The following is a 57,671-nucleotide window of genomic DNA, read 5'->3' as shown; positions in this document are numbered from 1 at the left end:
CGGCCCATTCCTCGCCGACGACCGTTGCGACGTATTGGGCGACGCCCTGCTGCACCGCCGCGACTTCGGTCCCGCCGTAACGCCGCATGTCGTTGAAGACGTCCGAAATCGCGATGGCCTCCTCGGTCACACCGCCGCGCACGTCCTTGTAGTCGTCGAGTTCCTGCGCGTAGACGAGCGCGAGGATCAGTCCGTGCAGCGCCGCGATCCGCGTGGCGATGCCGATGGCTGCCTCGTGCGTCCGATCCCCTTCATGCGTGGGTCCGAAAAGCGCTCGGGCCGTGAAGTAGGCGCCGAGAACCAGCACGATCGCGACGATGGCGAACAACAGCCCGATCACCAACGATACGAAAAAGCTCGACATCCCCTCTCTCCGGCGCGCTCCGACGTCGCGCTTTCGCGTGCAGTGATACCTGCCATCGAGGGAGCGGCCCGTCCGACGACCGCTCTCGACTCATCCGGGGCTGTTTCGCCCTTGCCGGCCGAGGGCGTCGACGATCTCCTGCGGGCCGATGCGGCCGAGGATGCGGCCATTATCCGAGACCATGACGTCGCCGCGGTTGGCCGAGACCGCGCCGATGATGCGGCGGAGCGGCGTGTCCGGCGCGGCGCTGCCGGCGACGGAGGCGGCGGTCTGGCCGTCCGGTGCCTGAAGCAGTGGCGCCATCACGTCGCCGGCGGTGAGGACGCTCAAGGGGTTCATGTGCGCGACGAAATCGGCGACGTAGTCGGTTGCGGGCCGCAGCACGATGTCCTGCGCGGTGCCCGTCTGCACGATGCGGCCGCCCTCCATGATCGCGATGCGGTTGCCGAGCTTGAACGCCTCGTCGAGATCGTGGCTGACGAAGACGATCGTCTTCCGGAGCCGCGCCTGGAGCTCGAGCAGCTCGTCCTGCAGGCGCGTGCGGATCAAGGGGTCGAGCGCCGAGAAGGGCTCGTCCATGAGGAGGACCGGCGCGTCGGTCGCGAAGGCGCGGGCGAGGCCGACGCGCTGCTGCATGCCGCCGGAGAGTTCGCCGACGCGCGCCTGCCCCCAATCGGCCAAGCCGACGAGTTCGAGCTGGCGCGCCACCGCCTCGCGTCGCTTCTCGGCGGGTACGCCGGAAAGCTCCAGCCCGAAACCGACATTGTCGGCAACCGTGCGCCAGGGGAGGAGCGCGAACTGCTGGAACACCATCGCGACCTCGTGCCGGCGGAGTTCGCGGAGCCGTGCCCGCGAGCAGGCGCGCGGATCGACCGCGCCGCGCCCGGTATCCACCACGACGCGGCCGCGCGTGACCGGAGCCAGACCGTTGACCGCCCGGATGAGCGTCGACTTGCCGGAGCCGCTGAGGCCCATCAGGACGGCGATCTCGCCTTCGCGGATGTCGAGCGTGGCGTCAGCGACGCCGAGCACCGCGTCCGTTTCCCGCTTGATCTCGGCGCGCGTCGCGCCCCGGTCGATCAGCGGCAGCGCCGATTTCGCCTTGCGACCGAAGACGATGGAGACGTTCTCGAAGGAAACGATCGAGCGAGCGGCGCCGTTGTTCCGTGCGGCGGCGCTCATCGGGTGCCCTCGCTGCCCGGAAAGAGCCGGTCGAGAATGATCGCGAGGAGGACGATCGCGAGGCCCGCCTCGAAGCCCATGCCGACATTGATCTGGTTGAGGGCGCGCAGCACCGGGACGCCGAGCCCCGGCGCGCCGACGAGTGCGGCGATCACCACCATCGATAGGGAGAGCATGATCGTCTGCGTCAGTCCGGCCATGATCTGCGGCAGCGCATAGGGGATCTCGACCTTGAACAGCCGTTGCAGCGGCGTCGCGCCGAAGGCGTCGCCGGCTTCGACGAGCTGCCGGGGCGTCGAGACGATGCCGAGCCGCGTCAGGCGGATGGGCGCGGGGAGGGCGAAGATCACCGTCGCCACGAGCCCCGGCACGACGCCGAGGCCGAAAAGGATCAGTGCCGGAATGAGATAGACGAAGGTCGGGATGGTCTGCATGAGGTCGAGCACCGGCCTCAAGCCGGCGTAGAACCACTCGCGCCGCGCCGCGGCGATGCCGAGCGGCACGCCGACCAGCATCGAGACCGTCGTCGCCGCGAGCACGAGCGCAAGGGTCTGCGTCGTCTCCCGCCAGAAGCCGAGATTGATGATCAGGAGCAGGCCGAAGAGCGTGAAGGCGACGATCGCGACCGAGCGGCGGCTCGCCCAGGCGATCAGGCAGAAGGCCGCGACGATCACCAGCGGGTGCGGCCGCTCCAGCACGAACAGGATGCCGTCGATGAAGCTTTCGAGGCCGGCCGTGATCGCGTCGAACACGGCGGTGAGGTTGCCGGTCAGCCAGTCGACGACGCTTTCGGCATAGGCGCCGACCGGCAGCTTGTGGTCCGTGAGCCAGTTCACCGTCCGGAAATCCCGTCCGACCGCGCCGCGAGGGCGCCGGGGAAGACGTTTCCGGGCGGTCCGTGCCGTTCACGCATCTGGATGGGACGCAGCGTCAGGAAAGACCGAGCGCCGCCTTCACCGCCGCCTCGCCGTCGCCGCCGTCCTTGGTCTTGACGCCCTTCAGCCAGGCGTCGAGCTTTTCCGGATGAGCCTTCAGCCATTCGGTGGCGGCGGCCGACGGCTCCTCCTTCTTGTCGAGGATGCCGCCCATCATGACGTTCTCGCCGTCGAGGTCGAAGGTCATGTTCTTCAAGAGCATGCCGACGTTCGGGCACTCGGTGGAATAGCCCTTGCGCGTCACGGTATGGACCGTCGCGCCGCCGAAGTTCGGGCCGAAATACTTGTCGCCGCCGGACAGGTAGGCGAGCTTGAAGTTGGTATTCATCGGGTGCGGCGCCCAGCCGAGGAAGACGATCGGCTTCTCGGAGCGCGTCGCGCGGGCGACCTGCGCCAGCATGCCCTGCTCGGACGATTCGACGATCTCGAAATCCTTCGTGCCGAAATCGTTGTCCTTGATCATCTTGATGATCTGGCTGTTGCCGTCGTTGCCCGGCTCGATTCCGTAGATCTTGCCGCCGAGCTTGTCGCGGAACTTCTCGATGTCGGCGAAGTCCTTCAGCCCCTCGTCGTAGAGGTACTGCGGCACGGCCAGCGTGTACTTCGCCCCTTCGAGATTGGTGTTGATGCGCTCGATCGAGCCGTTGTCGGTGTATTTCTGGATGTCGCCCGTCTGCGTCGGCATCCAGTTGCCGAGGAAGACGTCGAGATCGTTGTTGGCGAGCGAGGCGAAGGTGACGGGAACGGAAAGGATCTTCACGTCCGGCTCGTAGCCGAGCGCCTTCAGCACCGTGCTCGCCGTCGCCGTCGTCGCCGTGATGTCCGTCCAGCCGACATCGGACAGGCGGACGGTGGAACAGCTCGCCGCCTCCTGCGCCGCCGCGCCCGAGGCGAGCGTCGTCGCCGCGAGCGCGGCCCCTGCGAGCTTCAGCATCAGTTTCATGCCCGTTCCTCTCCACCCCGCGCCTCGAACTCGAGCGATGAGAGCCGAGGCGGAAAATTTATGCGCGGGCATCCGCGGCAGCGCAAGTCGCGATCAGAAAGGTCCCCTGATCATTCCGTATGCAAGCCATCCCCTCGCGGTCAGATCGGCAGGGCCGCTGTGTTCTTCACTTCTTCCATCACCGTATAGGTGTGCGTTTCCCGGATGCCCGGCAGCGCGAGCAGCGTGTCGGAGAGGAAGGCGCGATAGGACGTCATGTTCTCGACCCGCGCCTTGATGAGATAGTCGAACCCGCCCGCCACCATGTGGCACTCCATGATGTCCGGGCTGCGCCGCGCGGCCTCGGCGAAGGCGCTGAAGACGTCGTCGCTGGTGCGGTCGAGGCGAACCTCCACGAAGACGATCATGCCGCGCCCCAGCTTTTCAGGCGACAGCCGCGCCATGGTGCCGAGGATGTAGCCGTCGCGCGTGAGACGCCGGATCCGTTCGGCGGTGGCGGTCGGGGAAAGGTGCACGCGCTCCGCGAGTTCGAGCGTCGTCAGGCGGCCGTTGTCCTGCAGCGCAGCCAGGATCTTGCGGTCTTTCGGATCGATCTCGGTCATGTTCGCGGCGAAAGGCTCGAATGGCGCAGCTTATCACGGCAACCCGAAGGAACAACCGCGAGAAACGCGGCCAACGAGTTGATATCCTGCGAGGGACAACGTCAAAGGCCGATCCATGCGCGTCACCGCCTTCTCCGCCCCCTTCTCGCCGAAGGACGATCTCGCCGTGTCGGCGCTGTTGCGCGAAGCCGATCGCTGGACGCACGACGAGGCGGCGGTGGACCGTCGGGCGCGCGACTTCATCACCGCGATTCGCGCGAAGAGCGGCGGCATCGGCGGCGTCGAGGACTTCCTGCGCGAGTTCGGCCTGTCGACGCGCGAGGGCTTGGCGCTGATGGTGCTCGCCGAGGCGCTCCTGCGCGTGCCGGACCCCGAGACGCAGGACCGGCTGATCGAGGACAAGATCGGCGCCGGCGACTGGGCGACGCGCGAGGGCGACGAGGACCGCATGCTGACCGCCGCCTCCGCCTGGGCGCTCGGCATCTCGGCGCGGATCATCCGCCCGGGCGAGACGCCGGGCGGCGTCATCGCCTCGCTGGTGAAGCGTGTCGGCGCGCCGGCGGTGCGCACCGCGACCCGGCAGGCGATGCGCTTCCTCGGCCGGCATTTCGTGCTGGGCGAGACGATCGGCGACGCGCTGGAGCGGGCGCGAGCGCTGGAGAAGAAAGGCTACCGCCACTCCTACGACATGCTGGGCGAGGGCGCCCGGACGAGCGCCGACGCGAAGCGCTACTTCAAATCCTACGCGGACGCGATCGAGGCGATCGGGCGGAAAGCCGGCAACAAGGCGCTGCCGGACCGGCCGGGCATCTCCGTCAAGCTGTCGGCGCTGCATCCGCGCTATTCGGCCGCGAACCGCGAGCGCGTCCTCGCCGAGCTCGTGCCGCTCGTCGCGGACCTCGCGAACCGGGCGAAGAGCTACGACCTTAACTTCACGGTCGACGCGGAGGAAGCCGACCGACTGGAACTGTCGCTCGACGTGATCGACGCGGTCGTGCGGGGCTCGGACTTCTCCGGCTGGGACGGGTTCGGCCTCGCCATCCAGGCCTATCAGAAGCGGGCGCTCGGCGTGATCGAGCATATCGAGGGCCTCGCGGAGGAGGCCGGCATCCGGATGATGGTGCGCCTCGTGAAGGGCGCCTACTGGGACTCGGAGATCAAGCACGCGCAGGAGCGGGGTGTTCCGGGCTATCCGGTCTATACGCGGAAAGCCGCGACCGACCTGTCCTACCTCGTCGCGGCTAAGGCGCTGCTCGACCGGCGCGCCCGGCTCTATCCGCAGTTCGCGACGCATAACGCGCTGACCGTCTCGACGATTCTCGAGATGGCGGCGAGCGACCTGTCCGGCTTCGAGTTCCAGCGCCTGCACGGCATGGGCGAAGCGCTCTACGAATCGGTGCGCGCGACGGTCGGCGACAAGATCGCCTGCCGCATCTACGCGCCGGTCGGCGGCTATCGCGACCTCCTCGCCTATCTTGTACGGCGCCTCCTGGAAAACGGCGCGAACTCCTCGTTCGTCGCCAAGGTCGGCGATGCCGACGTGCCGGTGGAGGAACTGCTGGAGCGTCCGCGCGACGTGATGAAGGCCGATCCCTCCAGCCATTCCCGCATCGCGCTGCCGGAGGCGATCTTCGGGCATCGCGCCAATTCCCGTGGCGTCGAGTTCGGCGACCGCCGTTCGCTGGACGACTTCCTGGCCGCGCGCAACCGCGCGAAGCTCATCGGCCTGGACGCGAAGTGCGCCGTGCCGGGGCTGGCGTCCAACCCGGTCGACATCCGCTCGCCGGTGGACGGTTCCGTGGTCGGCCGCAGCCATCACCTGACGGCCGAGGGAGCGACGAAGCTGATGGACGAGGCGAAGCGCCACGTCGTCGCCGCCGAGAAGGTGCCGGCGAAGACGCGCGCCGCGGCGCTGCGCAAGGCGGCCGACATCATGGAAAGCCGGCGCGGACAGTTGATGGCCGTGCTCGCGGCGGAGGGCGGCAAGACGGTCGAGGATGCGCTCGCCGAAATCCGCGAGGCAGAGGATTTCTGCCGCTTCTACGCCGACGAGACGGAGCGCCTGTTCGCGCAACCGACGCCGCTGCCGGGTCCGACCGGCGAGGAGAACCGGCTGCGCTATCGCTCGCGGGGCGTCGCGGTAGCGATCTCGCCCTGGAACTTCCCGCTCGCGATATTCATCGGCCAGGTCGCGGCGGCGCTCGCCGCCGGCAACGTCGTCGTCGCGAAGCCCGCCGAGCAGACGCCGCTAGTCGCCGAACTCGCCGTCGCGATCCTGAAGGAGGCGGGTTTCGCGCGGGATTCGTTGTTCCTCGCGCCGGGCGACGGCGAGACCGGCGCGGCCCTCGTCTCGCATCCGGCGACGGCGGTCGTCGCCTTCACCGGCTCGACCGAGACGGCCTTCGCGATCAACCGGGCCTTGGCTGCGCGGAACGCGCCGATCGCGCCGCTGATCGCGGAGACCGGCGGCATCAACGCCCTGATCGTCGATGCGACCGCGCTGCCGGAACAGGTGGCGGACGACGTCGTGACCTCGGCCTTCCGTTCCGCCGGCCAGCGCTGTTCGGCCCTGCGCCTGCTCTTCGTGCAGGAGGACGTCGCCGACCGAATGCTCGAGATGATCGCCGGCGCCGCGGCGGAACTGACGGTCGGCAATCCGAAGGATGTCTCGACCGATGTCGGCCCGGTGATCGACGCCGAGCAGAAGCGCATGCTGGACGAGCATATGGCGATGATGCAGCGCACGCAGCGCATCCGCTTCGCCGGCACGCTGCCGGAGGGTCTGCCGGCCGGCGGCCAGTGGGTCGCGCCGGCGATCGTCGAACTCGCCCGTGCGGAAGCGCTGGAACGCGAGGTGTTCGGACCGATCCTGCATGTCGTCCGCTGGAAGGCCGGGGAACTCGCCAAGGTCTGCGACGCGGTGGAAGCGACCGGCTACGGCCTGACGCTCGGCATCCACAGCCGCATCGACGAGACGATCCGCTTCGTCTCGGAGCGGCTCGCGGTCGGCAACATATACGTCAACCGCAACATGATCGGCGCGATCGTCGGTTCGCAGCCGTTCGGCGGCTCGGCGCTGTCCGGCACTGGGCCGAAAGCGGGCGGCCCGAACTACGTCGTCCGATTCGGGCGCGAACAGGTGATTTCCACCAACACCGCGGCAGCCGGCGGCAATGCCAGCCTGATCGCGATGGACACGCGGTAGGTGTTCATCGCAAGCTTCGGTCAAGCTCTGTGAGCTAATGATGGGTTGTCCAATCGTTTGGTCGGCTCCGGGGAAGCTCCTCCCACTTCCCGGAACCGGAATCTTCCAGGCCGATTGACAAGCCGAGCCGGTCGCGGACGTTTCCTCCCGACGTTCTCGATCGATGGCTGGAATACGAGAATAACGAAAGCCCGGAGTCCTCCCCTCCGGGCTTTCGCTTTGAGGCATGAAGCCCTGCTTCGTTTCCCTATCGTATGGAATGCCGTCTCCACGGCATTTCCGCGCACCTGATACGCGACGCATCGCGCTCAGCGAATCGGGCAATCCCGATCGGAAAGACGCATCGCAAGGCCATGACGCCTTCCCTGTCGTCGACTGCTGGCCGGCGCAGATAGCTGCACGGGTCATTTCCGATGCGAATGCTCACACTTTTACAGCAGAAACAGACAGTTTCCCCGTAACACCAGATGCGGGTGTTGCGTGAGTTCTTCTTTGTGCATGCGTAAGATTTAAGTTTTTCTTGCGCGTTTTGCTGCAGTGCGGCATAGGCATCGCCGGGTGTCGCGCCGATGCGAAGACCGTCTGTCGCTTACGAGGAGCATACCGTGGGAGACGCAGCGATCGGAGCGCCGACGATCAGCTATACATCCGTCACAATCGACGATGCGACCGATCTGTTCGTTCTCACGGCTGCTGGTCGCGCGCAGCCGCAATCCACGGTTTCGCTCTTCATCGACGGCGTTCTCGCCGGCCAGGCCACCACGAACCCCGACGGTGTTTACTCCGCCGATCTTCCGTTCGACGAGATGGGATCGCACAAGATCGTCGCGACGATCGAGAACGGCGACTTCGGCACAGCGTCTTCCCCGGTTCGAACCTTCACCGTTGGAACAGCAAACGATACGGGCGCGCGGGACTGGGGCGACTTCACGGTCGTCTCGAATGAGGAAACGTTCCGCACGTTGAACGCCCACAAGGACTGGAGCATCTCCGCGCCTGAAAGCGACAGCCTCCGCTTCGAGGTCCGCAACAACGATGTCGCCTTCTGGGATCTGCAGAACAAGGCCGCGAGCGAGCGCTCGGAAGCTCGGCTTCTGGATGAGTTCTCGAACGATGTTCCGTTCGAAGTATCGTACAAGATGAACATCGAGCCGGGCGAAAAGAACGATGCCGCCTGGGTCGTGTTGGGTCAGCTCCATCAGAACGACCACGACGGTGCGTTGAAAAGCCCGCCGGCAGTGGAGATCGGCTTGCGCGACGGCGATCGCATGGCCGTCTTCGTGCGATACACCGGCACCGACGGGAAGCCGTACTCGCAGCAGGTCTTCGCGGACACGACCGATATTCAGCGGGGCCACGACTATGACATGAGCATCAGGACGGTGCTCGACCCTGATGGAAACGGGCGCCTCGTGATCACTCGGGACGGGGCGACGATCGTCGACTACTCGGGCAAGATCAATCTGGAAGGGCATACCGGCGCCTACTGGCAGGAGGGCATCTACCGCCATGCCGGCGCGACGGTCGCGATGGCGGTGGAATACAAGGATCTGGCTATCAAGTCGGGCGGCGAGATGCCGCCCGCGCCGCAGGCGGCCGCCGTGAAGCCGGTCGCGGTCCATCTTTCCGAGATGATCGGCCTCGACGGATTGACGCTGCACGCCATCCAATCGGTCGTCGAGACCGCGAAGGCGGCTCCGACGGCGACGTTGCATTGGCAGGCTTCGGCGGACGGGGCGAACTGGATCGACATCGTCGGCGCGAGTGCCGCACTCGGCTCGTCGGATGCTTTAGCGGGACAGTTCGTTCGCTCGGCGGGAACGTATACCGACGCCGCTGGTGTCCATACCGTCGCGTCGGATGAGATCCTGCGGTTCGGCGGTGCGGCGGACGACACGCTGAACGGTTTGCAGGGCGATGACGTTCTGGTCGGGCTTGGAGGGAACGATACCCTCGCCGGCTGGAATGGCAACGACCGAATTCATGGGGGCGAAGGGCAGGACGCCTTGTCGGGCGGGCTGGGTGACGACCGGCTCATCGGCGACGGCGGCAACGACATGCTCGACGGCGGCGCGGGTGATGATGCGCTGTTCGGCGGGTCCGGTAACGACAAGCTGGTCGGAGGCGACGGCAGCGACGACATGTGGGGCGGCGGCGACGACGACGCCCTTTACGGATTCGCGGGCGACGACGACCTCCATGGCGACGCCGGCAACGATTTCCTGCACGGCGGCGACGGCAACGACGTGCTGCGCGGCGGTGCGGGCGACGACCGGCTGGAAGGCATGGTCGGCAACGACAAGCTCTTCGGCGACGCTGGCGACGATTTCATGGTTGCCGGCGACGGTGCCGACCAGTTGGACGGCGGAAGCGGCAACGATTGGCTGGATGGCGGTGCGGGCGCCGACCGGCTTGCCAGCGGAACGGGCAACGACACCTATGTCGTCGATGATGCTGCCGACATCGTCAAGGAAGTGGACAACGCCATCGGCGGCGGCCGCGACAGCGTTTTCGCGTCGGTTTCCTACAAGCTGACGGGCTTCGTCGAGACGTTGAACCTCACCGGCGCCGGCAATATCGACGGTACGGGAAATGCCCTGGCGAATCGGATCAACGGCAACGACGGCAACAACGTCATCACCGGTCTGGGTGGTGCGGATATCCTTCGCGGCGGTAGAGGAGCGGACACGTTCACGTTCCTGAACGCCGAAGCCGGAAGCCAGGATCGCGTGCTTGACTTCTCGGCGATCGAGGGCGACAAGGTCGCCGTGGACCACGCCTTCTTCGGACTAGCGGCGGGACAACCTCTGGACGCGACGCGCTTCGTTGCCGGTGCCGAGGCGAACCAGGGGACGGCCGACGCAATCGGCCAGTTCATCTTCAATACGAGCACGCATGTGCTTTCCTGGGACGCGGACGGCGCGGGGAGTGGCAAGGCCGTTGCTCTCGCAAGGTTCGATGACGCCGTGCTGCATTCCACGGATATCATCGTGATCTAGGCGCCGCTTCGCGAGCCCCGCTCATCACACCAAGGGTATATGGGCCGCGCCTGCGAGCGGTCGCCGTAGCGCGGGTTTGCGCCGTTCGGCCGAAGCCGCTACGGAGCGTGCCCATGCCAGCCGCCCGATCCGACATCGACATTGCGCGCGAAGCGCGCAAGCTTCCGATCGGGGAGGTCGCAGCGAGGCTCGGCATCCCGGACGATGCCCTCGTTCCCTTCGGGCGCGATAAGGCGAAGCTCGCGCCGGACTTCGTCCGCTCCCTGGGGCAGCGACCGAGCGGCAAGCTGATCCTCGTCACCGCGGTCAATCCGACGCCGGCGGGGGAGGGCAAGTCGACCACGACCATCGGGCTCGGCGACGCGCTGGTGCGGATCGGCCGGCGCGCCGCGATCTGCCTGCGCGAGCCCTCGCTCGGGCCCTGCTTCGGGCAGAAGGGCGGCGCGACGGGCAGCGGCATGGCGCAGGTCGTGCCGATGGAGGAGATCAACCTCCACTTCACCGGCGATTTCCACGCGATCACCGCGGCGCACAACCTCCTCGCCGCCATGATCGACAACCACGTCTACTGGGGCAACGCCGAGAAGATCGACTCCCGCCGCATCGTCTGGCGGCGCGTCCTCGACATGAACGACCGGGCGTTGCGCGACATCGTCACCTCGCTTGGCGGGCCGGCCAACGGCTATCCGCGCGAGGCCGGCTTCGACATCACCGTCGCCTCCGAAGTCATGGCGATCCTCTGCCTCGCCGAGGACCTTGCCGACCTCGAGCGCCGTCTCGGCGAGATCGTCATCGCCTACCGCGTCGATCGCTCGCCCGTCTTCGCGCGCGATATCGGCGCGACCGGCGCGATGGCGGCGCTCCTGAAGGATGCGGTGCTGCCGAACCTCGTGCAGACGATCGAGAACAACCCGGCCTTCGTGCATGGCGGGCCGTTCGCCAACATCGCGCACGGCTGCAACTCGGTGGTGGCGACGAAGACGGCGCTGCGCCTCGCCGACTACGTCGTGACGGAAGCCGGTTTCGGGGCCGATCTCGGCGCGGAGAAATTCTTCGACATCAAGTGCCGGCAGGCCGGCCTGCAGCCCGCCGCCTGCGTGATCGTGGCGACGGTGCGCTCGGCGAAGATGAACGGCGGCGTCGCGAAGGCGGACTTGGCCGCGGAAGACGTCGAGGCGGTGCGGCGCGGCGCGGCCAACCTCGGCCGCCACATCGAGAACGTGCGCGCCTTCGGCGTGCCGGTCGTCGTCGCCATCAACCATTTCGCCACCGACACCGCGGCCGAGATCGAGGTGCTGCGGGAGTTCGTGGCGGCGCGCGGCGCGGAAGGCATCCTCTGCCGGCATTGGGCGCAGGGCTCGGCCGGCGCGGTGGAACTGGCGGAGAAGGTCGCGGCGCTGGCGGACGGCGGCACCGCCCGCTTCGAGCCGCTCTATCCGGACGACATGCCGCTCTACGCCAAGATCGAAACGGTGGTGAAGCGCGTCTATCGCGGCGTCGCCGTCACGGCGGAGCGCGGCGTCCTCGCCCAGCTTGCCGATTTCGAGGCGCGCGGCTACGGCCGGCTGCCGGTCTGCATGGCGAAGACGCCTTACTCGTTCTCGGCCGACCCGGAACTCCTCGGCGCGCCGGAAGGGTTTGGCGTCCACGTCCGGGAAGTGCGCCTCGCGGCCGGCGCGGGCTTCGTCGTCGCGCTCTGCGGCGAAGTGCTGACCATGCCCGGCCTGCCGCGCCGCCCCGCGGCTGAACGGATCAGGCTGGACGGATCCGGCCGCATCGAAGGACTTTTTTAGCGATCCCGCGGCTTTCCATCGCTTCCGGCTTCCGATGCGTCGGGATTTTCAGCCGTCGTTGAGGTTTCCCGTGCTGCCCTTCTTCGAAGGTGCGGGAGCTTTCGATGGTCAAGCTCGTCAACGCGGTGATGCTGGAGCGGAGGAGCTGGCTCGTCCGGCTGGTGCTCAGCGCCTTGTCGTTCGGTGTGTTTCTCTCCCTCGCGCTGTTCTTCGCGCGTCAGGAACTCGTTCGTTCGATCGAGTCCGCCGGCCATGACGCCGTGGGCCGACTGACGGCGCTCGACGCGAAGGTCGACGGCGCGCTGGACGAATTGCGGGCTCAACTCACCACCACGCCTTGCACCCCGGAATTTCGGGCGCAACTGCGGCGGTTCGCCTACCGGCCGGACGGCCTGAACGAGTTCATGTTTGCCCCGAAGGGCGCCATCGAGTGCTCGGTCAGCACCGGGCGGTTCGATCCGTCGATCGATCTCGGCACGCCGGACATCCTTCCGAGCGACGCGGCTGGCTCGGCGGTCTGGCTGCAGCTCGACCTGAAATCGATCGGGCTCGACGGCCTCTCGGGCTCGATCGTCCTGCGAGATGCCGTCGCCGTCGTGGTGCCGAAGGAGCAGTCGGAGATCGCGACCGAAACGCCCGATTGGCTCAGCTTGGAAATCATGCGGCGCGACTCGCGCGGCAACTGGTGGCATCGCAGCGGCGATCGCGGCCTCTACGGCGCTGTGCTCGCGGCGACCGGGCCAAACCGTTCCGGCTTCGACGGCCTGTTTCGCCGCATGGTCTGCGACGCGAGCGGCTCGTACTGCGTCGCCGGCATCGCCGATCCGTGGCGTCTTGCAGCCTCGCAGAAGGCGGCGACCCTCCTGGCGGTCGTGGTCCTCCTCGTGGTGTCCCATCTCGCCGCCGACGTCCTGCGGGCGTGGGTGAAACGCTACTGCTCCTTCGAGAACCGGTTCCGCCGCCACCTCAGCGCCGATTCGATCATCTGCTCGTACCAGCCCGTCATGGATCTGCGGACCGGCCGCGTCACCGGCTGCGAGGTGCTGGCGCGATGGCGCGACGTCGACGGCTCGATCGTCTTCCCGGATCGCTTCATCCCGCTCGTCGAGCGCCACGGTCTGACGCTCGCCTTCACCCGCGCCATCGTCGAGAAGGCGATGAACGAGCTCTCGCAAGCGCTCCCGGATGACGCGCGATTGCACGTCGCCTTCAACGTCTTTCCCGTCGATCTCTCGGACAAGCGCCTGCCGGACGTGTTCCGCTGCTGCCAGTCGATGAGCCCGCGCTTCTCGATCATCGCCGAGATCGTCGAAAGCGCCGCCTTCGTGGCGTGCGAGGCGCGGGCGCAGATCGAGGCGCTGCGGCGCGCCGATGTGCAGGTCTATCTCGACGACTTCGGCGCCGGCTATTCCAACATCCAGAACCTCGCATCGCTGCCGATCGAAGGCGTCAAGCTCGACCGGGCCTTCGCGATGGCCCCGGACGACAGCCTGATGGCGCGGATGCTCGCCCATGCGATCGAGCTCATCCACGTCTCGGGCAGGGTGATCGTGGTGGAAGGCGTCGAGACCGCGGGCCGGCTGGCGTCGCTTCGTGCGCTCGGCTCGGCGGTCGAGCGCGTGCAGGGCTACCACATCTCGCGGCCGCTGCCGATCGACGACTTCGCGGTGTTCATGGCCTCCGAAAGCCAACGCCCGGCGAGCCTGCCGCACGCCGCCTGAATCGCAACTCGGATTCGTCGGTCGATGCCATCGGTCGCAGGCGAAAATCGTCGCCGGTTCGCCGCGCCAGCCTAGCTTCCGGGCATGGCCGAAGCCGTACCCTTCCGCGAAACGACCTCGGCGAAGAGCGTTCGCGACGCTGCGTCTCGGCGAGCGGACCGAGCTATCGCCGTTGCCTACGGCCTCCTCTGCCATGCATCCTTCGCGATCGGCGTCGCGACGATGATCGCCGCGATGTTCTTCGGCATGAGCCGCTCGCTCGGCACCGTGACGGCGCCGTGGTGGCCGGTGGCGGACGCGGCGCTGCTGCTGCAGTTCCCGCTCGCCCATTCGCTGCTGCTGACGCCGGTCGGCGGGCGCATGCTGAAGCGTCTCGCGCCGGACCGCATCGCCGGTCGGCTTGCGACGACAACCTACGTCATCGTCGCCTCCTTGCAGGTGCTCCTGCTCTTCGCGCTCTGGACGCCGAGCGGCGTGGTCTGGTGGCGGGCGACCGGACCATCCCTCGCGGTTCTCTGTGTCTGCTATGCCGCGTCCTGGCTGCTGCTGCTGAAATCCATTCTCGATGCCGGCATCTCCGTGCAAGCGGGCTCGCTCGGCTGGTGGTCGGTGTTCCGCGATCGTGCGCCGCGCTTTCCGCCGATGCCGACGCGCGGCCTGTTCCGGGTGGTCCGCCAGCCGATCTATGTCAGCTTCTCGCTGACCGTCTGGACCGTGCCGACCTGGACGCCGGACCAGTTCGCGGTCGCCGTCTTCCTCACGGCGTACTGCCTCGCCGCGCCGCTTCTGAAGGAGCGCCGCTTCCGCCGGCGGTTCGGCGACGGCTTCGAAACCTATGCGCGGCAGGTGCCGTACTGGTTGCCCTGGCCGCGTCCGCCGCGGAGCGGGCGGTGATCACATCGCCGTAACCGCGTTACCTTTCGCCGCCGCCGCGCGAACTCGTCCGGGTACTGCAAACCGAACTGGAGACCATCGATGCGGACATTCGCGAAAGGCGTCATAGCCCTCGGCGTCCTCTTCAACTGCGCTGCGCTGCCGGCCGTCGCGCAGGACGGGCAGCCGACCCGCGTTCGCGGCACCATCGCCTCGCTCGACGGCTCGACGCTGAACGTCGATACGCGGGAAGGCGCCAAGGTCGCGATCAAGCTCGCCGATGGCGTTGCGGTGAAAGGCGTCCGGGCTGCGAAGATATCCGACATCAAGACCGGCGACTTCGTCGGCGTCGCGTCCGTGCCGCAATCCGGCGGCGGCGACGGCGCGGTCGAGGTGTTGATCTTCCCCGCCGCGATGCGCGGCGCCGGCGAGGGCACGCGTCCGTGGGATGTCCAGCCCAACTCGACCATGACCAACGCCACCGTCGCCAACGCGGTCACCAATGTCGACGGCGCGAAGCTGACGCTGAAATATCCGCAGGGCGAGAAGACCGTGACCCTGCCGGACGGCATCCCGGTCGTGACGCTGGCCGACGCCTCCACCGCCGACCTCAAGCCCGGCAACAAGGTCTTCGTGTCCGGCATGAAAGCCGCGGACGGCACCGTCGCCACGAAGTCCGTGGTGGTCGGCGACAAGGGCGTTGTGCCGCCGATGTGACGGTCAGTCGCCGCTTGGGGCCACCGGGCGGACCCGGAGGAGGGACCCATCGGCGGATTCGATGACGACCTGGGCGCCGACCGGCAGGTCGGGGCCCTCCACTCGCCACCAGCCGTCCTCGATCTTGACGCGGCCCTGCCCGTGCTCGATCGCATCGGTGAGCGTCGCCCTCCGCCCGATCAACCGCGCCGTGCGCCGGTTCAGGCCATCCGATTCGCCGGAGACGCGCTTCTGCCCGTACCAGCGGTGGCCGAGCAGGACGGCGACCACCGATACGACGACGAACCCGACCACCTCGCTCTGCCAGGAAAGGCCGGGCACCAGAAAGCCGTTCGCGCCGACGACGAGCGCCGCGATGCCGAAGAACAGGAGGTAGACGCCCGGCAGGACGACTTCGAGCCCGAGCAGGAGGAGGCCGAGGATCCACCAGCCGTAGGTCGCAATCACTTCGCTCATGCCGCGCCGCTGCCTCCGTCGGTGCGGAACGCCGGCGTCGTCGGCCGGGCCGGCGCACGCGCCACCGCGGCCTGAGGCTTCGGGGCTTCCGGGAAGCTCGACCGGGCGAGTTCGGCGATGCCGCCGAGCGCGCCGATCAGCGAACTCGCTTCCAGCGGCATCAGCACGACGCGCTGGTTCGGCGCGGAGGCGAGCTTCGCCAGCGCCTCCGTGTAGCGCTGCGCGACGAAGTAGTTGATCGCCTGCACGTCGCCGGCCGCGATCGCCTCCGATACGACACGCGTCGCCTTGGCTTCCGCTTCCGCCTGCCGCTCGCGCGCTTCGGCTTCCCGGAAGGCGGCCTCGCGCTTGCCCTCGGCTTCGAGGATCTGCGCCTGCTTCTCGCCCTCCGCGCGGAGGATCTTCGCCGCCCGCGCGCCTTCCGCTGCCAGGATGTCGGCGCGCTTCTCGCGCTCGGCCATCATCTGCCGACCCATCGACTCCACCAGCTTCGCCGGTGGGTTGATGTCCTTGATCTCGATCCGGGTGATCTTGATTCCCCAGCTATGCGCCGCCTGATCCACGACGCGCAGGATGCGCTCGGAGATCGTGTCGCGGTTCGACAGCAGATCGTCGAGGTCCATCGAGCCCATGACGGACCTGAGGTTGGTCATCACGAGGTTCATGATGGCGTTCTTCAGACCCGAGACCTCATAGGCGGCTGCAGCCGCGTCGAGGATCTGGAAGAAAGCGACGCCATCGGCGGCGACCGCGGCATTGTCCTTGGTGATCACCTCCTGCGTCGGGATGTCCAGCACCTGCTCCATCATGTTGATGCGATGGCCGATGCGCTCCACGAACGGCACGAGGAGGCTGAGGCCGGGCGTCAGGGTGCGCGTGTAGCGGCCGAAGTTCTCGACCGTGTAGTTGTAGCCCTGCGGTACGACCTTGATCGTCCGGAACAGGACGATCGCCACGACCAGAACCAGAACGATCAGGGCGATGCTGCCCGGTCCGAGCCCGTAGGCCGGAAAGTTGCCGTTCATCCTGCATTCTCCCGTCGTGGTTCTGCGCGCAAGGATTGCCCGATCCCCGCCGGCTTGGCCAGCGACCGCGAGCGGCGTTGCCCTCCGCCGCGACCTGCGCTACGAATGCGCCATGACGATCGCGACGATCACGAACCGGTGGTGGTGGGGCAGCTAGAGGCGGCCCGGGATCGTTCGCGCGCATGAGACGAAACGAGCAGGTCGCCCAGGGTTCAACCGGCGGCCTTTTTTGTTGGCCGCACCCAGGGCACGGTCGGGAGAACGGGACATGACGCTGGAGACCTTGGCCGACGGGGCCGAGCGATACCGCACCGAGGGCGGCGTCATCGTCACGCGGCGGCGCGAATACCTCGACTATGCCGGCGCGATCGACCCCTATGTCGATCGGCTGGATGCGCGGCGCGGCGCGGTCTTCTCGTCGAACTACGAATATCCCGGCCGCTACACGCGCTGGGACACCGCCATCGCCAATCCGCCGCTGATGATCACCTCGTCCGGCCGGGCGGTCAGGATCGAGGCGCTGAACCTGCGCGGGCGCGTGCTGCTCGGCTTCGTCGCCGACGCGCTCCGCGGGCACGAGGACGTCGCCGCACTCGCCGCGACGGAAGCGCGCATCGACCTCACCGTCGCCGAGCCCGCCCGCGCCTTCACGGAAGAAGAGCGCTCGCGCATGCCGACCGTATTCTCCGTGCTGCGCGAGGTCGTCGCGCTGTTCAAGTCGGACGACGACGGCGACATCGGCCTCTACGGCGCCTTCGGCTACGATCTCGCCTTCCAGTTCGACCCGGTCGCCGAGACCTTGCAGCGGCCGGAAACGCGCCGCGACCTCGTCCTCTACCTGCCGGACGAGATCCTGATGGTGGATCACCACGCCGTGCGCGCCTATCGCCTTCGCTACGACTTCGAGAAGGACGGGCGCGGCACCGCCGGCCTCGAAGGCGGCGGGCCGGACGCGCCCTTCGCGCCGTCCGACCGCATCCCGCCGCGCGGCGACCACCGGCCGGGCGAGTATGCCGAACTGGTGAAGCGCGCGAAAGAGAAGTTCATGCGGGGCGACCTCTTCGAGGTGGTGCCCGGCCAGACCTTCTTCGAGCGCTGCGAAAACGCGCCCTCCGCCGTCTCGCGGCGGCTGAAGGGCATCAACCCGTCGCCCTATTCCTTCTTTATCAACCTCGGCGACAACGAGTTCCTGATCGGTGCGAGCCCGGAAATGTTCGTGCGCGTCACCGGCCGGCGGGTGGAGACCTGCCCGATTTCCGGCACGATCAAGCGCGGCACCGACGCGATCTCGGACTCCGAGCAGATCCTCAAGCTGCTGAACTCGAAGAAGGACGAGTCCGAGCTGACCATGTGCTCGGACGTCGACCGGAACGACAAGAGCCGCGTCTGCGAGCCGGGCTCGGTGCGCGTCATCGGCCGGCGGCAGATCGAGATGTATTCGCGCCTCATCCACACCGTCGACCATATCGAGGGTCGGCTCAGGGAGGGCATGGACGCCTTCGACGCCTTCCTGTCCCACGCCTGGGCGGTGACGGTGACGGGCGCGCCGAAGCTCTGGGCGATGCGCTTCATCGAGGCGAACGAGAAGAGCCCGCGCGCCTGGTACGGCGGGGCGGTGGGCATGATCCACTTCAACGGCGACATGAACACCGGCCTGACGCTGCGCACCATCCGCCTGAAGGACGGCATCGCGGAGGTGCGCGCCGGCGCGACGCTGCTCTACGACTCGAATCCCGAGGAGGAGGAGGCCGAAACGGAGCTGAAGGCTTCCGCCATGCTGGCCGCGATCCGCGAGGCCGGCGCCTCCAACTCGGCCGCGCCGGAGCGGGAAGGGGCGAAGGTCGGCACGGGCCTCAGCATCCTCCTCGTCGACTACGAGGATTCCTTCGTCCACACGCTGGCGAACTACTTCCGCCAGACCGGCGCGGAGGTGACGACCGTACGCGCCCCGGTGCCGGACGAGATCTTCGATCGCGTCTCGCCCGACCTCGTCGTGCTCTCGCCCGGTCCCGGCCGGCCGAGCGATTTCGACTGCAAGGCGACGATCCAGGCTGCCCGGCAGCGTGGGTTCCCGATCTTCGGCGTCTGCCTCGGCCTGCAAGCGCTGGCGGAGGCCTATGGCGGCACGCTGCGCACGCTGCACATGCCGGTGCACGGCAAGCCGTCCCGCATCCGGGTCGCGAAACCCGGCATCATCTTCTCCGGCTTGCCGCAGGAGGTGACGGTCGGCCGCTACCACTCGATCTTCGCCGATCCGGTGCGGCTGCCGAAGGACTTCGAGGTGACGGCCGAAACGGAGGACGGCGTCGTGATGGCCTTCGAGCACCGCTCGGAACCGGTCGCGGCCGTGCAGTTCCATCCCGAAAGCATCATGTCGCTCGGCGGTCAGGCCGGCATGCGGATGATCGAGAACATCGTCGCGCACCTGCCGCGGCGCGCCGGCGCGAAGGCGGCCTGACCGGGAAGGCTGCGTCAGGCGGCGAGCGGCTGGCTCGCCGGCTGCTGCAGCGCCCAGCGCAGCCGGTTGAACATCCAGTTGCGCACTTCGAGGGAGCCGTCGCGATCGCGGCGCAGGGTGATCGTCGTGCGGCTGGCTCTGCGGTGCCAGTCGTTCGCGGCGTCGACCGCATCCACGAGGCCGCCGAACGCGCCGAACGAAGTCGTTCCACCGAGTCGCAGCATGGGATTCTCGCGCGCGCTATCCAACTCGGCCGCGAACTTCCGGCCCGTATAGGCCTCGTTGATGATGCCGTCCGGGTCTGCGACTTTCCACGGCACGCCGCCCATCCCGCCATGCGTGCACGTGAAGCGCTGCCAGCGGAAGTACGTCACCGCGTCGTCCTTGATCTCGCGTTCCGTACCGCAGTTTCCCCACGAACTGCGCGAGCGCGCCATCGGATCGCGCATCGCGTGGAAGCAGTAGCGGACGTTCGCCGGGATGCGGCTCGCCGCGATGGCCAACGACATGTCAACCGCGTCGAACAGCAGGAGACAGTGGACCTTATGGCCGTGCTCGCCGAGTTCGCGGGCGACGCGGATCGCGATCGCGCCGCCGCGGCTGTAGCCCGCGAGAACCAGCCGGCCGACCGGAATGCCGCCCCGCTGGTGGACGCGGGTCTCGATCTCGCGCAGCATCGTCTTCGAGATCGCCTTGGCGGTGCCGCCGTCGCTCCAGGGACCGCGGGTGTAGTATCTGACCTTGAAACGACTATCGCGGGAAAGCTGGCTGACGAAGCTGTTCCGCATGTCCCGCTCGTACTGCGCGTCGTTGACGACGCCGGTTCCGTCGATGCCCGCATAGAAGTCCAAGCAATTCCTCCGAGAAACAGGCCGATGAATACCGCGTCGATTTCGGCCGCACTAATATGCTTGTGAGCTATTCTCGTCGATAGTGCGAGGATGCCAATATTCGCAGGTAATGACAATATGCGTTGCTGCGTCGATCCGGTCGGAGCGGTGATCGGCAGGGGTGATGGGGCCTGCCTTTCTCCCGTCGACGTAAGCCGGGCGAAACCATCGGTCCCGACTTTGCGACATCTCGACACCGCCGGAAAAAGCTGCTTCGGGAAGGGCGCGGGTGCGACGGGGCGCGCCTGCAGCGGGTGAAGACGGGGATCCGCCAATGCAGGATGCAGCCATCCGCACGACGCGGCGCGTCGCGGCCGGGTCGATCGCGATCGCCTGCGTCGTGCTGGGAATCAAGTATGCCGCCTATCGCCTGACGGGTTCGGCCGCCTTCTATTCCGACGCGCTGGAATCGGTGGTGAACGTCGCCGCGGCGCTCGTCGCGTTCCTGGCGCTGGAAGTCAGCCACCGCCCGGCCGACAAGGATCACCCGTTCGGCCACCACAAGGCGGAGTATTTCTCCGCCGTGGCGGAGGGCATCCTGATCGTCATGGCCGCGCTCCTGATCTTCCGGGAGGCCTGGGAGGCCTATCAGGCGCCGCGCCTCCTCACCGCGCCGCTGGAGGGTATCGCGGTCAACGGCGTCGCGACGGCGCTGAACCTCGTCTGGGCGCAATACCTGATCCGGCTCGGGCGGCAGCGCCGCTCGCCGGCCTTCGACGCGGACGGCCGGCACCTGATGGCCGACGTCGTGACTTCCGTCGGCGTCATCGCCGGCCTCGCTGTCGCGACATGGACCGGCTGGCTGTGGATCGATCCGCTGATGGCCGCGCTCGTCGCCGCGAACATCCTGCGCGAGGGCTGGAAGGTCATCGTCGCCTCGCTGTCGGGCCTGATGGATCAGGCGATGGACCCGGCCGACGAGGAGAGGGCGCGCGGCATCATCTCCGCCAACGCCGCGGGCGCGCTGGAAGTCCACGACCTGAAGACGCGGCTCGCGGGCCGCGCAACCTTCATCGAGTTCCACATGGTGGTGCCGGCGGCGATGACGGTCGGCGCGTCGCACGACATCTGCGATCGGATCGAGGCGGCGCTGGAACGCGAGTTCCACGACGCCACGATCCAGATCCACGTCGAGCCCGAGCAGGAGATCAAGCAGACCGGCGTGCCGGTGGTGTGACGCCGGGCGGCCCGTGGTCGAGCCGGCGAGGCGGGATGCGCGCCTCGCCGCTGCCGGATCAGATCGCCGGCCGGAGCCGCTCCTGCGCCTTCTCGTAGACTTCCAGCGCCGTCGAATAGAGGCTCATCGCGTCGATATCCGACACGCCCGGCCGGCTGAACTGCGCGAGGTCCGGCGGCCCCGCCCGGACGAACTGCTCCAGCTCGGTCTGCGAGAAGTTCGCCACCACGTCCTCGGCCGAGCTGCGGACCTCGTGGCTCGCCTGGTTCTGCCGGGCCGCCGCGAACTCCAGTGCCCGCATCTTCGCTTCCAGCGCCGCTTCGCCCTTGGTGCGCTTGCTGGCCGAGAGATCCAGCGTATCCATCTTGCCGTGGTAGACCACCGCCACGTTGGGGCCGGAATCGTGGACGTGCTGCGCGTCCAGCTTGTGGGCGTTCTTCATGTTCGTGTTGCCGGCGATCCAGCCGACCACCGAGAAATTCGTCTTGTCTTCGCTGATCCGCTTCGCCGAATTCGCGTGGAGCTTCGGATTGTGCATCAGCTTGTCGGCCCGCCCGAACTCGTCGAACGTCATCAGCAGGGTCTTGGACTTCAGCTTGCCGAGTTCGTCCGTCGCCTGCGCCAGCCCTTCCGACGCGCGGCGGATGCCCTGGCTGTCGCCGGCTTTTGCCGCCTGATCCACCGCGTTCCGGGCGTCCTTGACCGCCTGTTCGGCCTTTCCGAGCACTGTGCCTGTCGGCATGTTGGCGCCGACGCCGCCGTCGACCCACGACTTCTTCCCGTCGCCGGTCTTGGTGTCGTACTCGATGCTCGCGAAGTACTTCGGAATGCTCATCGAGATACGGCCGGCGATGGCCACCGGCATGTCGTGCGCCGTCTTCGCGTCGAAATAGCTGAGCTTGGAATCTGTCGCGTTGTAGCCGGTGAGGGTCAGTTCCTTGAACTCCGGGAACACCTTCGACATGGCGCTGAGGTCGCCGAAGGTGACCATCTTGCCCTCGCGGCTGCCGCTGAAGTCCGGCTTCTGCAGGAAGCCTTCCAGATGGTGGAGCTCCTCCTTGGTGATCAGGCCGGCGCCGCAGGCCTGTTCGAGCTTGGTGACGTTCCCCGGCTTCGACAGGCAGTTGTGGATCTGGTTGCTCGACACCTCGTCCATCGTGCTGAGGGCCTTGCCGGCGCCGTAGCCGACCGCACTCATGCCGACCATAGAGCCGTACATCGCCTTGAAGTTCTTGGGCGAGTTCTTCAGGTCCGCGATGTCTGTCCGGTCGGCGAAGTCCTTGAACTCGGCGGCGCTCATGCCGGAAGCGAGGCCGAGCGCCGTCAGCGCCCCGGCCGACGTGCCGACGACCGACTTGAGATCTTTCAGGAGGCCGGCCTTCTCGTATTCCACCAGCGCCGCGCCGTTGCCGATGCCCTTCGCGCCGCCGCCGCGCAGAACCAGCGTCTCGAACGACTCGGTCGGCTTGATCACCGTCATCTGGATCCGGCCGTTCTCGTCCTTGAACGGGATCACCTGCGGGGACGTGTCGGCGGACCCGAAGGTCTTCGAAAGCTCGACGAGGCTTTCCAGCGCCTTGGCGTTGGCCATGTTCACGATCTCCTTGAAATCGCGCTTGTTGACCGTCAGGTCGCCGCGGATCGCCGGATTGAAGGTGAGCGACACGATGTTGCCGATGGCGCTCTCGGCCTTCGCCATCAGGCGGCCGGTGGCGGCCTCGGAAAGTCCGAGCTCCTGGCCGAGCTTGTGCGCCTGCTCCTGCACGTGCAGCTTGAACAGGGCCTGCGTGCTCTGGAGCTGCTGCGGCGAGATCTTCGACTGCGGGGTCAGCGCGTTCGACAGCCGCGCCAGCTTGCCGCTGTCGTGGCGGACGCTGTCGACGGTCTGGTTCCATCGCATCCCGACGGACGAGATCGGATTGGCGCCAACATTGCTCATGGTTTCGGCCTCCGGGTCGGTCGGATGGGTGGGGATCGATCAGAGATTGAACGCGGCGAGACCACCGCCGTCGGTGGCCTCGATCGTCTCGAGAAGGCTGCGGATTTCCCGCGCCTGCGCGACCGCATAGGCGATCGGCTCGGCAAGGCCGCCGGTGCCAGCCCGAGCCAGCGAGGCGCGGACGGTGACGGCGACGATGCTGGCCGGCGTCAGGCCGATCGCGAACGGTTCTCCGACGAGCGCCAGTCCGTTCAGCTGCAGCAGCGTGCGGCTCATGGCTGCGCCGGCTTCCGGCGCGAGTTCCGATTCATCGAACGCGAACGCGTCGACCAGGATGGTCTGCTCGTCCGGGTGCAGCGTCACCCGAACGGGGAGGTCGTCCTCGAAGAGGAAGTCCGCGCTGCGCGGCGAGGTCGCCGATATGTCGGCATCGAGCTCGGCGAGGGCGCGGGCGAAGGAGGCGTTATCGATACCCATCACAGCTTGATCCAGACGAGATCGCTTTCGAACGCAGCCGCCTCGGCCGGCGGTGGCGGCGGCTCCGTGCCCGGATCGGCAGCCGCCAGCAAGGCCGCGGCAGCCGCTTCCAGTCGCTCGCCGGAGACGGTGTCGTTCGCCAGGATCATGCCGAACACCATGCGGCCTTCCGCGTCGGCCGCGGCGACGACGCCGTCGTGCTGCCGGCGAAGCCAGTTGGCTTCCAGCCAGGCGCGTTCGAGTTCCGGCTCGGCCGCTTCCGCGCCGGGCATCGTCAGGGTCAGCGTCACCGGTCCGCCGCGCGACGCGCGGACGATGTCGAGCGTGCCGCCGCCGAGCTCCATCGCGTAGGATGCCGTCTCGCGTTCCGGCGTGAAGAGGGCCGCCGCTAGCGCTTCCGAGATTTCGTTGTCCACGTGGCTTTCGCTCGCCCAGGTTCGGTCGATGACCCCGGACGATGTCTAGCTCACCGGGGAGCGCGATCCTGTCGTGAACGGCACAGCGCCCCCACCCGATTCCGCGCGCAGGCGGGTTGCTTTCCGCGATCGTTCGGCTAGCTTGGCCGGCATGACGCTCGCCCCGGCCCTCATCGCCGTTTTGTCGCTGCCGCTATTCGCGGCCGTGGCGGCGTCGCGCGTTCCGCTTCCGCTGCTGCTTCGCATCCTTAGCCGCGACCGTCGGGCCCATTGATCGAAGGGGCGTCCGGCGGTCGAGCCGGCGCGTCCTCTCGCTTCGCGGCAGGCAGCGTTTCCGCCTCTTCGGCTTTACATTCCCCGTTCAATCGCGGATGACCGCCTGAGTTCGCGCCACGAGTGCGCGGCCCGGCATCCGCCCGAAGTCCGAAGGTGCGAAACGCCATGTCAGCCGTAACAGCCTTGCGTCCCGAGAGCGGTGCCGAAGTCGCCGACGCCCCGGCTTCCAGCCGCCGCACGATGCCCTCGGCATCCGCGAAGTACCGGCCCTATTCGACGATCGACATGTCCGACCGAACATGGCCGGCGAAGACGATCCTCCAGCCGCCGGTCTGGTGCTCGGTCGACTTGCGCGACGGCAACCAGGCCCTCGTCGACCCGATGGGGCAGGAGAAAAAGGAGCGGTTCTTCCGCCTCCTGAAGGCGATGAACTTCAAGGAGATCGAGATCGGCTTCCCGTCGGCCTCGCAGACCGATTTCGACTTCACCCGCTGGTGCGTCGAGAAGGGCGAGGCGGCCGACGACGTGTCGCTGCAGGTGCTCGTCCAGTGCCGGCCGGAACTGATCGCCCGCACCTTCGAATCGCTGGAGGGCGCGAAGCGGCCGATCGTCCATTTCTACAATTCGACCAGCGAGCTGCAGCGCCGCGTCGTCTTCGCCAAGGACCGCGAGGGCATCAGGCGGATCGCGACGGACGCGGCGAAGCTGATCGTCGACACGGCGGCGAAGGCCGGCGGCGACTACCGTTTCGAGTATTCGCCGGAGAGCTTCAGCGGCACGGAGCTCGATTTCGCGGTCGAGATCTGCAACGCGGTCGCCGAGATCGTCCGGCCGACGCCGGAGAACAAACTGATCGTCAACCTGCCGGCGACCGTCGAGATGTCGACGCCGAACGTCCATGCCGACCATATCGAATGGATGTGCCGCAACCTCGACAACCGCGAGAACCTCGTCGTCTCGCTGCATCCGCACAACGACCGCGGCACGGCCGTCGCCGCGACCGAACTCGGGCTGCTGGCCGGCGCGGATCGCGTCGAGGGCACGCTCTTCGGCAACGGTGAGCGCACCGGCAACGTCGACATCGTGACGCTGGCGCTGAACCTGTTCACGCAAGGCATCGATCCGGGCCTCGATATCTCCGACATCAACGCGATCAAGGACGTCTACGAGTACTGCAACAAGCTCGAGATTCCGGAGCGCCATCCGTATGTCGGCGAGCTCGTCTACACGGCGTTTTCGGGCTCGCACCAGGACGCGATCAACAAGGGCATGAAGGCAAAGGCGGTGGCGAATTCGCCGTTCTGGGAGGTGCCGTACCTGCCGATCGACCCGAAGGACGTCGGCCGTTCCTACGAGGCGATCATCCGCATCAACTCGCAGTCGGGCAAGGGCGGCATCGCCTACGTGCTGCAGGCCGACTACGGCCTCAACCTGCCGCGCAACCTCCAGATCGAGTTCCGCGAATCGATCCAAAAAGTGACCGACGAGGAGGGAGTCGAGATGCCGGCGAAGCGCATCCACGAGCGCTTCATGGCGGATTATGTCGACCAGCCGGCCGGGCGCCTCGCCTATGTCGAGCACATCACGAAGGCTGGCTCCGAGAGGGGATCGCGCACGGTGGAGGCGACGATCCGCGACGGCAACCGCGACGTCGTCATCGAGGGCCGGGGCACCGGCGCGATCGACGGCTTCATCGACGCGCTGTCCCGCCATCTCGGGGTCGAGATGACGGTCGCCGACTATTCCGAGCATTCGCTCCAGCGCGGCTCGAACGCAAAGGCCATCGCCTACATGGAGATCGAGCACCCGGGCGGCAGAGCCTTCGGGGCCGGCATCGATCAGAACGCGACGACCTCCTCGCTCCGCGCGATCGTCGCGGCGGCGAACCGTGTCATCGGGCTCGGAAGCGCCGGTTGATGGCCGAGCCGGGCGGCGTCCTTCTCGTCCGAGCCTTGGAGCGCCAGGGCGTCGGCCGCGTCTTCTGCGTGCCGGGGGAAAGTTATCTCCCGGTGCTGGACGCGCTTCACGATTCCAGCATCGAGACCGTGGTCTGCCGGCAGGAGGGCGGCGCGGCGATGATGGCGGAAGCGGACGGCAAGATCACCGGCCGCCCCGGCATCTGCTTCGTCACGCGCGGGCCGGGCGCGACGAATGCCGCCTCCGGCGTGCACGTCGCCGCCCACGACCTGACGCCGATGATTCTCTTCGTCGGCCAGGTACCGCACGAGTTTCGCGGGCGCGGCGCTTTCCAGGAGGTCGACTACGACCGCTTGTTCGGCGGCATGGCGAAGGCCGTATTCGAGGCCGAGACGCCCGGCGAACTGCCGGCGCTGGTGGAGGACGCCTTCCGCATCGCGATGGAGGGCGCGCCCGGCCCTGTGGTCGTCGCGCTGCCCGAAGACACGTTGTCCGGCGAGGGCGTGTCGGAGATCCTGCCCTTCCACGAGGTCGAGACGCTGCCGCCCTCGCAGGAGCGGATGGAGGAGCTTTGGTCGCTCCTCGCCGAAGCGCGCTCGCCGATCATGGTGCTCGGCGGCCCGCGCTGGACGGACGGCGCGCTCGCCGACATTCGGCACTTCGCCGAGAACTGGCATCTGCCGGTCGCCTGCTCCTTCCGCCGGCAGATGCTGTTCCCGAGCCTGCATCCGAATCATGCCGGCGACGTCGGCATCGGGGTCTCGCCGAAGCTTCGAGCCCGGATCGAGGCGGCCGACCTGATCCTCGCCATCGGTGCACGCTTCGGCGAAATGCCGAGCCAGGGCTACGAGTTACTGACGATACCTCATCCGTCGCAGAAGCTCGTTCACGTCCTGCCGGAGGAGCGTGAGATCGGTCGCCTATATCAGCCGACGCTCGGCGTCCTCGCCGACCCGGCGTCGTTCGCGCGCAAGGCCGTCCAGCTCGCGCCGCCCGCGACGGTCCGCTGGTCCGGCACGGCGGAGGCGGCGCACCGCGACTATCTCGAATGGTCCACCGTCCGCATGGGCGGCGAAGACACCGGTTTCGTCGATCTCGAAGCCGTCATGGCGCATCTGGCAAGCGCCGTACCGGATCACCTGACCTGCACCAACGGCGCCGGCAACTACGGCGGCTGGCTGCATCGCTACGGCCGGTTCGCCAACCGCCTGTCGCAACTCGCGCCGACCTCCGGCTCGATGGGCTACGGCCTGCCGGCCGCGATCGCGATGAAGCTGCGCCATCCCGAGCGCACCGTCGTCGCCTTCGCGGGGGACGGCTGCTTCCAGATGACCGCCCAGGAGTTCGGCACCGCCGTCGAGCAGGGCCTCGGCGTGATCCTGCTGGTGATCGACAACGGCCAGTACGGCACGATCCGCATGCATCAGGAGAAGCGCTATCCCGGCCGGGTCTCCGCGACCTCGCTGCGCAACCCGGACTTCGCGGCGCTGGCGCGCTCCTACGGCGCATTCGGCGAGCGGGTGGAGCGGACGGCGGACTTCGCTGCGGCCTTCGGGCGCGCCCGGTCCGCCGACGGGCCGGCGCTTCTGCATCTTCTCACCGATCCGAGGCGGCTGTCGCCGACGATGCGCCTTTAACGACCAGTCGGAAAGGCGCTTGCCGCCGGAGACAGTGGCGGCGATGATAGCGAAGGAACGATGACGGGTGCGCGGCAGGTTGATGGCTGAAGGCAAGGACAACGTCGCGCCGCTGACCGGGACAAAGCGTCTGGCGGACGCGGTGCGCGCCGCGAAGATCGCTGCCGCGCACCGCAGCGATGTCGTGGTCGACATCCGCGAGGCGGATCGCGCCCGGTTGGAAATCCTCGCCGAAGCGCTGCAGCCGGTGATCGACGACATTCCGGCCGGCGACGAATTCTTCGACCTCGCGCTGTCCGGCGGCCCGCAGCCGCGCTTCTGGGTGGACGGGACGGCGCATGTCTCGATGGCGCGCGACCGCCGCACCTATCGCTTCGTGCGCGAAACCCGCATCGGCCGCCTGACGCTGGCCGAGTCGACGGACATGCGCACGGTCGCCGACCGGGTGACGACCTACATCGCCGAGCGGATCGTCGAGCGTGAGAAGGCCTTCGCGGAACCGGATAACGCTACGATCGACCGCCGCACCCCGCGCGACGACCCCGGCGACGGCGAGCCGATCCGGCCGGCGGCGCCGGCCGCCTCCCAACCGAGCTTCGCCTTCGCCCTGTCTTGGCTGCTGATCGGCATGGCGATCGGCGCTGGCATCCTGTTCGCCATCGCGACGCTGCGCGGCCTGCAGATCAGGTAGGTCGAGCCGATCCGGAGAGTGCGCCTTCCTCGCTGACCTCCGCGGATCGTGCGGGGCGCGGCCGGAACACCGCGTAGATCGCGCAGCCGGCGATGAGGCCCCAGAACGGCGCGCTGATCCCGGCGAAGGCAACACCCGAAGCGGCGGTGAGGAACGTCACCGCGGCGGCGGTGCGCTCTTCCGGCGCGGCGGTGGCCGCCTGCAGCGCGTTCGCCAGCGTTCCGACCAGCGCCAGCCCCGCGGCCGCCTCGATCAGCAGCGGCGACAGGCTGGCGAAGGCGGTCATCGCGCCGGCGCCGAGCCCGCAGACGATGTAGGTGATACCGGTGACGACGCCCGCCCACCAGCGCCGCGACGGATCATGGCCGGCCTCCTCGCCGGCGCAGATCGCGGCCGTGATCGCGGCAAGGTTCGCGGTCACGCCGCCGAAGGGCGCGCACAGCAGCGAGAGCACGCCCGTTGTCGCGAAGAGCGGCCCGGGCGAAGGCTCGTAGCCGTGGATGCGCAGCACCGCGAGGCCCGGAATGTTCTGCGAAGCCATCGTCACGAGGAACAGCGGGAAGCCGATGCCGATCGCGCTCTGGACGTCGAAGACCGGCGTCACGAGAACGGGGTGCGGCAGGAGCGAGCCGCCGCCGAGATCGCCGCCGCTCTTCAGGAGGATCGCGCTGATCGCGACCAGCGCGGCAGCCGGAACCGCGAGCAGGCGATTGAGGCGGCCGACGACGACCCAGACCAGCGCGATCGCGACGCCGGCGACGGGTTCGGCCGCGATCGCCTTCACCGGTGCGAGGCAGAGCGAGAACAGGATGCCGGCCAGCATGGCGTTCGCGACCGAGGCGGGGATCGCCGCGATCAGCCGGCCGAGCGGGCGCACCACGCCGGCCGCGACGACGAGGAGCCCGGCGAACAGGAACGCGCCGACCGCCGTCGCGAAGTCGCCGTGCGACAGGCCGCTGCCCGCGAGCAGCGCCGCGCCCGGCGTCGACCAGGCGACGATGATCGGCATGCGGTATCGCGTGCTGAGGAGGACCGAGCCGGCGCCCATCGCGACCGAGATCGCCATCAGCCCGGATGCCGCCTCTGCCTGGCTCGCGCCGACGCCGACGAGCCCCTGCAGCACGACGGAGAACGAACTGGTGAAGCCGACAAACGCAGCGAGCAGGCCGGCGCTGACGGCGGCAAGGGGCGGGAGCGAACGCATCGCCCGGCGATAGGCTGCCGGGGCCTGGACTTGCAAGGTCTTCAGGCGGCCGGTTGCGCCTGCTTGGCGTCTTCGCGGTTGCGCGTGTCGACGGCCTCGCCGTTCCGCATCAGGCGCCGCTCGCGGATCCAGTCGATGCCGCTGCCGTCGGCGCGCCAGCCGCGCTCGCGATGCGTCAGCGTCCAGTTGCCGGGCTCGCCTTCGATCTCGAAGAGGTTGTAGCGCGCCGCCGGCTTGTCGGAGCCGGGGTTCTGACTGGCGGAGGGCACGCCGACCACCGGCACGAGGCCGCCGATGCCGGCGATCCAGTAGAGCGTGTCGAGATGCGTGTGGCCGTGCAGCACGAGGTCGGCGCCGGAATCGCGGATCACCTTCCAGAAGTACTGCTTGCCGATGAGGCGCTTGTGCCAGGAGGTCGAGTTCGCGATCGGCGGATGGTGGATCATCACGACGCAGAAGTGGCCAGTCGCCCGGCACGCGGCCAGCATGCGGGCGAGCGTCAGCGCCTGCCGGCGCTTGAACGTGCCGGTGGCGAAGAACGGCGCGGTGGCCTCCGCGCTCGACACGCCGCAAATCGCCACCGGCCCGCGCAAGCGCACGTAAGGAAACATCTGCCCGATCGCGGCGGACGGCTCGTCGCCGACCATGTAGTCGTACCACTCGCTGCAAGCGCGCTTCAGCGCACCCGGAACGTAGGCGTCGTGGTTGCCGGGCACGACGGAGACGTCGAGCGGCTTGCCGAGTTCCTTCAGCCAGACCCCGGCCGCGACGATCTCCTGCTTGGTCGCGAGGTTCACGAGGTCGCCGGTCACGGCGACATGGTCGGGCTTCTGCGCGTGCATGTCGTTGGTGAGCGCCAGCAGCGTCTCGCCGAACATCATCTTTTTGCGGTTCTTCTGCCAGTTGTAGTAGCCGAGCACGCGCTTGGTCGCGAGCTGGCGGAAGGACAACTCCGGAAGGGGCCCGAGATGGATGTCGGAGATATGCGCAAGCCGGAACATGACCGCTCATCTAGCCGGACGGCGGGCGAGGGGAAGTCCGGCATCCTGCTCCGCGTCAGCGCCAACGCGTTCGCGAACCGGCTGCGGCATCTCTACTTCTTGGCAAGGCGGCCGATGACGCTCGGCGTGCGGGCCGCCGCCTTCGATCCGGCCGGCCGGGTCTTCCTCGTACGCCACACCTATTTGCCGGGTTGGTACCTGCCGGGCGGTGGCGTCGAGCGCGGCGAAACGGCGGTGGAGAGCGTCGTCCGGGAACTCGGCGAAGAGGGAAACCTCGAACTCGCCGAGCCGCCACGGCTGGTTAGCATCCATCTCGGCCGGCAAAGGCCGCGGCGCGACCACATCCTGTTCTATGTCTGCCGGAACGTCCGGCAGACGGCGCCGAAGCGGTCCGACCGCGAGATCGCGGCGAGCGGTTTCTTTGCGCCCGATGCGCTGCCAGCAGATGCCACGCCCGGCACGCTGCGCCGGCTGGAGGAACTGCGCTCGGAGATGCCGGCCGATCCGGACTGGTGACGATCAGCCCAGCCGCTCGCGACCGTGTGGCTGCATGAAGTCCTGATCCGGACCGAGCGGCACGATGCCGGTCGGGTTGATCGTCCGGTGGCTGCCGTAATAGTGGCCCTTGATGTGCTCGAAGTTCACCGTCTCCGCGACGCCAGGCGTCTGGTAGAGGTCGCGGAGGTAGCCGAAGAGGTTCGAATAGTCGGCGATCCGGCGGCGGTTGCACTTGAAGTGCCCGTAATAGACGGCGTCGAAGCGGATCAGGGTCGTGAACAGCCGCCAGTCGGCTTCCGTTTGCCGGTCGCCCAGCAGCCAGCGCCGAATCGCAAGGCGCTCCTCCAGAAAATCCAGCGTCTCGAACAGCGCGCCAAACGGCTTCTCGTAGGCGTCTTGCGTCGTCGCGAAGCCGCAGCGATAGACGCCGTTGTTGACGGTCTCGTAGATGCGGGCGTTCAGCGCGTCGATTTCAGCCAGGAGGTCATCCGGCGCGAGGTCGAGCGAAGCGTCGCCGAACGCGTCGAAGCTGCGGTTCAGCATGCGGATGATTTCGGCCGATTCGTTGTTGACGATCGTGCGGGTCTGCTTGTCCCACAGCACCGGCACGGTGACGCGGCCGGTATAGGCCGGCTCCGCCAGCCGGTAGACCTCGTAGAGCCGCGTCGCCCCGTTCACTGCGTCCGGTGTGTCGCCGGGCCGGTCGGAGAAGACCCAGCCTTCCTCCAGCATCAGCCAGTCGACGATCGAGACGGATATGACGTCCTCCAACTGCTTCAGCTTGCGGAAGATCAGGGTGCGGTGCGCCCAAGGGCAGGCCAGCGAGACGTAGAGGTGGTAGCGCCCGGCCTCGGCCGGAAAGCCCCGTCCGCCGTTCGGGCCGGGCCGCCCGTCGGCCGTCACCCAGTCGCGGAAGCTCGACGCCTTGCGTTCGAAGCTGCCGCCGGTCGACTTCGTGTCGTACCAGGCGTCCCGCCATTCGCCTTCGACCAGCATTCCCATCGCATCGCTCTCGCTCGTCGTCCGTCCGTGGATGTGGCGCTTGTCGGCTGCGCCCAAACTGTATATCGGCGGTTCCGAAGGTGGTCACGGCAAAACGGGGAGGGGTTGGCGATGCTGCGACGACGATCCGCCGCTGCCTGTCTCGTCCGCTCGCTCCGGAGTGCTCCTGTCGCCTGACCTTGCCGGTGCGGACGGAGCGCTCGCCCGTTCAGGTCCGCCTTCGATGCTCCAGCTTTCCAACGTCCGGTACCAGCCGGAAACCGCCGCTCACGATTTCGCCGTCGCGGCGCTGGCCGACGAGGCCTTCGGCCCCGGGCGTTTCGCCCGCGCCGCGGAGCGCGTGCGGGAAATGGTGCCGCACGACCGCGGCCTCTCCTTCACCGCCACCATTGGTTCGGCCGTCGTCGGCTCGGTCCGGCAGACGCCGATCCGCGTCGGCGAGCGGCCTGTTCTCCTGCTCGGGCCCCTCGTGGTCAAGCCAGCGCACAAGGGTCTCGGCATCGGCCGCACGCTGATGCGCATGGCGGCGGACGTGGCACGCGAGGCCGGCGAGAGCGCAATCGTGCTGGTCGGCGACCGGGCCTACTACATGCCGCTCGGCTATCTGCCCATGCCGAAGGATGCCGTGATCCTGCCCGGCCCGGTCGACTGGCGGCGAGTGCTGGTGATGCCATTGGCGGAAGGCGCGCTCGACGGGCTCGCGGGGCGCATCCTGCCGCGCTAGGCGGGCGTCGCGCGGCCGGTCATGCGGAAGGCCGCCCAGACGCCGAAGAGCCCGAGCGGCAGCGCCGTCGCGAAGACCCAGACGGCGGCGGCCTCGGCGCTCGCCGTGGTGAGCCCCGCGCCGAAGCCGACCATGTTGGCGGTGACGCCGGCGATGGCCGCGCCGACCGCGCTGCCGGTCTGGCGCACGGCAACGATCGCGGCGGAGCCGATCGCCTTCTCCGGGTCGGCCACCACGCCGATGACGCGGCGGCTGGTCAGCGCCGAGGACAGGCCGAAGCCGGCACCCATCACCGATGCCGCCAGCACGACGAGCGGCAGCGCGGCGGCTTTCAGGAACAGGAGCAGCATCGCGACGCCGAGCAGCACGCAGCACGCGCCGCCGCGAATGCAAAGCCGCTCGCCCCGCCCGCCGGAAACACCGGCGACGAGGAACGCCGCAAGCGTCCAGGCGAGCGCTTCCGCACCGATGACGTAGCCGGCCCAGAGCGGCGACAGGCCGCGCAGTTCCTGCAGGATCGCCGCGCCGTAGACGGTCAGCCCCATCGAAGCAGCCGTCAACGCGAAGATCGAAGCATAGGCCGAGCCGCAGATGGTGCGGAGATCGCCGGCCCGGTGCGGCAGCATCCGGTGCGCCGAACGCGCGTCGATCCCGAGCACGAGCACCAGCAGCGCCATGCCGAGCGCAACGAGGCCGACCGCCGCGACGGCGCCGCTCGCCGTATCCGCCCAGGCGATGGCCGCGACGCCGAGGGCCAGCACGAAAAGCTGCAGCCAGGGCACGCGGCTGCCGCTCGGGCGGTGGAGCGTGCCACGAAGCAGGATCGGCGCGCCGATGCCGAACAGGACGGCCTGCGCGGCGAAGAGCCAGAACACAGCGCGCCACGACCCCGCGGCCGCGGAGAGGCCACCGACCAGGGGTCCGAGGATCGTCGCGATGCCCCAGATGCCGGACATCGTCGCGAAGATCCGCGCCAAGTGCCGGGGAGGGAAAAGGACGGCTGCCGCCACCATGGCGAAGCCGGCGATCCACCCGCTGGCGAGCCCCTGCACGATGCGGCCGGCGAGGAAGGTGCCCATGTCGGGTGCGAGGGCGCTGAGAACGCAGCCGACGGCGAGGAGGCCGCCCGAGACGCCGGTCGAGAAGGCGAGGCCGAGGATTTCCGACAGGCGGCCGGCGCTGGCTCCGGCGAGGATCGAGCCGATCAGGAAGCCGGCCACCGCCCAGCCGAAGTAAGCGTAGCCGCCGAGGTCCGCTCCGACGCTCGGCATGATCGTCGCCGCGACCATCGCATCCGCCGCGTTCAGCCAGACGCCGAGGCAGATCAGCGCGAAGCTCGGCAGCCGCCCGCCGGCCAGCAGGTCGGCCCAGTCGGTCCGTTCCTCGATCGCGATGCTGCTCATCCGCCCCTCCAGCCGACGCAGCTAGCGGCGAAAGGTGAAGGAACAACGCACCCTGCGGCGATCAGCGCCCTTCGCGATACCAAGTGGTCGACAGGGCGAGGAGCAGGAGCGCGAGACCGAGGAAGCCGGCGAAGAGCGGCGTGCGCTCGACGCCGCGCAGCACGGTCTCGTCGGTCGTGCGAAGGCCGATCCAGTCGCGACCTTCCGCTTCCCCGCGGCCGCGAACCGGCACGACGCGCGGCACGTCGACGGTGCCGTTCTCCGCGATGCGCCGAACGCCGCCGCGCGTCTGGTCGAGTACCGGCTCGAGCTTCGCCGTGGTGGACACAGCTTCTTGGAACTCGCGCGGGTTCACCGGTCCGACATTCGCCAGTGCCCGCAATTCGCCGTTCGCTGCCTGGTAGAGGCCAAGCTCCTCGGCCTTCAGCGTGCCTTCCCAGCGGCCGGCGCCGATCTCGCGCATCGGCACCTGCACCGCCTTACCGGAAGGCGTCACCACCGTCGAGGGACCGGGATCGCCGCCGATCGTCTGCCGCGTGATCGCGAGATCGGACCCCCGCGCTTCAGCATCGAGTGCCTCCTCCTCCAGTTCCGGCTCCTTCATCAGCCAGTGGGCGAGGCGGCGGAACAGCGCGACATGCGGGCCGCCGCTCTCGAAGCCGCGCGACCAGAGCCAGCCGTGGTCGGACAGGAGCAGGGCGATGCGCCCTTGGCCGGCGCGGTCGAGCACGAGGAGCGGCTTGTTGTTCGGCCCGGTCATCACCGTCTCGCCGCGTGGATTCTCCACGTCGATCGAGCGGAACCACTCGCTCCAGTCCGGCGGGTTGGCCTGCGAACCGGGCAGGTCGCGCGTGACGGGATGCTTCTTCCCGAGATCGGACAGGGCCGGACGGAAAGCCTCGGCATCGATCGTGCCGGTGGGAAGCGCCGGCAGGATCGAGGAGAGCGAGGTCTGCGCGACGGAATCGTTGCCGGCATATTCGGGGCCGGAGGCGATCAGCAGCGCGCCACCTTTTTCCACATACTGCGCGATGTAGTCGAAGTAGAGCGCCGGTAGGACGCCGCGCCGCTGGTAGCGGTCGAAGATGATGAGGTCGAAGTCGTCGATCTTCTCGACGAAGAGTTCGCGCGTCGGGAAGGCGATCAGCGAAAGCTCGTCGATCGGCGTGCCGTCCTGCTTCTCCGGCGGGCGCAGGATGGTGAAATGGACGAGGTCGACCGCGGCGTCGGATTTCAGAAGGTTGCGCCAGGTCCGCTCGCCGGCATGCGGCTCGCCGGACACGAGCAGCACGCGCAGGTTCTCTCGGATGCCGTCCACCACCGCGATGGCGCGGTTGTTGACCGGTGTGATCTCCTGCCCGTCCTGCGCGGCGGAAAGCTCGATGATGTTCTTTCCCGCGCGCGGCAGGTGGAAGGCCCAGGTCGCGGTCTCGCCGGGCACGGCCTGCTCCCGCGAAACCAGATCGCCGTTGAGGAAGACCCGCACCTCGACGGGATTGCGGGAGGCGCGCGGTCCGTCCTCCAGCACCCGGTAGGTCAGACGCTGCTCCTCGTTGACGAGGCCGAAGCGTGGGCTGGTCAGCACCTCGATGCGGCGGTCGAACTCGTCGGCCCGTCCGGTGACGAGCGCGTGCACCGGCGCGTCGAAGCCGAGCGCCCCGCTGTTGGCCGGGATGTCGTGCACCTGCCCGTCGGTCACCATGATCGCGCCGCCGACGCGTGACGGCGGCACGTCGCGCAGCGCCCCGTTCAGCGCGCCGAACAGCGCGGTGGTCGCGCCGTCGTCGGCCGAACCGCCGGAGCGCGCCTCGACGGTGCGCACCTCGAATTCCGGGAAGCGGGCGAGGCTGCTCTTCAGCGCCTCGACCGTCGCGGCGGTCTCGGCACGTCGATTGCCGATCGACTGGCTCTGCGAGTCGTCGACGACCAGCGCGACGACGCTCTTCAGCGGATCGCGCTGCTCGCGCAGCAGGACTGGGTTCAGCAGCGCCAGCAGCAGCGCCGCGACCGCGAGGACGCGCACCAGCGCACCGCGCAGACGCGCCGCGACCAGCGACAGCGCGAGCAGGGCCGCGAGCACCGCAATGATCGCGATGACCGTCCAGGAGAAGAAGGGCGCGAAGTCGATCGACCAGTTCATGCGGCTATTGCCCCAGACGTTCGAGCAGCGCCGGCACGTGGACCTGATCGGCCTTGTAGTTGCCGGTCAGCACGTACATGACGATGTTGACGCCGGCGCGGTAGGCATATTCCCGCTGGTCGGGGTCGCTGTCGTCGGTCGGGTAGAGGAACAGCCCGCCGTCGTCGATCGCCCAGGCGCCGGCGAGATCGTTCGAGGTGATCATGATCGAGGACACCCCGTCGCCAGCATTGGCGGGCCGGGCCTGCGCGTTCGGATCGCGCACGGTCGACTCCACCCACAGCTCCGAGCCGCGGTGCCGGCCGGGGAAGTCGTTCATGATATAGAAGGACTTGGTGAGCACGTGGTCGCTCGGCACCGGCTCCAGCGGCGGGATATCGAGATCGGCGAGGATATCGCGAAGGCGTCGCTGGCCGGGCGTCACGGCGTTGGAGTTAAGGCTCGACATCTCGTCGTCGTGGACGTCGAACAGCACCGTGCCGCCGTTCTTCATATAGGCGTCGACCCGGCTGATCGCGCTTGCCGCCGGCATCGGGTCGGCCGCGTCGATCGGCCAGTAGATGATCGGGTAGAAGGCGAGCTCGTCCTTGCCGATGTCGAGGCCGACCGGATCACCCGGCTCCAGCGCCGTCTTCGAGGCGATGAACTGCGACAGGCCCGCGAGCCCGCGCCGCGACGTATCGTCGGTCGAGGAATTGCCGGTCTCGACATAGGCGAGATGGGTCTTTTCCGTCGCGGCGATGGCATCCGCCGCGACGTCGCCCTGGGCGGTGGGCGGCTCCTGCGCCTCGGCGCGCGGCATGGCGAGCGAGGAGACCGCCAAGGCTCCAACGAGGATCGCCGCAGCGGCAGCCGCACGCCTCGGACGCAGCCGCCGGAACACGCCGTTCAGCCAAAGGAGGGCCAGCGCATCCAAGGCGAACAGCGCGAGCGCCAGCGCGAAGGCGAACGGCGCGAGGTCGGTCTGGTCGCCGTTGTCGTAGGCGCGGGGAGTGAAGGGCACCGGCACGTCGGCGTCGCGGAGCGGCTCCAGCGCGGCGTCCGGCTTCAGGAGGTTCAAGGCGGTATATCCTTCCTGACGGCCGTAGAGGCCGGGCGGGTTCTCGCGCTTCAGTTCCGCCTGCGCGTCGGCCGCGATCGCCAGCGGTTGCGCGTCGGGACCGGGGCTGCCGAGTTCGCCGCGCGCGTTCATCAAGCGGAACGGCGGCAGACTGGCGGCGGCGGGCGCGCGCCCTGCGCTCGTGCCCGAAACCGCGGCGGTCGCCGGTCCGCTCGCCCGCGACAGGGTCACCGCACGCCGCAGCATGTCGACGAACGAGCCGGAGATCGGCAGGTTCGACCAAGTCGCCTCCGCCGTGATGTGGAAGAGCACGATCGTGCCCTCGCCGAGCTTCGAGGCGGTGACGAGGGGCGTCCCGTCCTGCAGGCTGACCCAGGTGCGGTCGTTGAGGTCGACCGACGGCTCGGCGAGGATCTGCCGCGTGACGGTGACGTCGGGCGGGATCGCGATGCCGGCGAGGGGGCTCGCGGGCGGGATCGGGGCGATATGCTGCGGCTCGCTCCAGGTCAGCGAGCCGCCGAGCTGCCGCTCGCCGGCGCGAAGCCGCACCGGCACCAGCGGGTCCTCGCCCGTGGTCGCGGCGAGCCGCGGTCCGGCGAAACGCACGAGATAGCCGCCCTTCTGGACGAAGTCGCGCAACGCGTCTTCGGCCGGCTTCGGCACGACGCCGATGTCGGCGAGGACGATCATCGACGGGCGCTGCTTCACGAGGTTAGGGATCGCAACGGCAAGGTCGGCGTTTTCAGCGCGCAGCAGGTCTGCGAAGGGCTCCAGCGCCCGCGAGATGTAGTAGAGCGGCGACAGGAGCGGCTGCGCCGCGTCCGCCGCCTCGCCGGAAACGAGCGCGACGCGGCGGCGGCGGAAGCTGTCATCCACCAGACGAACGCCGGCGGCGCTTGCCTCACCGTCGACCGCCAGCCGCGCGATGTCGTTGCGCAGTTCCACCGGAATCGCGAAGCGCGCCGTTCCGGTCGCCTCGCCTTCCTTGAAGGTGAGGTCGGCGCCGCCGATCTCGCGGTCCTGCTCGTCGAAGGCCCGGACGCGGTAGAGCGGCCCGCCGGTGCTGCCGGACGGACGGATCGCGGTCGCCACCAGCGCGTCCGTGGCGTTGTCGACGTTCGTCAGCCCGACGACGCGGTCGACCGGCGGGCGGAACAGGATGGTCGAGGCCGGGGCGAGATCGCGGAGCCCTGCGAGCGAGCGGTCGGTTCCCGCCCCGCCGAGACCGTCGGTGAGAAGCGTCAGCGTGCCGGGCGCGTTGCCGGCAAGACCGGTCTTCAGGCGGTCGATCGCGGCCGCGCGGTCGGTCGGGATCGGGCGCGCGTCCGTCGCTCGCAGGCGTTCGAGTGCCGTCGCGGCCTCGGCCGGCGTCGCATTGTCGCCGGCCCCTTCCGCCGTGAAGGTGAGGGCGACCGGGCGGCCGGCGTCGCCGGCCTCGCGGATCAGCGTCTCGGCGGCAGCCTGCCTTCGCGGCCAGTCCGCGCCGCTCGCCCAGCCGTTGTCGATCAGGAACGCGACCGGGCCGCTGCCGCTGAGCGCCGCCTCGCGCGGGTTCAGCACCGGCGCGGCGAGCGCGAAGATGACGAGCGCCGCGAGGATGAGCCGCAACAGCGTCAGCCACCACGGGCTCTTCGACGGCGTTTCCTCGCGTTTCAGGATGCGCGCCAGGATCGCCAGCGGCGGGAAGGTCTCCGTCTGCGGGCGCGGCGGGGTGAGCCGCAGCAGCCACCAGATGGCCGGCAGCGCGAGGAGCCCGAACAGGACGAGCGGCGCGCCGAAGGAGAGGGCGCCGATCATGCGTCGCGCCTCTTGCCCGCGACGGCCTGCGGTATGCCGCTGAGGCGTCCGTGCACGGCGACGAGCGCTTCCGACGCGAGGCGGTCGGTGCGGTGGGGCACGAAGCTCCAGCCGAGGCGGCGGCAATGCTCGGCGATCGTCTCGCGCGTCGCGGCGTAGAGGTTGCGGTAGTCTTCGCGCAGCGTTTCCGCGCGGCCGGCCGTCAGCTTCGCGCCGGTCTCGGGGTCGCGGAACTCGGTGCGGCCGCTGTAGGGGAAGCTCTCCTCCGCCGGGTCGGCGACGGCGACGACGTGGCCGCGGATGCCGCGCCGGCCGATGCGGTCGATCCGCGCCAGCGTCTCCTCGACCGGGTCGAGCAGGTCGCTGACGATGACGACCTCGCTGAAGCGCTTCAGCCGGTCGTCCGGCGGGAAGCCGTCCGGCCGGCGGTTGGCGAGAGCCGCAGCGATGCGCTCGGCGGCGTTGCGCGCCGCGACCGGCTCCATCACGCCCGGATAGCCGATCCGCTCGCCGGAGCGCGACAGCAGTTCCGCCAGCGCCAGCACGAGAACCAGCGCACGCGACTCCTTCGAGACCTCGGCGGCGTTGGAGCGGAACAGCATGGAAGGCGACGGATCGGCCCAGAGCCAGACGGTCTGCGCCGCCTCCCATTCGCGGTCGCGGATGTAGAGGTTGTCGTCGCGCGCCGAGCGTCGCCAGTCGATGCGCGACACCGCCTCGCCTTCGACAAAGGGCCGGAACTGCCAGAAGTTCTCGCCGGTGCCGCGCCGCCGCCGGCCGTGCCAGCCGGCGATGACGGTCGACACGACGCGCCGCGCTTCCACCAGGAGGTCCGGCAGCAGCGCCGCGCGGTTCCGTGCCCGGCCGAGCGCGGCGGCGCTCGGGGTCGGTTCGGCCGAGTGGCCGATCGTCGCCATGCGCGCCGTCAGCTCGCTTCGCGCTTCAAGACGTCGATCACGTCCCTGACGCTCATGCCTTCGGCCCTGGCCGAGAAGTTCAGCGCCATGCGGTGCTGGAGGATCGGCTCGGCGAGCGCCGCGACGTCCTCGACGGACGGGGCGAGCCGGCCTTCGTAGAGCGCCCGAGCCCGCACGCAGGTCATCAGCGCCTGAGAGGCGCGAGGGCCGGGTCCCCAGGCGATATGGGCGTCCGCCTCCTTCGAGCCGTGGCCCGGGCGCGCCGAGCGGACGAGCGACAGGATCGCCTCCACCACGCTTTCCGGCACCGGCATGCGCCGCACCAGCGCCTGGATCTCGCGCAGCCGATCCGCGCCGAGCACGGCTTCCGCCTTAGCCTCGGTGACGCCGGTCGTCTCGATGAGGATGCGCCGCTCCGCTTCGAGCTCGGGATAGGGCACGTCGACCTGCATCAGGAAGCGGTCGAGCTGCGCCTCGGGCAGGGGATAGGTGCCCTCCTGTTCCAGCGGGTTCTGCGTCGCCAGCACGTGGAACGGCGCCGGCAGGTCGTGCCGGGCGCCGGCCACCGTCACGTGGTATTCCTGCATGGACTGCAGCAGCGCCGACTGCGTGCGCGGTGAAGCGCGGTTGATCTCGTCCGCCATCAGAAGCTGCGAGAAGACCGGCCCTTCGATGAAGCGGAAGGAGCGGCGACCGCTCTCGTCCTGCTCCATCACCTCCGAGCCGACGATATCGGAGGGCATCAGGTCCGGGGTGAACTGGATGCGGCGGGCGTTGAGGCCGATCACGGTGCCGAGGGTCTCCACCAGCTTGGTCTTGGCGAGGCCCGGCACGCCGACGAGCAGCGCGTGGCCGCCGGCGAGGATGGCGATCACGGTCTGCGCGACGACGCTCTCCTGCCCGAAGATGACGGTTCCGACCGACGCCCGCACGCGCGAGAGATCGGCGAGCGCGGCTTCCGCCTGGCGTACCGCGTCATCGCCCGAAAGGTCGGGCTCGTGCGGTGCGAGCATGGTCATGAAGAACCTTTCCGTTGTGGCGTCCGGCCGAGCCGGTCGGCGGGCGATGCATATCGCCGGCGCTTTCGACCATTGAAGCCGGCTGCGAGCATGGCTGCAAGCCGGCAACACGCAACTCTTTCGTGACCGCCAAGCCCGGCCAAAATAAGACTCGGGCGACGGCCTGTCGCGCGACCTTTTCGCTTCGTGCCTATCTTCCGTGCCATGACCGAGGCTTCTTCCACCGTCGCCGCTCCTTCGCCATCGCTCGAAGCGCTGGTCGGCCGCGCGGAACGGGCGGGGATGGGCGTGCCGCCGGTGGAAGCGTGGAACCCGCCGTTCTGCGGCGATATCGACATGGAGATCCGCGCGGACGGCTCCTGGACGTACGAGGGTTCGCCGATCGGCCGCGAGCGGCTGGTGCGGCTGTTCTCCTCGGTCCTGCGCAAGGACGAGGACGGCAGGACCTATCTCGTGACGCCGGTCGAGCGGCTCGGCATCCGCGTCGAGGACGCGCATTTCCTGGCGGTGGAGATGAGCCGGGACGAGCGCGCCGAAGGGCCGGTGCTGACCTTCCGCACCAATGTCGGCGACGTGGTGGAGGCGGGACCGAACCATCCGATCCGCTTCGGTCTCGGCGGGAAGGATGGCGGGTTCGAGCCATACCTTCTCGTTCGGGGCCGGCTGGAAGCCAAGCTCACGCGCGCGCTCGCCTTCGATCTCGCCGACTTCGTCGAGGAGGACGACGGCGGCGCGTTCGTGCGCTCGGGCGGCACGCGCTTCCTGATCGGGCCGGGCCGCTGAATGGCGGCGTCCGACTTCACGGCGCGCGACCTGCGCGAGCGCCTTTCCCTAGCGGCGCCGGATCATCCGGTTCCCGATCTCGGCGACCATGTGCTGAACCCCGAACTCGAATCGCTGCTGGACGGCGTGTCGATCCGCGACGCCGCCGTGCTAGTGCCGGTGGTCGACCGGACGGACGGCGCCACGGTGATCCTGACGACGCGGTCCGCGGCATTGCGCAAGCATTCCGGGCAGATCGCCTTTCCGGGCGGCTCGGTGGACCCGAGCGACGCCTCGCCGGAGGCCGCCGCGATCCGCGAGAGCTTCGAGGAGGTCGGGCTCCGGCCGGAATTCATCGAGACGGTCGGCCGCCTGCCGCGCTATTCGACGACGACCGGCTTCCGCATCACGCCGGTGATCGCTGTGGTGCGGCCTGGCTTCGAACTCGCGCCCAACCCGGCTGAGGTCGCCGACGTCTTCGAGGTGCCGCTCGCCTTCCTGATGGATGCTGCCAACCACCAGAAGGAAGGCCGTGTCTGGAACGGGCGCGAGCGCTTCTTCTACGTGATGCCGTTCGGCGAGCGGTATATCTGGGGGGTTACGGCAGGCATCATCCGCACGCTCTTCGAAAGGCTCTACGCATGACCGGGCACCGGATCGACGCCGAATGGCTGCGCGAGGAACGGCTGCAGCGCCTCCTCGCCGTCCTGTCCGCCGATGGCGAGGAAGCGCGTGTCGTCGGCGGCGCGGTGCGCAACACGCTGCTCGGCCTTTCCGTCACCGATACCGACATCGCGACGACGACCGAGCCGGCGGAAACCGCGCGCCGGGCGGAGGCCGCCGGCTTCAAGGCGGTGCCGACCGGGGCCGAGCACGGCACGATCACGGTCGTTGTGGGCGGCACGCCGTTCGAGGTGACGACGCTGCGCCGCGACATCGAAACGGACGGGCGGCATGCGCGCGTCCGCTTCGGCCGCGACTGGCGCGCCGACGCCGAGCGGCGCGATTTCACGGTCAACGCGCTCTACTGCGACGCGGCGGGCGAGGTGCTCGACCTCGTCGGCGGCATCGCCGACATCGGGTCGCGGACGCTGCGGTTCATCGGCGACCCGGCGCAGCGCATCGAGGAGGATCGCCTCCGCATCCTGCGCTTCTTCCGCTTCTTCGCCTGGTACGGCGAGGGGCGGCCGGACGCGGACGGGCTGCGCGCCTGCGCGCGGCTGAAGGGTGGGATCGCCTCGCTCTCGGCCGAGCGCGTCTGGATGGAACTGCGCAAGCTCCTCGCCGCGCCCGATCCGTCCCGCGCCCTCCTGTGGGCGCGGCAGGCCGGCGTCCTGTCTGCCGCCCTGCCGGAAAGCGAGCGTTGGGGGATCGACGGCATCCACGGCCTCGTCGGCGCCGAGCATGTCCACCGCTGGCAGCCCGACGCCCTGCTGCGCCTCCTCGCCATCGTGCCGCCCGATCCGGAGCGCCTCGCCGAGCTCGCGCGCCGTCTGAAGATGGCGAATGCCGAGCGCGACCGGCTGCTGGCCTACGCGATGGCGGAACCGGCGCGTCCCGACGAGACCGACGCGTCGCTGCGCGAACGCCTCTACTTCGGCGACCGGCCGGGGATCGTCGATCGCCTGCGGCTCGCGCTCGCAACGCGGCACGGGAAGAGCGAGCGGGACGCGATCGCCGAGACCGCGAGGCTCGGCGAGCAGCTTCGCGTGGCGGAAGGGTTCGACCCGCCGGCCTTTCCGGTGACCGGCAGCGACCTGACGGCGAAGGGCGTGCGGCCCGGACCGGAACTCGGCCAGCTGCTGCAGGACCTGAAACGAAGCTGGGTCGCGAGCGGCTTCGTCCTGTCGCGCGAAGCGATGCTGTCCCGCTTCTAGTCGCGGTCAGGCCGGGCGCGGCATCGCGCCGTTCGCCGCCCTCTGCCGCGGTGGCGGCAACTCGTTCTCCTCCGGCATAGGCTCCTGCCGGTTGCCGGCGATCTCGATCACCTGCTTCGGCCGGAACAGGACGATGCCGTCCTCGTCGAAGCGCCGCTTCAGGCGGCGGTTGAACTCGCGCCCGACGCCCCATTGCTGCAGCGGCCGGCAGCGGATCGCGCCCTTCAGCACCGTGCCGTCGGCGCTGAAGCCGTCGACGCCCCAGATCTCGATCGGGGCGAGCATGTCGTACTTGAACTTCGGGTCGCTCCGGAGCTCCGCGCCGATCTCGCGCATGATGTCCATCGCCTGGTCGGCGTCGGATTCGAAGCCGATCGTGACCGCGACCTGGAAGATGCCGTAGCCGCGCGACGAGTTCTGCAGCGCCTTGATCTGGCTGAACGGCACCGAATAGAGCGCCCCGTCGCCGGCGCGGATCTTCACCGTGCGGATGTTGATACCTTCCACGACGCCGGCCTGCGTGCCGGTCGAGATCGTGTCGCCGATCGCCAGCGCGTCCTCGAACAGGAAGAAGAAGCCGGTGATGACGTCCTGCACGAGCTGCTGCGAGCCGAACGAGATCGCGATGCCGATGATGCCGGCGCCGGCGAGGAGCGGCGCGACGTTGACGCCGATATTCGCCAGAACCGCGATCACCGTGATGACCGAGAGCGCGGCGAAGACGAAGTTCCGGAGCAGCGGCAGCAGCGTCTTGATGCGAGCCGACTGCTGGCGCTGCCGGCCGAAATTGTCGACCGGGGCCAACGCGTGCTCGATCAGCGTGTCGACGGTGATCCAGATCAGCCAGACCACCAGCGGCACCAAGAGGATCGAAATCGCCGGCCGCAGCACCTGGCTGCCGGACGCGGTGGTGAGCCATTCCGCCACCTGGAAGCCCCAGAGATCGATGCAGGCGATGGCGACGACGATGGTGGTCGCGATCTGCAAGACGATGTGGAACAGGCCGAGATAGCGCCGGCCGAGCGCGTTGCGCGCCGTCGAGCGGCCGCGGCCGAGCTGTTCTCGCCACCGCGATACGGTCTCGTTCGCGAAGGCGAGGAAGAACAGGCCGGCGAGGATGAACATCACTGCGAACAGCGCGTCCTCGAAGAAGTTGTCGCCGCCGATGCCGAACAGCCGCGCCCCGACATTCGCGACGACGAACAGCATCGCGAAGACGTGCCAGAAGTTGGCGAAGGCGGTGATCACGGTGGCGAGCACGCCGGTGCCGTGGTCGCCTTCGGCCCGCCGCTGGCGGCCCTTGACGATCAGGCTGCGCACCGTGCGCCGGTGCCGCATCACGAAGAGGACCGTGAGGCCTGCCGTGAGAAGGTCGAGCGCCAGCGAGGCGACGTCGGCGACGTTGCGGCCGATCACCAGCCGCACGGCGAATTCGCGCATCAGACCCGCCGCGACGCCGGCCGAGGTGAGGATGCCGATCCAGGGCAGCAGCTTGAGGCGCGCGTAGTTCACCAGCTTCCAGCCGCGGCTGCGCACGAGCAGGAGGAGGCCGAAGCCGAAGAGCTGGCGGATCAGGGCCGGCAGCACGAACGGCGTCGTCAGCCCGAGGAAGAGCTGCGTGTCGCGCCAGCTATGCGAGAAGGCGGTCGTCCAGAGCGCGATGGCGACCACGCCGCCGAACCAGGGCAGGAGGTCGAAGAGAAGCTTCAGAGAAACGCGACGGAGGAGCTGCAGCCGGGTCTGCGACTTCCGGCGCAGGATCGTGCGTCGCGACCGGATCCAGCGGTTCCGCGACAGGAAGAGCATCACGCCGGCGACGACGCCGACGCCCGGCAGCGCCCAGGACAGGAAGCCGAGCGTCTCCTCGCCGCCGAAATTCGTCGCGGCCCGGTCCTGCAGCTCCGTCATCGCGTTCGCGAGCTTGATGTGCGGCGGATCGCCGAGCGCGGTCGTCGGAAACTCGTCGACCGCCTTCCCGACGTTGGTGGCGAGGGCGCCGATCAACCCCTCGGCAGGGAGCGCCGAGTTCTGTTCCGGCGCCGGCGGCCCCTGCATGACGAGGCCGGCGCGCATCTGCTCCAGCGAGCCGACGAAGTCGGTCCGCTGCTTGTCGTCCTTGAACAGCTGGATGATGCGGTCGAGCGCCTGGACGTCGGCCTGGCGGTCGGCGGGTTCGCCCGGCTTCGTCGCGTCGGCCGGTTGCGTCTCTGAGCCGACGAGCTTCGGGAGGCCGGGAATCTGGGCGCTGGCCGGAACGATCGATAGGCAAAGAACGATGAGGAAGCCGACGATCGAAGCGCGCGAGACCATGCCGTACCTTGATTCGAGCCGCTGCCGTCCGGGCAAGGACGACGTTGCGGCCGAGGGTTAAGACCCAAGGACTGGCGATTTGATGACGGCGGACGAATTTTTGCTGCGGTGCAGCAGGAACGGGTTGCGAGACCCGTTCCTACAGGGACGGGGGTCCCTCAGTTGGGCAGTTCGGTGGTGCGTTCCCGCAAGACGTCCAGCATGTCAGGCGTGAGCTTCTCGACACCCGACTGGTGCGCCTGCTGCACGGCGCGACGGAACACCTCCGCCTGGCTCTCGGCGCGGATCACCCGCTGGCAGCCTGGAATGACACCTTGGCAATCGAGTTCGAACATTCACTCCTCCCGAAGTGGCCGGACGGGCGCGGGGTTCGTGCCGCGTCGCAATGGATGATAGTCGTTTAAATTGCGTGAATACAGCCATCACGTCGCGGCTCACGAAAATAAGTTCTTCATTTTAGCTGACAAATCGGCTTCCGCCGTTACGGCCACCGCACCAGCGGCGGCATGGAAGAGAGGATCGACTCGACGTTGCCGCCCGTCTTCAGGCCGAACAGCGTGCCCCGGTCGTAGAGAAGATTGTACTCGACATAGCGGCCGCGCCGGACGAGCTGCTCCTCCCGGTCGGCTTCCGTGAATTCGGTGGCTGCGTTGCGGCGGACGATGTGCGGATAGACGACGAGAAACGCCTTCCCGACGTCGCGGGTGAAGGCGAAATCCGCGGCCCAGCCGCCGCTTTCGTCGGGTGAGCGGAGCCAGTCGTAGAAGATGCCGCCGACGCCGCGCGCTTCGTTGCGGTGCGGCAGGAAGAAGTACTCGTCGCACCACTGCTTGAAGCGATCGTGGTCCGCGACGCCCGAATGCCGGTCGCAGACGAACTTCATCGCGCGGTGGAAGGCGACCGTATCCGGATCGTCCTGCGTGCGTCGCCGGTCGAGCACCGGCGTCAGGTCCGCCCCCCCGCCGAACCATTGCCGCGTCGTCACGACCATGCGCGTGTTCATGTGGACGGCGGGCACGTGCGGGTTCCGCATGTGCGCGATCAGCGAGATGCCAGAGGCCCAGAAGCGCGGATCGTCCGTGGCGCCCGGAATCTGCGCGCGGAAGTCCGGCGAGAACTCGCCGAAGACGGTGGAGGTGTGGACGCCGACCTTCTCGAACACGCGGCCGTGCATCATCGACATGACGCCGCCCCCGCCGTTTTCGGCGCGCGACCATTCCGTCCGCTGGAAGCGGCCGGGTTCGCCCGGCACGTCGACCTCGGACTCGATCGCCTCGAATGTCTCGCACAAGCGGTCGCGCAGCGCCTCGAACCAGGTGCGGGCCTCATCCTTCTTCGCGTCGATATCGGACGGCAGGCCTTCGGGGAGGGGGGGCAAGTCCATGAAACCGTGTCTCCTCGATGAGCGGAAGGGACGCCGCTCCGGCTCAGGATTCCGGCCCGTTCGCGCCGGCAGGCCGGCCTAACAGGAAGGGAATGCTCGCGAAAGGGTGAAGTCTCCGCCGCGGCGGCGCCAACTATCGGTTTCGATTCGCAAATCCGGCGATGCGGCGCTATCTTCACGCAGAGTCAAACCTCGAAAGGTGGCGTCGCGTGGCCGACTCCTTTCCCCGCCCACCGCTCGCCGGGCTGGCCCGGCAGTTGCGCCGCGACCGGCGCGGCGTGGCCGCGCCCGCCGACAGTTTCGTCCGGGAAACCTTCGTCCTGCCGCGCGGGCATGCGCGCACCGTCGCGCGCGAATGGTTCGACAGGTACCCGAAGGCCGCCTACTGGACCTCGGTGGAAAGCTGGCGCGTGTTGCCGGGCGACGAGGTGGAGTTCACCATGCGCCGCCTGCCGACGGCGGACTGACCCTTCACGCGGCCCGGACGGGCGAAAGCGTCTCGCCGCCGCGGTTAGGGAGGCCGTTCGCCTTCGCCAGGATCTGCGGAAGCCGCTCCGGCGGCACCGGCCGCGACAGGAGGAAGCCCTGCACCTCGTGGCAATGGTCGGCCGCGAGGGCGGCGAGCTGGCTGTCCGTCTCGACGCCTTCCGCCGTGGTGCTGAGGCCGAGCGCCTTTCCGAGGCTGAGGATCGCCTGGACGACGGCTTTGCCGTTCTCGCTGCCGTCGATGCCGGAGATGAACTTCCGGTCGATCTTGATGACGTCGAACGGGTAGTCGCAGAGATAGCTCATCGACGAGTACCCCGTGCCGAAATCGTCGATGGCGAGCTTGACGCCGAGCTGCTTCAGCCGATCGAGCGTGGCGCGGGCCCGTTCCGCGTCTTCGAGGAGAACGCCCTCGGTGATCTCCAGTTCGAGCCTCCCCGGCGCGAGGCCGGTCTGCCGGAGCGCCGCCTCCACGGTTTCGACCAGCATGTCGTCGCGGAACTGCACCGGCGATACGTTCACCGATATGCCGATCTGCGGCAGCAGCACCGCCATGCGGCAGGCCGTCTCCAGGATCCATCGGCCGAGCGGAACGATCAGCCCGCTCCGTTCCGCCAGCGGGATGAAGTCGCCCGGCGCGATGCGGCCGCGTTCGGGGTGCGACCAGCGCACCAGCGCCTCGACGCTGCGCACGGTGCCGGCGCGCGTGTCGAACCGCGGCTGGTATTCCAGGAAGAACTCGCCCGCCGTGATGCCATGCCGCATCTCGTGAATCAGCGCGCGGTGCATCGCGATGCGGTCGTTCATCGCGGCCCCGAAGAAGCTGTAGGTGCCGCGCCCGTTCTGCTTCGAGCGGGCGAGCGCCGTGTCGGCGGCGCGCAGGAGATCGTCCGGCGTCGTTCCGTCTTGCGGGGCGACCGCGACGCCGACCGAAGCGCCGACCTTGAGGTCGCCGTTCTCGTGATGCACCGCCGCCGCACATGCGTCGAGGAGGCGCCGGCACAGCGCGTCGATCTCGTCTTCCGACAGGTTCGGCGCGGCGATGACGAACTCGTCGCCGCCGACCCGCGCGATCATCTGATCGTCCTTGAGGATGCGCCGGAAGCGGTCGGCCACCTCGCCGAGCACCCGGTCGCCGACCGAATGGCCGAAGGCATCGTTGATCGGCTTGAAGTCGTCGAGGTCGATGTAGAGCACCGCGAGCCGCGCCGCGGCGTGGGGCAGCGCGCCGCTCATGAAGCTCGCGAGCCGCGACCGGTTCGGCAGCGAGGTCGCGGCGTCGTGCTGCGCCTGGCGCTTGGCGTTCTCGAAGGCGGCGGCCATCTCGACGTTCTGCGTGACGTCGGTGGCGTACTTCACGATCTTGTACGGCCGGCCGTTCAGGTCGAGGATCGGGTTGTAGCTGGCCTGCAGCCATAGCTCGCGGCCGTCGCGCCCGATACGCTTGTACATGCCCTTGTGGAAGGTGCCGGAGCGCAGGCGGTTCCAGAACTCGCGGTACTCGGCCGTCGCCGCATGACCCGGTTCGACGAGCATGCTGTGATGCCGGCCGATCACGTCGGCGGCGGCGAAGCCGAAGGTCGCGAGGAGGCTTTCGTTCGCTTCGAGGATGATGCCGTCGAGCGTCATCGCGAGCACGCCCTGCGCCTTGTTGATCGCCTCGATCTGCCCGGCGTTCTCGGCTTGGCGCAGCTTTTCGGCGGAGATGTCGGCGGCGAACTTCACGACCTTGTACGGCCGCCCGTCCGGGTCGAAGATCGGGTTGTAGCTGGCCTGCAGCCAGATTTCGCGCCCGTCGTTGCCGATGCGCTTGAACTCGCCGCTCCGGTGCTGGCCTTCCCCGAGCGTCCGCCAGAACTGCCGATAGCTTTCGCCGTTCGCCTCGGCCTCTTCCACGAAGATGCGATGATGCCGGCCAAGGATCTCCGCGTAACGGTAGCCGGTCAGCTGCAGGAAGTTGTCGTTCGCGTCGAGGATCGTCCCGTCCAGCGCGAAGGAGACGACGCACTGCGATTTGTGGATTGCGGCGATCTGGCCCTCGTACTCGGCCTGCTGCAACTTGTCCGCGGTGATGACGGTCGCGTATTCCACGACGCGGGTCGGACGGCCGCCCATGTCGAAGACCGGATTGTAGGTCGCCTGGAGCCAGACCTCGCGCCCGTCCTTGCCGATGCGCTTGTACTGGCCGGACCGGTGCATGCCCTGCTTCAGGTCGTCCCAGAAGCGCAGATATTCGACGCTGTGCGCGTGCGACGGGCCGACGAACAGCCGATGGTGCCGGCCGACGATCTCGTCGAGCCGATAGCCCATGGCCCGCAGGAAGTTCTCGTTCGCGTGGACGATCGAGCCGTGCATGTCGAACGAGATCACGGCCTGCGATTTCTGGATCGCCGTGACCTGCCACTCGTATTCAGCCTGCCGCAGCCGCTCCGCGGTCACGTCGACGGCGTATTCGACGATCTTGATCGGCTGCCCTGCCGCATCGCAGATCGGACTGCAGTTCGACCGAAGCCAGACCTCGCGGCCGTCCTTGCCGATGCGCCGGTACTCGCCGGCCTGGTGCCGCCCCGCCGCAAGCGCCTCCCAGAACGCGGCCTGCGCCAAGCCGTCCGCCTCCTCGGGCGCGACGAAGAGGCCGTAGGGGCGCCCGACGATCTCGTCGAGCTCGTACCCGATGATGTTCAGGAAGATCCGGTTGGCGTCGAGGACGATGCCGTTGGCGGAGAACTGCACCACGGCCAGCGATCGGTTGATCGCCTCGATCTGGCCCCGCTCGTCCCATTCCTGCAGCTTCCGTGCGGTGACGTCGGAGACGATCGCGACGGTCTCCGGTTCTCGGCCCTCGCCGCCGGCGATGGTCGCGTACCGCGCTTCGACCCAGATCTCGCTGCCGTTCTTGCGCAGGCGGCGAAGGGTCGCAGGCGCGTTCCGGCCCGTGGGCGGACGGACCCGCTGCCCGGCCCCGACGGCTGGATCGCTTTCGGAGCGCGCGAAGGTCGCGATGTCGGTGCCGATGATCTCGTCGAGCTCATAGCCGAACATCCGGAGGAACAGGTTGTTCGCCCGGCGAATCCGCCCGTCGGCGTCGAACGCCACGACCGCGAAGTTGCGGTTCAAGGCCTGCAACTCCGCCGGAACCCTGTCCGACCCCTGCACTTCGAGCTCCCTGCGATCCCGGATGCGATGCTGGGACTCTATTCGGCCCGGCTTAAGGTTTTCTGTCCGTTCGCCAATTCGGTTCCGCGAGATCGTTAGCAGTGAAGAAGATCAATCAAGAGTTGCGAGAAACTAACTAGCTATATATCGGCAGATGTACTCTACCGGCTGGAGGTTTGCCGGAGGGCTTCGGCCGCGCCTATGCCGACGGCGACGGCAAGGTTGAACGAGCGCGCGCCGGGCCGCATGGGGATGGTGACGCGAAGGTCGGCGGCGGCGTGGACACCGGGTGGCACGCCGGCGCTTTCACGGCCGAACAGCAGGATATCGCCTGCCTCGAAGCGGGCCAGCGTATACGCCGTCTCGGCCTGCGTCGTGAACAGGATCAGCCGCCGATGCGCCTCGCGCCTCCACGCGTCGAACGCGTCCCAACCGGAATGTCGGGTCAGCGCCGCCATCTCGAGGTAGTCCATGCCGGCGCGGCGCAGGGCGCGGTCGGAGGCGTCGAATCCCGCCGGTTCGATGAGGTGCACCGCGAGTCCAAGACAGGCCGCGGTGCGCAGGATCGTGCCCGTATTGCCGGCGATGTCGGGCTGGTACAGCGCGATCGAGGGGCGGCCGGCCGGGTCCTCCCCGGCGGCATCTTCGGCTGACAATTCGGGACGCTGCTCCTATATCCGGTCGCGATACGGGCGGACATGGCGTGCGCGCCGACCGCAACACGCACGCAACGATCGGTAGTTCATGTTCGCCTTGTTCGAAAGGCTGGTCGAGCCGTTTCCGAAGGAGCGGATCGGCAGCCCACCCGCCACGTTCTGGCGTTTCGTCTGGTTCTACGCCAGACCGCTCTGGCCGCTGTTCGCGTGGTTGGCGGTGCTGTCGGCGTTCATCGCCGTGCTCGAAGTCTCGCTCTTCGGCTTCCTCGGCCACATCGTCGACTGGTTGAACGGTCTCGACCGCGCGACCTTCCTCGCGAGCCAGGGCTGGTGGCTGGCAGGCATGGCCCTCGTCGTTCTGCTCGTCCTGCCCGGTGCGATCTTCGTCAACGGCCTGATCCTGTTCCAGGCGCTGTTCGGCAACTTCCCGATGCGGTTCCGCTGGATGGTGCACAACTGGCTGCTCGACCAGTCGCTTGCCTTCTTCCAGGACGAGTTCGCCGGCCGCGTCGCGACGAAGATGATGCAGACGGCGCTGGCGCTTCGGTCGGCGATCACGAAGTCGATCGACGTCCTGCTCTACGTCGCGGTCTATTTCGGCGGCGTGCTGGTGCTTGTCGCCGCCTCCGACTGGCAGATGGTGCTGCCGTTCCTCGGTTGGCTGGCGCTCTACGCGGTGCTGCTGCGCTTCTTCATCCCGCGGCTGATGGCGGTGGCGGAGCGGCAGGCCGATGCCCGCGCCCTGATGACGGGACGCATCGTCGACGCCTACGCCAACATCGGCACGGTGAAGCTCTTCGCCCATACGCGGCGCGAGGCGGCGTTCGCGCGCGACGCGATGACCTCCTTCCTCGATCCCGTCTACGGGCAGGGGCGGCTGATCAACGGCTTCCTGATCAGCCTGACGGTGCTGAACGCCCTTCTGCTCTTCTCGGTCGGCGCGCTCGGCATCGCCCTCTGGCTGAACGGGCTGGTGACGGTCGGCGCGATCGCCGTCTCGGTCGGTCTGGTGCTGCGCCTCAACGGCATGTCGCAATGGGTGATGTGGGAAATCTCGGACCTCTTCGAGAACATCGGCACGATCCGCGACGGCGCCGCGACCTTCGCCCAGCCGATCGCGCTCACCGACCGGCCGGGCGCGAAGGAACTGGCGGTCGCGCAGGGTGAGGTCCGCTTCGAGAACGTCGGCTTCTCCTACGCGACGGCGCGGCCGCATCGCGGCGCGGGACCGGTGGTCGAGGGTTTCTCGCTGACGATCCGGCCGGGCGAGAAGGTCGGCCTTGTCGGACGCTCCGGTGCCGGCAAGACGACGTTGTTCAACCTGCTGCTGCGCTTCTACGACGTGCAGTCCGGCCGCATTCTGATCGACGGGCAGGACATCGCCGGCGTCACGCAGGGTTCGCTGCGCTCGGCGATCGGCATGGTGACGCAGGACATCTCGCTGCTGCACCGCTCGATCCGCGAGAACGTCATGTATGGCCGGCCGGAAGCATCCGACGCCGATCTCATGCGCGCCGTCGACCGGGCCGAGGCACGCGACTTCATCGAGCGGCTGGTGGATCAGGAAGGCCGCTCCGGCCTTGATGCCGAGGTGGGCGAGCGCGGCATCAAGCTTTCCGGCGGCCAGCGCCAGCGCATCGCCATCGCGCGGATCATGCTGAAGGACGCGCCGATCCTGCTCCTCGACGAGGCGACCTCGGCGCTCGACTCCGAGGTCGAGGCGGCGATCCAGGAGAACCTCTACCGGCTGATGGAGGGGAAAACGGTGATCGCCATCGCGCACCGCCTGTCCACCATCGCCAGCCTCGACCGGCTGATCGTCCTCGACAAGGGCCGGATCGTGGAGGAGGGGCCGCACGACCAGCTGCTGGCGGCCGACGGCCTCTATGCGCATCTCTGGCGTCGGCAGGTCGGCGGCTTCATCGACGCCGACGATCCCGCGCAGCCCGCAGCCAAGGCGGCGGAATGATCGACCGCTTCCTTCGCTGGTTCGAGAACGTCGTCGATCCGTTCGGCGACGCGGACCGCGAAGTCGCCGGCGGCGCGCGGATCGGCGCGCTGACGCCGCTGCCGAACGTCGCATGGCGGTTCATCTGGCACTTCGCCAGGCAGGCGAAGCTGCCGCTTCTCGGGCTGCTCGTCACTGGCGGCCTCACCGGCGGCGTCGAGGCGATGCTCTATTCCGGCGTCGGCTGGGTGGTGGACGCGCTGGAGTCGTCCAGCCCGGCAACCCTGCTTACGGATCACTTCTGGCTGCTCGCGGCGCTGCTCGGGCTGACGCTCGTCGTACGCTCGCTCGTGCTCTTCGCCGGCGCGCTGTTCGAAGAGCAGGTGATCGTTCCGAGCTTCTACAGCCGCATCCGCTGGCAGTCGTACCGGCGGCTGATGGACCAGCCCTACACCTTCTTCCAGAACGACTTCGCCGGCCGCATCGCGCAGAAGGTGGTCCAGGTCGGCGAGGCGGCCGGCGACTTCGTGGTGACGCTGCTGCAGACGTTCTGGAGCTTCGTCACCTTCGTGATCCTCGGCGTCGCGATCCTCGGCACGATCGATCCGTGGATGGCGCTCGTCCTGTTCGTCTGGGCGCTCGGCTATCTCTGGATCGTAGTGCGGCTCCTGCCACGCATCCGCAAATGGGGCCGTGCCACGGCGGATTCCCGCTCCGTCGTTTCCGGGCGGATCGTCGATTCCTTCACCAACATCCTCTCCGTGAAGCTGTTCGATGCCGAGCGCAGCGAGGACGCCTATGTCCGGGACGGCTTCGAGCAGTTTCTTCAGAACGTACGGAAGCTGACGCGTTCGCTCACCGGTGTCAGAACCGCCGTCAACGTCTTGAACGGCCTGATGATCACGGCGATCGGCGTGCTCGCCATCCATGCGTGGCAGACCGGCGCGATCACGTCGGGCGCCGTCGCGACCGCGCTCGGCCTCGTCCTGCGCCTCAACCAGATGTCGGGCTGGATGATGTTCAACATCAACGGTCTCGTGCGCAACTACGGCACGGTGCAGGACGCCGTCGCGACCGTTTCCGCGCCGCCGGCACTGCTCGACCGGCCGGACGCGAAGCCGCTTGAGGTCGCGCGCGGCGAAATCCGCTTCGAGGCGGTGACGTTTCACTACGGCAAGGGGTCCGGCGTCATCGAGAACCTGTCGCTGCTGGTCCGGCCGGGCGAGAAGATCGGCCTCGTCGGCCGCTCCGGTGCCGGCAAGACGACGCTCGTCAACCTCCTGCTGCGGCTCTACGATCTCGAAGGTGGGCGCATCCTGATCGACGGGCAGGATATCGCCGGCGTCACGCAGGGCTCGCTGCGCTCGCGGATCGGCGTCGTCACCCAGGACACGTCGCTGCTGCACCGCTCGATCCGCGACAACATCGCCTACGGCCGCCCAGACGCCCCGGAAGACGAGATCGTCGCCGCGGCACGCCGCGCCAACGCCGAGGACTTCATCGAGGGCCTGAAGGACCTGCGCGACCGGGAAGGCTACGACGCGCATGTCGGCGAGCGCGGCATCAAGCTCTCCGGCGGGCAGCGTCAGCGCATCGCCATCGCGCGGGTGCTTCTGAAGAACGCGCCGATCCTCGTCCTGGACGAGGCGACCTCGGCGCTCGATTCCGAGGTGGAGGCCGCGATCCAGGAGAACCTCGCCGCGATGATGGCCGGCAAGACCGTCATCGCCATCGCGCACCGCCTGTCGACCATCGCGGCGCTCGACCGGCTGATCGTGCTCGACAAGGGCCGGATCGTCGAAGAGGGGGCGCATGCCGACCTGATCCGGCGCGGTGGCCTTTATGCCGACCTCTGGTCCCGCCAGTCCGGCGGCTTCCTCGCCGGCGAAGCGGCGGAATAGCGGTCTCGCGCCCGCTCGCTTGCCCGGAGCCTTCCTGTCGCAGCGACATGGTGGCTGGCGTTGCCCATATGCGCTGGACAAGCGAAAACCTGCCGCCTAGAACGCGTCCAATCTGAAAGTACGGGAAAGCTGCCACGAGCTTCCCGATCGCTTGCGGAAGCATCCGGTTCCCGTCAGAAATGCCGCGTCCGGAAGCATCGGAATCGACAAGGAGCGCCCGAGCGTGAGCGTGAACGAGACTGCAGAGCCGACCCGCCGCGACTTCCTGTACATCGCGACGGGCGCCGCTGGAGCCGTCGGCGCGGCGGCTGCCGTCTGGCCGTTCATCGATCAGATGAACCCGGACGCCGGCACGCTGGCTCTCGCCGCGATCGAGGTCAACGTCTCGTCCGTCGCCGCCGGCCAGTCGATCACCGCGAAGTGGCGCGGCAAGCCGGTGTTTATCCGGCAGCGGACCCCCGAAGAGGTCGAGGCCGCCAAGCAGGTGCCGCTCGCCGACCTGAAGGACCCCGTCGCCCGCAACGAGAACCTCGCTTCCGACGCGGACGCGACGGATGCCAACCGTACCGCCAAGGGCAAGGAGCAGTGGCTCGTGATGGTCGGCGTCTGCACCCATCTCGGCTGCATCCCCCTCGGCCAGTCCGGCCCATTCAACGGCTGGTTCTGCCCGTGCCACGGCTCCGCCTACGACACGGCCGGCCGCATCCGGCAGGGACCCGCGCCGCAGAACATGGCGATCCCGCCGTTCGAATTCATCTCCGACACGACCGTCCGGATCGGTTGAGATCCGGGAAGGGGAGAGCGCAAGACCCATGAGTGGCCATTCATCCTACGTCCCGCAGAACGGCGTCATGCGCTGGCTCGATGCCCGCCTGCCGCTGCCCCGGCTCGTCTACGACTCGTTCATCGCCTACCCGGTGCCGCGCAACCTGAACTACGCCTACACGTTCGGCGGCATCCTGGCGCTGTTTCTCGGGCTGCAGATCCTCACCGGCGTCGTCCTCGCCATGCATTATGCCGCCTCTTCGGCGCTGGCCTTCCATTCGGTCGAGCGCATCGTGCGCGACGTGAACTGGGGCTGGCTGCTCCGCTACATGCACGCCAACGGCGCCTCGTTCTTCTTCATCGCCGTCTACTGCCACATCTTCCGCGGCCTCTACTACGGCTCCTATAAGGCGCCGCGCGAGGTGCTCTGGATCCTCGGCGTCGTGATCTTCCTCCTGATGATGGCGACCGCCTTCATGGGCTACGTCCTGCCGTGGGGCCAGATGAGCTTCTGGGGCGCGACCGTGATCACCGGCTTCTTCACCGCCTTTCCGCTGATCGGCGACCCGATCCAGCAGCTTCTGCTCGGCGGCTTCGCGGTGGACAACGCGACCCTCAACCGCTTCTTCTCGCTGCACTACCTCCTGCCGTTCATGATCGCCGGCGTCGTCGTGCTGCACGTCTGGGCGCTGCACGTCGTCGGCCAGACCAACCCGACCGGCGTCGAGGTCAAGGCGTCGAAGGACACCGTCCCCTTCACCCCGCACGCGACGGTGAAGGACGGGTTGGCGATGGTCGTGTTCCTCGCGCTCTTCGCCTACTTCGTGTTCTACCTGCCGAACTATCTCGGCCACCCGGACAACTACATCGCGGCAAACTCGCTGAAGACGCCGGCGCATATCGTGCCGGAATGGTACTTCCTGCCGTTCTACGCGATGCTGCGCGCCATCACCTTCAACATCGGTCCA

45 protein-coding genes (2 of these 45 only partly in view) are annotated in these 57,671 nt (G+C 68.4%); 21 read left to right on the top strand and 24 right to left on the bottom strand.

The window, feature by feature from the left end:
• The 5 genes from F6X38_RS11565 to F6X38_RS11545 form a co-directional block, all read right to left on the bottom strand.
• A protein-coding gene (locus F6X38_RS11565; RefSeq protein WP_150969976.1) for a bestrophin-like domain crosses the window boundary here: on the bottom strand, positions 1-364 show its 5' portion. Its footprint begins 428 nt before the window's first position; only the first 364 of its 792 coding nucleotides appear in the window; it begins with the start codon at positions 362-364; its stop codon lies off the left edge, out of view.
• A 90-nt stretch (positions 365-454) separates the two neighbouring features.
• On the bottom strand, positions 455-1,546 hold the full coding sequence (choV, locus tag F6X38_RS11560) for a choline ABC transporter ATP-binding protein (RefSeq protein ID WP_150969975.1): 1,092 nt from the start codon (positions 1,544-1,546) through the stop codon (positions 455-457).
• Complete coding sequence (choW, locus tag F6X38_RS11555; RefSeq protein WP_150969974.1) at positions 1,543-2,382, bottom strand: choline ABC transporter permease subunit; 840 nt, start codon at positions 2,380-2,382, stop codon at positions 1,543-1,545. The genes choV and choW overlap by 4 nt, the downstream gene beginning before the upstream one ends.
• Positions 2,383-2,476: 94 nt before the next feature.
• Positions 2,477-3,424, bottom strand: a complete 948-nt coding sequence (locus F6X38_RS11550) for a choline ABC transporter substrate-binding protein (protein WP_150969973.1) — start codon at positions 3,422-3,424, stop codon at positions 2,477-2,479.
• Between the two features lie 140 nt (positions 3,425-3,564).
• Entirely contained in the window at positions 3,565-4,026 is a 462-nt protein-coding gene (locus F6X38_RS11545; RefSeq protein ID WP_150969972.1) for an Lrp/AsnC ligand binding domain-containing protein, read from the bottom strand.
• Between the two features lie 115 nt (positions 4,027-4,141).
• On the opposite strand from F6X38_RS11545, the gene putA reads away from it, so the two are divergent.
• From putA to F6X38_RS11515, 6 genes are all read left to right on the top strand, one after another.
• The gene (gene putA, locus F6X38_RS11540; protein WP_150969971.1) at positions 4,142-7,231 is read left to right on the top strand and encodes a bifunctional proline dehydrogenase/L-glutamate gamma-semialdehyde dehydrogenase PutA; all 3,090 of its coding nucleotides are present in this window, start codon (positions 4,142-4,144) and stop codon (positions 7,229-7,231) included.
• Between the two features lie 605 nt (positions 7,232-7,836).
• Positions 7,837-10,230, top strand: a complete 2,394-nt coding sequence (locus F6X38_RS24110; RefSeq protein ID WP_161992725.1) for a heparin lyase I family protein — start codon at positions 7,837-7,839, stop codon at positions 10,228-10,230.
• Positions 10,231-10,343: 113 nt separating this feature from the next.
• Positions 10,344-12,023: a formate--tetrahydrofolate ligase gene (locus F6X38_RS11530; RefSeq protein WP_150969969.1), complete on the top strand. Its 1,680-nt coding sequence runs from the start codon at positions 10,344-10,346 to the stop codon at positions 12,021-12,023.
• 104 nt (positions 12,024-12,127) lie between these two features.
• Positions 12,128-13,744: an EAL domain-containing protein gene (locus tag F6X38_RS11525; protein ID WP_150969968.1), complete on the top strand. Its 1,617-nt coding sequence runs from the start codon at positions 12,128-12,130 to the stop codon at positions 13,742-13,744.
• A gap of 84 nt (positions 13,745-13,828) precedes the next feature.
• Positions 13,829-14,638 carry a methyltransferase family protein gene (locus F6X38_RS11520; protein ID WP_202617971.1) on the top strand — a complete coding sequence of 270 codons (810 nt, stop codon included), beginning with the start codon at positions 13,829-13,831 and terminating at the stop codon, positions 14,636-14,638.
• 81 nt (positions 14,639-14,719) lie between these two features.
• Positions 14,720-15,334 carry a hypothetical protein gene (locus F6X38_RS11515; RefSeq protein ID WP_246191303.1) on the top strand — a complete coding sequence of 205 codons (615 nt, stop codon included), beginning with the start codon at positions 14,720-14,722 and terminating at the stop codon, positions 15,332-15,334.
• Between the two features lie 3 nt (positions 15,335-15,337).
• Here F6X38_RS11515 and F6X38_RS11510 read toward each other — a convergent pair whose 3' ends face one another.
• Positions 15,338-15,790, bottom strand: coding sequence for an NfeD family protein (locus F6X38_RS11510; RefSeq protein ID WP_150969967.1), 453 nt, complete (start codon positions 15,788-15,790; stop codon positions 15,338-15,340).
• A complete protein-coding gene (locus tag F6X38_RS11505; protein WP_150969966.1) occupies positions 15,787-16,815 on the bottom strand; it encodes an SPFH domain-containing protein in 1,029 nt (342 codons plus the stop codon). The genes F6X38_RS11510 and F6X38_RS11505 overlap by 4 nt, the downstream gene beginning before the upstream one ends.
• A gap of 268 nt (positions 16,816-17,083) precedes the next feature.
• On the opposite strand from F6X38_RS11505, the gene F6X38_RS11500 reads away from it, so the two are divergent.
• On the top strand, positions 17,084-19,273 hold the full coding sequence (locus tag F6X38_RS11500; RefSeq protein WP_150969965.1) for an anthranilate synthase: 2,190 nt from the start codon (positions 17,084-17,086) through the stop codon (positions 19,271-19,273).
• A gap of 14 nt (positions 19,274-19,287) precedes the next feature.
• Here the strand turns inward: F6X38_RS11500 and F6X38_RS11495 are convergent, their stop codons facing one another.
• Positions 19,288-20,124: a thioesterase domain-containing protein gene (locus F6X38_RS11495; RefSeq protein WP_150969964.1), complete on the bottom strand. Its 837-nt coding sequence runs from the start codon at positions 20,122-20,124 to the stop codon at positions 19,288-19,290.
• Positions 20,125-20,437: 313 nt separating this feature from the next.
• Between F6X38_RS11495 and F6X38_RS11490 the strand changes: the two genes are divergently transcribed.
• Positions 20,438-21,340, top strand: coding sequence for a cation diffusion facilitator family transporter (locus F6X38_RS11490; RefSeq protein WP_150969963.1), 903 nt, complete (start codon positions 20,438-20,440; stop codon positions 21,338-21,340).
• A 58-nt stretch (positions 21,341-21,398) separates the two neighbouring features.
• On the opposite strand, the gene F6X38_RS11485 is transcribed toward F6X38_RS11490, so the two are convergent.
• The 3 genes from F6X38_RS11485 to F6X38_RS11475 are packed head-to-tail and all read right to left on the bottom strand — an operon-like array spanning position 21,399 to position 24,172.
• Entirely contained in the window at positions 21,399-23,279 is a 1,881-nt protein-coding gene (locus F6X38_RS11485) for a patatin-like phospholipase family protein (protein WP_150969962.1), read from the bottom strand.
• A 39-nt stretch (positions 23,280-23,318) separates the two neighbouring features.
• The gene (locus F6X38_RS11480) at positions 23,319-23,756 is read right to left on the bottom strand and encodes a hypothetical protein (protein ID WP_150969961.1); all 438 of its coding nucleotides are present in this window, start codon (positions 23,754-23,756) and stop codon (positions 23,319-23,321) included.
• On the bottom strand, positions 23,756-24,172 hold the full coding sequence (locus tag F6X38_RS11475) for a hypothetical protein (RefSeq protein WP_150969960.1): 417 nt from the start codon (positions 24,170-24,172) through the stop codon (positions 23,756-23,758). The genes F6X38_RS11480 and F6X38_RS11475 overlap by 1 nt, the downstream gene beginning before the upstream one ends.
• Before the next feature lie 516 nt (positions 24,173-24,688).
• On the opposite strand from F6X38_RS11475, the gene leuA reads away from it, so the two are divergent.
• The 3 genes from leuA (at position 24,689) to F6X38_RS11460 (ending at position 28,693) form a co-directional block, all read left to right on the top strand.
• Positions 24,689-26,365: a 2-isopropylmalate synthase gene (gene leuA / locus F6X38_RS11470; RefSeq protein WP_150970029.1), complete on the top strand. Its 1,677-nt coding sequence runs from the start codon at positions 24,689-24,691 to the stop codon at positions 26,363-26,365.
• On the top strand, positions 26,365-28,002 hold the full coding sequence (locus tag F6X38_RS11465; protein WP_150969959.1) for a thiamine pyrophosphate-binding protein: 1,638 nt from the start codon (positions 26,365-26,367) through the stop codon (positions 28,000-28,002). Before leuA ends, F6X38_RS11465 begins: the two co-directional genes overlap by 1 nt.
• A gap of 82 nt (positions 28,003-28,084) precedes the next feature.
• Complete coding sequence (locus F6X38_RS11460; RefSeq protein ID WP_150969958.1) at positions 28,085-28,693, top strand: hypothetical protein; 609 nt, start codon at positions 28,085-28,087, stop codon at positions 28,691-28,693.
• Here F6X38_RS11460 and F6X38_RS11455 read toward each other — a convergent pair.
• Together F6X38_RS11455 and F6X38_RS11450 are read right to left on the bottom strand one after the other, a co-directional pair.
• Positions 28,686-29,897 (bottom strand): benzoate/H(+) symporter BenE family transporter, encoded by a 1,212-nt coding sequence (locus F6X38_RS11455; protein ID WP_150969957.1) that lies wholly within the window; start codon positions 29,895-29,897, stop codon positions 28,686-28,688. The genes F6X38_RS11460 and F6X38_RS11455 overlap by 8 nt on opposite strands.
• A gap of 41 nt (positions 29,898-29,938) precedes the next feature.
• Positions 29,939-30,898 (bottom strand): metallophosphoesterase family protein, encoded by a 960-nt coding sequence (locus F6X38_RS11450; RefSeq protein WP_150969956.1) that lies wholly within the window; start codon positions 30,896-30,898, stop codon positions 29,939-29,941.
• Here F6X38_RS11450 and F6X38_RS11445 point away from each other — a divergent pair.
• On the top strand, positions 30,881-31,414 hold the full coding sequence (locus tag F6X38_RS11445) for an NUDIX domain-containing protein (RefSeq protein ID WP_246191302.1): 534 nt from the start codon (positions 30,881-30,883) through the stop codon (positions 31,412-31,414). The two genes, F6X38_RS11450 and F6X38_RS11445, sit on opposite strands and share 18 nt — an antisense overlap.
• Before the next feature lie 3 nt (positions 31,415-31,417).
• Here the strand turns inward: F6X38_RS11445 and F6X38_RS11440 are convergent, their stop codons facing one another.
• Positions 31,418-32,398, bottom strand: coding sequence for a glutathione S-transferase family protein (locus tag F6X38_RS11440; protein WP_150970028.1), 981 nt, complete (start codon positions 32,396-32,398; stop codon positions 31,418-31,420).
• 223 nt (positions 32,399-32,621) lie between these two features.
• On the opposite strand from F6X38_RS11440, the gene F6X38_RS11435 reads away from it, so the two are divergent.
• Positions 32,622-33,122 carry a GNAT family N-acetyltransferase gene (locus tag F6X38_RS11435; protein WP_150969954.1) on the top strand — a complete coding sequence of 167 codons (501 nt, stop codon included), beginning with the start codon at positions 32,622-32,624 and terminating at the stop codon, positions 33,120-33,122.
• Here F6X38_RS11435 and F6X38_RS11430 read toward each other — a convergent pair.
• From F6X38_RS11430 to F6X38_RS11410, 5 genes are all read right to left on the bottom strand, one after another.
• Entirely contained in the window at positions 33,119-34,525 is a 1,407-nt protein-coding gene (locus tag F6X38_RS11430) for an MFS transporter (RefSeq protein ID WP_150969953.1), read from the bottom strand. The genes F6X38_RS11435 and F6X38_RS11430 overlap by 4 nt on opposite strands.
• 61 nt (positions 34,526-34,586) lie before the next feature.
• Positions 34,587-36,665 (bottom strand): hypothetical protein, encoded by a 2,079-nt coding sequence (locus tag F6X38_RS11425; RefSeq protein ID WP_150969952.1) that lies wholly within the window; start codon positions 36,663-36,665, stop codon positions 34,587-34,589.
• A gap of 4 nt (positions 36,666-36,669) precedes the next feature.
• Entirely contained in the window at positions 36,670-39,522 is a 2,853-nt protein-coding gene (locus tag F6X38_RS11420) for a DUF4159 domain-containing protein (RefSeq protein ID WP_150969951.1), read from the bottom strand.
• Positions 39,519-40,439 carry a DUF58 domain-containing protein gene (locus tag F6X38_RS11415; protein ID WP_150969950.1) on the bottom strand — a complete coding sequence of 307 codons (921 nt, stop codon included), beginning with the start codon at positions 40,437-40,439 and terminating at the stop codon, positions 39,519-39,521. The genes F6X38_RS11420 and F6X38_RS11415 overlap by 4 nt, the downstream gene beginning before the upstream one ends.
• An 8-nt stretch (positions 40,440-40,447) precedes the next feature.
• Complete coding sequence (locus tag F6X38_RS11410) at positions 40,448-41,452, bottom strand: AAA family ATPase (RefSeq protein ID WP_425482850.1); 1,005 nt, start codon at positions 41,450-41,452, stop codon at positions 40,448-40,450.
• A gap of 210 nt (positions 41,453-41,662) precedes the next feature.
• On the opposite strand from F6X38_RS11410, the gene F6X38_RS11405 reads away from it, so the two are divergent.
• From F6X38_RS11405 to F6X38_RS11395, 3 genes are read left to right on the top strand one after another with little or no spacing between them, the layout of a single operon-like run.
• On the top strand, positions 41,663-42,241 hold the full coding sequence (locus tag F6X38_RS11405; protein WP_150969948.1) for a DUF1285 domain-containing protein: 579 nt from the start codon (positions 41,663-41,665) through the stop codon (positions 42,239-42,241).
• On the top strand, positions 42,242-42,865 hold the full coding sequence (locus tag F6X38_RS11400) for a CoA pyrophosphatase (RefSeq protein WP_150969947.1): 624 nt from the start codon (positions 42,242-42,244) through the stop codon (positions 42,863-42,865).
• On the top strand, positions 42,862-44,097 hold the full coding sequence (locus F6X38_RS11395; RefSeq protein WP_150969946.1) for a CCA tRNA nucleotidyltransferase: 1,236 nt from the start codon (positions 42,862-42,864) through the stop codon (positions 44,095-44,097). The genes F6X38_RS11400 and F6X38_RS11395 overlap by 4 nt, the downstream gene beginning before the upstream one ends.
• A 6-nt stretch (positions 44,098-44,103) precedes the next feature.
• Here F6X38_RS11395 and F6X38_RS11390 read toward each other — a convergent pair whose 3' ends face one another.
• The 3 genes from F6X38_RS11390 to hemF form a co-directional block, all read right to left on the bottom strand.
• A complete protein-coding gene (locus F6X38_RS11390) occupies positions 44,104-46,407 on the bottom strand; it encodes a mechanosensitive ion channel family protein (protein ID WP_150969945.1) in 2,304 nt (767 codons plus the stop codon).
• Positions 46,408-46,565: 158 nt separating this feature from the next.
• A complete protein-coding gene (locus F6X38_RS11385) occupies positions 46,566-46,742 on the bottom strand; it encodes a DUF1059 domain-containing protein (protein WP_150969944.1) in 177 nt (58 codons plus the stop codon).
• A gap of 146 nt (positions 46,743-46,888) precedes the next feature.
• On the bottom strand, positions 46,889-47,791 hold the full coding sequence (gene hemF / locus F6X38_RS11380; protein WP_150969943.1) for an oxygen-dependent coproporphyrinogen oxidase: 903 nt from the start codon (positions 47,789-47,791) through the stop codon (positions 46,889-46,891).
• A 209-nt stretch (positions 47,792-48,000) separates the two neighbouring features.
• On the opposite strand from hemF, the gene F6X38_RS11375 reads away from it, so the two are divergent.
• Entirely contained in the window at positions 48,001-48,258 is a 258-nt protein-coding gene (locus tag F6X38_RS11375) for a hypothetical protein (protein WP_150969942.1), read from the top strand.
• Positions 48,259-48,262: 4 nt separating this feature from the next.
• On the opposite strand, the gene F6X38_RS11370 is transcribed toward F6X38_RS11375, so the two are convergent.
• Both F6X38_RS11370 and F6X38_RS11365 read right to left on the bottom strand, forming a co-directional pair.
• A complete protein-coding gene (locus tag F6X38_RS11370) occupies positions 48,263-51,394 on the bottom strand; it encodes a GGDEF and EAL domain-containing protein (protein WP_150969941.1) in 3,132 nt (1,043 codons plus the stop codon).
• Positions 51,395-51,594: 200 nt separating this feature from the next.
• The gene (locus tag F6X38_RS11365) at positions 51,595-52,089 is read right to left on the bottom strand and encodes a tRNA (cytidine(34)-2'-O)-methyltransferase (protein WP_246191301.1); all 495 of its coding nucleotides are present in this window, start codon (positions 52,087-52,089) and stop codon (positions 51,595-51,597) included.
• An 88-nt stretch (positions 52,090-52,177) separates the two neighbouring features.
• Here F6X38_RS11365 and F6X38_RS11360 point away from each other — a divergent pair, with 88 nt between their 5' ends.
• The 4 genes from F6X38_RS11360 to F6X38_RS11345 form a co-directional block, all read left to right on the top strand.
• A complete protein-coding gene (locus F6X38_RS11360) occupies positions 52,178-54,058 on the top strand; it encodes an ABC transporter ATP-binding protein (protein WP_150969940.1) in 1,881 nt (626 codons plus the stop codon).
• Positions 54,055-55,938 (top strand): ABC transporter ATP-binding protein, encoded by a 1,884-nt coding sequence (locus tag F6X38_RS11355; RefSeq protein WP_150969939.1) that lies wholly within the window; start codon positions 54,055-54,057, stop codon positions 55,936-55,938. Before F6X38_RS11360 ends, F6X38_RS11355 begins: the two co-directional genes overlap by 4 nt.
• Before the next feature lie 223 nt (positions 55,939-56,161).
• Positions 56,162-56,722, top strand: a complete 561-nt coding sequence (gene petA, locus F6X38_RS11350) for a ubiquinol-cytochrome c reductase iron-sulfur subunit (RefSeq protein ID WP_150969938.1) — start codon at positions 56,162-56,164, stop codon at positions 56,720-56,722.
• 28 nt (positions 56,723-56,750) lie between these two features.
• A protein-coding gene (locus F6X38_RS11345) for a cytochrome b (RefSeq protein ID WP_150969937.1) crosses the window boundary here: on the top strand, positions 56,751-57,671 show its 5' portion. 375 nt of this gene lie beyond the right edge of the window; 921 of the gene's 1,296 nt are visible here — the first part of the coding sequence; its start codon is at positions 56,751-56,753; the stop codon falls past the right edge of the window.

It is taken from the genome of Plantimonas leprariae (assembly GCF_008802405.1).
GTDB lineage: Bacteria > Pseudomonadota > Alphaproteobacteria > Rhizobiales > Rhizobiaceae > Plantimonas > Plantimonas leprariae.
This window is presented reverse-complemented; position numbering and strand designations above follow the sequence as displayed.

Bases quoted from the DNA above. Each gene is read 5' to 3' on its own strand.
- choV (WP_150969975.1), bottom strand. From the start codon at position 1,546: ATGAGCGCCGCCGCACGGAACAACGGCGCCGCTCGCTCGATCGTTTCC.
- F6X38_RS11550 (WP_150969973.1), bottom strand. From the start codon at position 3,424: ATGAAACTGATGCTGAAGCTCGCAGGGGCCGCGCTCGCGGCGACGACG.
- F6X38_RS11545 (WP_150969972.1), bottom strand. From the start codon at position 4,026: ATGACCGAGATCGATCCGAAAGACCGCAAGATCCTGGCTGCGCTGCAG.
- putA (WP_150969971.1), top strand. From the start codon at position 4,142: ATGCGCGTCACCGCCTTCTCCGCCCCCTTCTCGCCGAAGGACGATCTC.
- F6X38_RS11530 (WP_150969969.1), top strand. From the start codon at position 10,344: ATGCCAGCCGCCCGATCCGACATCGACATTGCGCGCGAAGCGCGCAAG.
- F6X38_RS11525 (WP_150969968.1), top strand. From the start codon at position 12,128: ATGGTCAAGCTCGTCAACGCGGTGATGCTGGAGCGGAGGAGCTGGCTC.
- F6X38_RS11520 (WP_202617971.1), top strand. From the start codon at position 13,829: ATGGCCGAAGCCGTACCCTTCCGCGAAACGACCTCGGCGAAGAGCGTT.
- F6X38_RS11515 (WP_246191303.1), top strand. From the start codon at position 14,720: ATGCGGACATTCGCGAAAGGCGTCATAGCCCTCGGCGTCCTCTTCAAC.
- F6X38_RS11510 (WP_150969967.1), bottom strand. From the start codon at position 15,790: ATGAGCGAAGTGATTGCGACCTACGGCTGGTGGATCCTCGGCCTCCTC.
- F6X38_RS11505 (WP_150969966.1), bottom strand. From the start codon at position 16,815: ATGAACGGCAACTTTCCGGCCTACGGGCTCGGACCGGGCAGCATCGCC.
- F6X38_RS11500 (WP_150969965.1), top strand. From the start codon at position 17,084: ATGACGCTGGAGACCTTGGCCGACGGGGCCGAGCGATACCGCACCGAG.
- F6X38_RS11490 (WP_150969963.1), top strand. From the start codon at position 20,438: ATGCAGGATGCAGCCATCCGCACGACGCGGCGCGTCGCGGCCGGGTCG.
- F6X38_RS11485 (WP_150969962.1), bottom strand. From the start codon at position 23,279: ATGAGCAATGTTGGCGCCAATCCGATCTCGTCCGTCGGGATGCGATGG.
- F6X38_RS11480 (WP_150969961.1), bottom strand. From the start codon at position 23,756: ATGGGTATCGATAACGCCTCCTTCGCCCGCGCCCTCGCCGAGCTCGAT.
- leuA (WP_150970029.1), top strand. From the start codon at position 24,689: ATGCCCTCGGCATCCGCGAAGTACCGGCCCTATTCGACGATCGACATG.
- F6X38_RS11465 (WP_150969959.1), top strand. From the start codon at position 26,365: ATGGCCGAGCCGGGCGGCGTCCTTCTCGTCCGAGCCTTGGAGCGCCAG.
- F6X38_RS11460 (WP_150969958.1), top strand. From the start codon at position 28,085: ATGGCTGAAGGCAAGGACAACGTCGCGCCGCTGACCGGGACAAAGCGT.
- F6X38_RS11455 (WP_150969957.1), bottom strand. From the start codon at position 29,897: ATGCGTTCGCTCCCGCCCCTTGCCGCCGTCAGCGCCGGCCTGCTCGCT.
- F6X38_RS11445 (WP_246191302.1), top strand. From the start codon at position 30,881: ATGCGCAAGCCGGAACATGACCGCTCATCTAGCCGGACGGCGGGCGAG.
- F6X38_RS11450 (WP_150969956.1), bottom strand. From the start codon at position 30,898: ATGTTCCGGCTTGCGCATATCTCCGACATCCATCTCGGGCCCCTTCCG.
- F6X38_RS11440 (WP_150970028.1), bottom strand. From the start codon at position 32,398: ATGGGAATGCTGGTCGAAGGCGAATGGCGGGACGCCTGGTACGACACG.
- F6X38_RS11435 (WP_150969954.1), top strand. From the start codon at position 32,622: ATGCTCCAGCTTTCCAACGTCCGGTACCAGCCGGAAACCGCCGCTCAC.
- F6X38_RS11430 (WP_150969953.1), bottom strand. From the start codon at position 34,525: ATGAGCAGCATCGCGATCGAGGAACGGACCGACTGGGCCGACCTGCTG.
- F6X38_RS11425 (WP_150969952.1), bottom strand. From the start codon at position 36,665: ATGAACTGGTCGATCGACTTCGCGCCCTTCTTCTCCTGGACGGTCATC.
- F6X38_RS11420 (WP_150969951.1), bottom strand. From the start codon at position 39,522: ATGATCGGCGCCCTCTCCTTCGGCGCGCCGCTCGTCCTGTTCGGGCTC.
- F6X38_RS11415 (WP_150969950.1), bottom strand. From the start codon at position 40,439: ATGGCGACGATCGGCCACTCGGCCGAACCGACCCCGAGCGCCGCCGCG.
- F6X38_RS11410 (WP_425482850.1), bottom strand. From the start codon at position 41,452: ATGCTCGCACCGCACGAGCCCGACCTTTCGGGCGATGACGCGGTACGC.
- F6X38_RS11405 (WP_150969948.1), top strand. From the start codon at position 41,663: ATGACCGAGGCTTCTTCCACCGTCGCCGCTCCTTCGCCATCGCTCGAA.
- F6X38_RS11400 (WP_150969947.1), top strand. From the start codon at position 42,242: ATGGCGGCGTCCGACTTCACGGCGCGCGACCTGCGCGAGCGCCTTTCC.
- F6X38_RS11395 (WP_150969946.1), top strand. From the start codon at position 42,862: ATGACCGGGCACCGGATCGACGCCGAATGGCTGCGCGAGGAACGGCTG.
- F6X38_RS11390 (WP_150969945.1), bottom strand. From the start codon at position 46,407: ATGGTCTCGCGCGCTTCGATCGTCGGCTTCCTCATCGTTCTTTGCCTA.
- F6X38_RS11385 (WP_150969944.1), bottom strand. From the start codon at position 46,742: ATGTTCGAACTCGATTGCCAAGGTGTCATTCCAGGCTGCCAGCGGGTG.
- hemF (WP_150969943.1), bottom strand. From the start codon at position 47,791: ATGGACTTGCCCCCCCTCCCCGAAGGCCTGCCGTCCGATATCGACGCG.
- F6X38_RS11360 (WP_150969940.1), top strand. From the start codon at position 52,178: ATGTTCGCCTTGTTCGAAAGGCTGGTCGAGCCGTTTCCGAAGGAGCGG.
- F6X38_RS11355 (WP_150969939.1), top strand. From the start codon at position 54,055: ATGATCGACCGCTTCCTTCGCTGGTTCGAGAACGTCGTCGATCCGTTC.